Here is a 57,671-nt window from a genome sequence, read left to right on the forward strand (position 1 = left end):
TTAGCCAGGTCCAAACTGTTCCCTTTTTCAAAAAAGATAACTTCATCAGAATCAAATACCTGTTGGTTTTCAGGAATATCGCTGCATATTATTGGGACCTTCATCGAACCGGCCTCCAACAACATATTAGACATGCCTTCATGAAAACTGGGAAAAACAAAAACTTTGGCATTTTTTAAATAGGCCATTAAAAGATTTTTGTCGGTAATAAGGTCCATAAACTTAACGTTAAGTCCTTCGGCCAGTTTTTCAATTTCGCCGGTATAGGCTAAATTATGAGTTCTGTTACCGATAATGATAACCCGTCCCCGGTATTTCATTTTTTTCAATGCTTCCAACAAAACGTGACATCCTTTGAGTTTAATAATCCGACCGGAAGCAAAAAGCACATAAGAACTTTCATCAATATGAGGCAATGCATCCATATCGGGCATAATGATGCCATTAGGGACATAACAAATTTTGCGTTTGGTATGCGGCTGAAATTCTTCAACCACAGGACGACTAACCGAAGTTAAAACATCTGCCGGCCAATGGAAAAACAGCCATTCCATAAAAGTAAAATATTTCTTTACCAACGGATTCCATTTATCCGCCAATTGGGGGCGCGCGCGATGGCCTGCTATCACTCTGTTTCTTATCCGTAAAATGGGAATGATAAAAGCCGCATCGACATGGAAGACGTGAACCACATCATATTTTTTTACCAGGCAATAGAACAGGGAACACAGATAATACCAGAAAGTGTTCATCGATTTAATAAAGAATTGCTTAAAAACAACCTGCTTTATACCATCATAAACGCCGGTTTTCCGTTTCGTATGGGTAGATGTGTTGAATACAGTAAAATCGTAATGGTCCTTCAGAAAACGCATCATATTTTCTCCGGCTCTGGCCGAACCGCCAAAAGCAGGTAAGCCTTTTAATCCTATAATAGCCACTTTAGGCTTTTGGTTTTGTTGGTTCATCATTGTAGATTTTTGGCGAGTTTAAGTATTAAGTATACGGCGATAAAACTTAAAGCAACACGCCATCATGAGATAAATTATATTTACCGGTGTTTTTCAATCAATTCAAGGTATTTTTTTACAAATGCTTTATTCGAAAAATTTTCATTCACCATATCCTTGCTTCGTTTACCCATCACAGCCATAGTTTCGGGTGCCTTTATTAATGCTTCAATCTCATTGGCAACAGACTCAAAATCACCGACTGTGACCAAACGGCCGTTGTATCCTGATTTCACAAGATATCGGTTGTCGCCCACATCGGTAGCCACAACAGGTAGCGAAGCATTCATCGCCTCCAGGATGGAATTAGATAATCCCTCTTTCAAAGAACAGCTTAAATAAATATCTGCCTGCCGGTACAATTCCATTAAATTGGGCGGGGCAATTAATATTTCAACGCTATCTTCAAGGTTTAAATCTTTAACCCATTGTAACAAGAGGGTCTCTTGTACACCATAACCGGCCAGCTTATATTTGAAACGAACTCCCCTGGCTTTTAATATTACCATGGCTTTTAATGCGGTGTAATGGTCTTTTTGCGGCAAAAAACGAGCAGCGGTAAAAATGACAAAATCTTCACCCTTTCTTTTCGGGGCGGTAGAAGCATTGTAGTGATCGTCTTCAATCCCGTTATGAATGACCACTATTTTTTTCTCTGAAAAACCTTTATTTTTAAAATTGTTGGCACCGGAACGATTATTAAAAATTGTTTTATGCGAAACAAAATTATGCAACACTCTCTGCAAAAAGAGTTTAGAAGAGGAAATTTCACAATTCCGAATACCTCCGTAAATATTGGGAACTCCGCATAATCGGGCAACCATGCCCCCGATGAAATTGTTTAACAATAAAAAGTTAAATAAATGAGAAACCTTATTTTTCCTGAAAAAGCGATACATGAAACGAATTTTACTAAAGGCATTTCCTTCCAGGAAAATTACAGGCAATTGGTTTCTTTCAATATAATCGGCGAACCGGGGGGCAATGGTTTTGTTGCTCCAAACCATTAAGTTAACAGGATAATGCTGCTTCAGGCCTTGTGTTAAAAGCAAGCTTTGTTTCTCGGCACCTCCCAGACTCAATTCGCGAATAAAAACTATTATATGCATACAATTACTTTTAACCGTTGTTCGGCATTCGTTTTTTTATAACCTCGCCGAATAATTTTTCGTGAAGCGACACCATCTTTTCAATAGAGCATTCGTTGATAACAAATTGATAACCGTTCTCTCCCATCTTTTGAGATAAAACCGAATTGTTTAACAGTTCGTTTATTTTATCTTTCATTGCCATATGGTCATCCTGAGGCACCAAATAACCATTAGTGCCATGTTTAACAACCTCATTAATGCCATAAACATCGGTTGCAACCACCGGCTTTTTTAACATCATGTACTCCAGGATGCTATTGGATGTTCCTTCGCCATACGATGCCAATACCGCTACATTAAAAATGTTAATGACCTCCTCTACATTGTTAATTCTTCCGGTAAAAACAAAATTGGATTTCTTAAAATTTTCCGGCACCATATCTTCAATTTCTTTCCGGTCTTCCCCGTCACCAACAATAAAAAACACCACGTCCCGGCGGACTTCAAGTAAAGCCAGTGCCGCACGAATAAACATCCGGAAATTTTTTCTCCAGTCGATAGTGGCCACCATGCCCACCACTTTGAAATCATAAGGTAAATCGTAATGTTCCCTCACTTCCTTCTCATCTCTTAAATCATGAATTCTGTCGGTATTCATCCCATTACGTATCAAAACCGCTTTTTTTGAAGGAACTTTATAAACCTTAAGCCCAATTCTTGAATTTCCTATAATCACGGTTGAAAACATAAAAGATAATTTAGCTCTGATCCATGACTTGGATAAGAAGGGAAGTCTGGAGTTTTGTACCATTTCATTAACCAAAGGAGTTCCCGTCAAAATAACATAAGGCAATGATACTAAAGAAGGTAAGCCACCCCAACTATGGATTAAATCGGGCTTAAATTTACGCGCTTGCAAATAAAAACTTCTAAAAACCGAAGGATCTTGTTTAAAACTTCGTTTTAAATGGATAATCTCCACATTGGGCAAATGCAGCATTCGGTCAAAGTGAATTTCATCCTTTAATATTACGACAGCTATTACATACCCCTCTTTTAAAGCAAGTACTCGCACCAACTCCTCCACCTGGCGTTGTTTCCCTCCGTCGCGTAAACTCTCGATGACCATCATTATTCGTATCATAACTTTATCTCTTTTATTTCTTAACATTTAAGAGTTTTCAATTGCTTCGGCTATTTATTAGACCGATTTTCAATCCACGATAATATTCTTTTGGCCCGAATGTCCCAGGTATAATGTTCCAGAAACTTTTTCAAAGCATTGCGCCCTATAGATTCACGAAAAGCCTCATCATCGACAAGTTTATCAAGGCCGGCAATCCAGGCCTTCTCATCTTCAGGGGGTACCAAAACGGCATTCTGGTCATCGAAAATTTCGCGAAGTACCGGCATATCGCTTACCATAATGGCTTTGCCTGAAGACATATATTCAAAAATTTTCAGGGGCGACATGTAGAGGCTTGTAGAATAGGTTTGCTTGGTGGAAACAAACACTTCTTTTTGGTACGGTGCCAAAAGTATATCACATGAATTCCTATATTTATAAACTTGTGAAGGAGTAATGAATCCATAAAAATGGAAATTATGAGGAATCTTATCAAAATGTCCCATATCAGATTCATGAGCACCAAAAAGATGAAACCCCACCTTTGGGCGGGCTAAAGCCATGGCAATAATTTTTTCTATTCCTCGACCATTGTAAATGCTGCCAAAATATCCAACATTTACTGGATAATCGCCCTGCAATTGTGCCGTTTCTTTGAGCGAGCACTCATCGGCCCCGTCATGGGCAACAAAGAACACATCGGGTTGTATGCCGGAATCAACATATAGCTGTTTCAAAGCATCGGATATAACGACGACCCCATTCAATGATTTTTTTGCAAGAATCGACCGAAAAAAAGTTTTTTGCCATTTGTAAACCAACCGAAGAAGGAAGGAATGCGACTCAAATACCAAATTTCCACGTTTGGCCGGCGCCAGATAGGCGGCTATTAGCGATCTGGAATAAACCAAATCGGGCCGTGTACGAAGCACTTCGAACCACGACATTAACCCCAGCCAAAAAGAAGAAAGACGGCCCGTTCCGGGCGATTTTATCAGCTTAATATCAAAAATCGGGTCAACACCATAATATTTATAAACATCAGCTTTATTTCGGAAGGTCGAATGCTTAAAGGCCAGCAATCTCACCTGATGGCCCAGTAACGCCATGGAACGACACATCCGCATCACATGAATACTATTGGCCCTTTGATTAGGCAATCGGGCTTCGGCTATATATAATATTCTCATTTTTTATTTCTATTTTTTATTCGCATAATATTAACTTAACTCATTGGTATAGCAGAACTTAAAATCTGTTTTAATAATTAATCATTACTCCTTAGAGGTAATAAAACCAGACACTTTTGACTAACCTACAGACACTTCTTCTGCCTCCTGTCTGTGCGCCATATGTCTATGTTTTTTATATATTCTTGTTGTGCCAAACCCTCCCGGTCATGTTTGTCTCAATCTTTTAAAGGACGAACAACATTGTTGATTGATTTTTTGTGGAAACCCACGATAAAAAGCGTTTAATGCTTCTTCTTTCAACAAACGTCGCTCTCGCTTATTTTTTTGATAAACAAGTCTCAGCTGACTAACCAATCGCATTATCTTTTTAGTTCTATTACTGCGTGTTAAAAAATTACCATAATGGTCTTGTAAGAATTTAAATTCTTCCAAAGCTCTTTTATTTAAATTTTGGCTGCTCCCCATCCCAAAAACCGATTTCGAGTCATCATGTTTTCGGTACTTTCCCATGAAAACCGGAATATGGAAGAAGAAGGTATGTTTTAAAAAGCGATACCATAAATCGGTATCCATAACATAATGTAGTGAAACATCCAAGCCATTGACTTTTTTCCAAAGCTCAGCAGTAAAAAAGGCGGACTCCTGAGGAAGTTTGGTAAGCATAGGAGGAAATTTCATCGAAAAGGACGGGGCTTCATATATATCAATAATATTTGAATTTTGATCAATGATAAGTCGGTCTCCAAACACCATTTGGCAGCTATCCTTTAATTTTTCCAGAAAATGGACAGCCATCTCCACCGCACCGGGACATAATAGATCATCGGAATTAATCCAATTATAAATATCACCTGTTGCGTGCATAAACCCCTTGTTAATGGCATCGCTTTGTCCATTGTCGGGCTCACTAACCCACCATGCCAAACGGTCTTCATATTTTTTAATAATCTCCACACTCCCATCCGTCGAACCGCCATCTACTATGATGTATTCAATATTTGGATAAGTTTGATTCAGGACAGATAGAATGGTTTCTTCCAGAAATTCTGCCTGATTATAAGAAGGGGTAACGATCGATACTTTTGGAAGATAGTTATTACTCATAATGACTTTGACTAATAGATTGAAAAATTTGGTTGAGTTTTGCCCCAACAATCTGAGGAGAAAATTCTGTGTTTATTTTTTCAATGGCAGCATTCTGCATTTTCTGATATTGTTCTTCAGGCATTTTTACCATCCGTTCCAGCGCATTGGCCAAAAGGTTAACATTGGTCTCCTCAACCAGCAACCCGTTTTTTTCATGTTCTATCATATCAGATATTCCACCAATGTTAAAAGCCACCACAGGCGTTCCGCAGGCCAAGGACTCTAACACAGTATTGGGCAGATTATCTTCTAATGAAGGCAAAACAAAAGCAGTACTGGCAGCATAATATTGAGCCAACTCTTTTTTCTCCCGAATAAAACCAAGATTTATTACACGAAAAGGAATTTTTTCGAGCAAGGGAGATTCTTTGGCGCCAAAAACGAGAAAAACCAAATCATCGGCAGGAATTCTTCCTTGAAGTTGAGCCAGTGCATCTACCAATAAATGAGCTCCTTTCCTTGTATCCCGCAAAGATTTGACCGCTCCAAAAAGTAATACCTTTTGATGAGGATTTATTCCTAGTGATGCCCGAAGTTTTTCTGAGGGCATCGGTTTAAATATCTCCGGTTCAACACCATATGGCAACACCTCAATTCTTTTATTTCCAAACATCCGGCTTTTTTTAACCATTTGTGCCATCCAGTTGCTCGGACATAAAATGGTTATATCCAGATTTTTCCAGTTTTCATATTTTCTCCGCCACAAATAACGACTCCAATCATGATTTTGGGGAAACTTTAATTTGGGACAATTGCCACACCCTGTTTGAAAGCCGGTACAATTACCCGGATAATGACACCCACCGGTGACGGCCCATAAATCATGAAAGATCCATACCACGGGAACATTAAATTTACCAATATCCTTTACCGACAAAAAATCGTCGTTAACCCAATTGAGGCACACCAGGTCAGGCTTTAAACGTTTAATTTTTTGATATTGAAAACGAGGGGAAAGCGATACAGACCAATATCCTTCGCCGGGTATCACTCTTTGGGCTATTTTCTTCCTTTCCTTTTTAAAAAGATACTTCACCAACTTACGAACAGGATAGGGATGTTTTAAACTCACCACCCCTTCACCTGGTTGTTCAACATTTAGCGAAGCAAAAGTTGAATTTCCCCCGGCCATTCGGAAAGCATTAAAATATCGGCGAGCTGCAATGGCAGCACCGCCTTTGGTTTGATTGGTGTTTAAAAATACTACATGCATTACATGGTTGTTTTAGTTTTTAATTTAATTCTTCAATACCCATTTCGCTTTTTTATCAAAGCTTACAGGATATCCCGGCATGCATTTTATTTATTCCAGATACCACGGGCCGTACCGTTAATAATCTTCTTATATTGAATTGGGTGCAATACCGCACCAAAGGCGAGGCAAGCAATGGTACCTAAAATAACTCCGCCGGAACCCATTCCAAGATTTTTAGCAAAAAACACTGAAAGAGGAATGTTTATTAATGCAATTACAATAGACATGTAAAGTTGCAATCGGATTTTTCCAACTCCGTTTATCAGATATACAAAAACATTATTCCAGGTTTTTATGGTAAAAAAGAGCATCATTAAAACCGAAAGACGAACAGGCACCACCACTAATTCTCCTATCCAAATTCGGTATACCCACCCCGACAAAGCCAGCATTATCAAACTCACACCCACAGAAATTCCCCATAATACCACCAATTTGTTGATGGATTTTCGAATCCATCGAAATTCTTTTTTTACAAAAGCCTGGGTAAATGCCGACCAAAAAGGTTCTAAAACAATCATAAACAGCATTTCCGTTATCCCGAAATACTTTCGTGCAACGTTATAGGGTACCACATCCGACGGGCCAGATATCTGTGATATTATGATGTTGTCGGTTGAAAACATAATAATCACCGAAATCTGAACAACAAAAAACTGAATACCGACAGATGCAAGACTTTTAAACTCATGTAAATCAATATATTTTATTGATGGCCGGATATTTTTATAACGTCCGGAAAACAATATAACCGACGCCACTACCAACACCAAAAGGACAGAACCACTGGATAAGACCCCCACTACAACCAAATTGCCATACATTATCCTGTACTTAAGCGCAAGCCATATCCCTATAAAAAAGATGACACTCGATATGGTTTGTAACATCTGACTTAGAGCCGGGCGCTGGTCTGCCACCAGTACTATTCCGATTAATTTCAACACAAACCGAAAGGCAAAAAAGGTAAATACTATCAACAATGTAGCCACCAACATGCCTTCGTAACTTTCGGAAACAGCAACAATTTTGGGCCAATCAAGCGTAAAGGCACTTATTATCAGCATTACAAGCATAATAAAACTGATAATACTAATTATGGCATAAGTGGAACTCACATAAATTCGTGCCAGCTTTGTATCTTTACGGGCAAGAGCTTCGGCCAGTTTGTTGCGTAACCCGGTTCCCAGCCCAACATTGAAAAAGCCAAACCAATTAATTATGCCACCAACGGTAAGCCAAACACCGTGTAGCTCGGCACCGAGGAATCTCAGCGTTACCGGAAATCGCAAATAACTGATACCTACGGCAACACCCCTGAGAGCCAACAAGCCCATTATATTTTTTCTCAGGCCTTCACCTCTCTTGGTGTTCGACTTAAAAAATCGTTTTTGAAGTGTATTAAGCAGATTCTTCTTTTGAGTCATAATAGGATGCAAACAAGTAACACAATATGAGGCCAAACGTAAATATCCAGTAGTAAACCATGGTAACGTTAGCCCACAAAAACACCATGAAACCAAAAAAACTTCCGTAAAATCCTGTTTTTTTTGCCACCCTCCACAACCTTGCCGTTACCAGACCCCAGAACAGAAAGGCCAGAAAAGTGCCAACGATGCCATAGGAAAACAAATGAGACAAGTAACCCACATGAATTTGAGACGACCGGTTGGCAATGGCTATAATCACATCTTCAGTTAAATGCTGACCGGTACCAAAAAACGGATTCTCCGGGAAAAATTGTTTAAAAACTTCAAAAGCCAGAATCCGTGTATTACCACCCGCTTCATCCAGTAATCTTTCTTCAATATACCTCGAAACATCATATCCGACCAGTTGAAGGACTACTCCCATCAAAACAATTAGTACGGCAAAGCCCAGGATTGCCACAATGGCATTGCGGATAATCTTTTTCTGATAAAACAGTGCGGGAGCTGCCGCGATAAAAAATCCCAATTGAATATACCGCGAATTATTTACAACTACTATAAAAAAACTTAATACCAGATATAAAACCGGTATCCGATTCTTTTCTTTTACCTCATAACCCGTTACCAAAGCAACTATGGGCAAAAATGACAAACCCACATCATTAACATCGGTAAATCCAAAAACAGATAATCGCCTTACTTGAAGCACGTTTGAACCCCAATCGTAATGTAACATGGATTCCCGAAAATGATCAGGGGTAAAAAAAAACGGGTCATAAACCACTTGAATAAACGACACCACTACTCCTAACACAATTAACCCTTTCATCAGCCGCACTAAAGTATCTATCAGCCGATGAGAAAAAATAAGGTTATCTACCACAAAGAGTACTGCTACCGTTTGCAGTGTCCGATTCAGGAAGAATTCATAAAATATTCCTTTTCTTGCAATAACATCCTGCCACAGAACCAAATCCCATATCATAAAATAAATGGCCAGAATAATGCCTGCCGGTAAATAATACCGAAAAACCACATTCTGAGTTCCTCTGGCCAACAACAGTAACACAGCAAACAACACTATAGTGCTTCCATAAATCCTTTCAAAACCCTGATTTATGGTCATATAATCCAGATAACAAATCAGAGGCGAAAGCACAAGTGCTATAAAATACCAGTGAGCCCAGAAGCCAAATGAATAAACCCGTTTATTTTCTGTAACCATATTTATAATTGTAATACCTACGATTCAATCCCATGGATACATCATTCAAAACAAGACCAACTTTTCTGGCTTTAAACTCCTTCATATTTTGAAGCGTTTTTTTCATAACATTAAGTGGGGTATAGCCTGCACGGGTTACCATCAATACCACATCAGCCAAGGGGATGGTCGATCTTGTATCTGCCACAATTAAGGGGGCCGAATCGAGTATTACAAAATCAAAATGAGATTTAACCTCTTCCAACATTTCCCTGAATTTTTCCGATTCAAGTATTTCACTGGGATTGGGTGGAATTTTGTCAGATGGAATAAGATAAAAATTTTCTTCCGCGGAAGGATAGATTATGCTCTTCAAATCTGCTTCTCCATGGACATAATCTACCAAACCGGGTTTATGATTCAATTCAGGGGCATAAGCAGAAATTAATCGTGGCCGTCTAAGATCCAATTCAATTAATAAAGTAGGGCGATTTAACCTGGCTAAAAAACGCGCCAGGAAATAAGAGGTAAAGGTTTTTCCTTCGCCCTGTACCGATGATGTTATCAAAATAAGTTCCGATGATTTAGTCTGAGGGATTCCATCTTTACAAAAAGCCAAAAGGTTACTTCTAAGCGTTCGAATGGATTCGGCTTGCGATGAAAACTGATTTTCACCCATTAATTTCTTTATCGATCTTGTATGAAGTATTTCGCCCAGGAAACGGACATCATCATCCAAGTCTAAAAAATCTTTCTCATCTTTAACTTTTCCAAAAATATTGTCATATGCCAATGCAAGAACAGTAGCAGACAACAAGGCCAGGAATACGGCAAAGCCGGTAATTTTATTGGACTTAGGACTCACCAGTTGCGCGTATGACGGGGGATCAAATACTTCATAGTCGGGTAAGTTGGAAGCCCTCGCAATCTGAGCCTCTGCTTTTTTCTGCATCAAATAGGTATAGGTTTCATCATTTAATCGGAAGTCACGGCTAAAAGTTTGAAGGTTTCGCTGTGTCTCGGGCAATTGGCGTATTTGTTCATCAATTTGTGCCAGGCGTGTTTCGGTTTTACGCAAATCTTGCTCAGCAATATTCAAAGAATATCTGACATTTTCACGAATGGTTTTTCTTAAATTACTAATTCTGGCTTCTACCTGACTCAAGAGGGGGCTCTTCGTTTGATTATTCTCAATTAAACGGGTTCGCTGCCCAACCAAACTGATATATTCTTCCATGAGAATACTTAAAGAATTATTATTCAAAGCCATTACGGCCGACATGGAATATTCAGTATAATTATCATCCTTTGAAATTTGCTCCGAAAGGTATCGAAGATAATCAACCCTGGATTCAAATTCTTGTTTTTGATCACGAACACGAGAAAGTTCATTATACAATCTTTCTGCACTTTGACTTACATCCATCACATCACGGGCCGACTGATATCGTTGAAGAGTTTGTTCTGCACGTTTCAATGAATCGGATACCGATTCCAATAATTGATCGATATATTCTATTGTTGAGTTAGCAATATGATTTTTTCGTTCTAAGTTGTTTTCGATAACCGTTTCCAGGAAAGCTTCCAGAAAATCCATTCCTTTTTTGGAATTACCGGTTCTGTATCTGACGTTTATCACCGTTCCATTGAGATTGGCGGGTTCAAGAGTCAACCGGCTTTTATAGGCTGCAACTAATTGATCATCTGTAAGAATACGGAACTTAAAAAGATTGTCCTCTTCCGGAACTGATTCATCTTCCCAAAATATTGTAAACTTAAAAAAATCACTTTCCAACGGCTTTCCAAACTCTCCTAACACAGAAAAGTCCAATCCTTCAACTCTGCGCGTAAAAACCTGATTGATAAAATCGTAAACACCTCCGCTCCCTTTTTGAATGGTAAGGCGAAAACGTTCAGGCGACAGAACCTCCAGATTGTACGATACTCCAACTAACTGAGGGAAAGAGCCATCCATGACTACATTAAACGGGCTGGCATTATATAATTCAACATCATTAAAAAAAGTAGATTTGTAATATTCTATCCGGCTATTAAACTTGGTAACAGCTTCACGAATAATGGGCGAGGCCTGAATGGTAAGCAAACTATTCTCAAAGTTATTACGTCCGGCAAATAATTCGGAACCGGGAATAAAAGCGGTAGGGTCCTGTACACCTCTCTCCCGAACATGCACAACAAGTTTTGCACTCATTTCATGGATTCGGGGTTGGGTTTTTATATAAACAAATGATAACCCAACAAAGAGCACCAAAAAGACAGGATAAAGTTTCCAATATTTTAACAGGCGACGAGTTACATTTCGAACGTCATCCGAAACATGATTTTTTTGAATCATAATCAGTCCCCCTGTACATAATCAATGATTAACAACGAAGTGGTAGCAGCAGAAAGAATTAAAGAAAACGGCACACTATTGATTCCCCAAATTCGACGATTGAGCGGTTCTACATAAACGACATCACCTGACTTAAGATAAAAGAAATCAGAGATAAACAAGCTTTTATCCGTCAGGTCAACTCTGTTTTTTCTTATACGTCCGTTACTTTCCCTGATGATAACAACGCGCTTTCGGTCACCGTATTCTCCGATATCTCCGGCTAAGCCAAGAGCTTGAAAAATATTAATATTTTCACCTGAGTAAAAATAGCGTCCGGGGCGTTCAACCATTCCAATTACGGTAACATTTTTATTCACAAACGATACTTTTACCGAAGGTGCATAAAAATAGCTCTTTAACTCCTCTTGTATTTCCTTGGCGACCTGGTCCACCGTTTTACCGGCCACATGGACTTTCCCCAAAAGAGGTAAATCTATGTACCCGTCCTCATCTACCTGGTATGATATTAAAGAATAATCCGTACTACTTCTTCCTCCAGTCCTGATATCGCCGGGCGCCAATAATTCGGGATTATCTTCACTAAAGCTGCTAACGTTAATATACAACTCATCAAATGTTTGGATAAGTGCTCGCTTTTGTTCATTGAGAAACTCTACCCCCAAATCTTTTTTCTTTCCTTTATCTTGTACGTAAGCCATCTGTCGGCGTGTCATACATCCTGAAGAAAGGGCAATAATTAAACTGAGTATTAATATTTTTCGCATACCTTCTATCTTTGTTTTTAACAAAAATAGGATAGGTTTTAGCACAATGTCAATTTGTTTTTTATTGCATTCACAGGTACACTACGCCTAAACATAAACCCCAATCGGGTCAACCTATTTTATTAGGCTCTAACAAGCAATGAGTTATATCTACCCTTTAAAATCCGATTCTTTTGTATCATAAGAATTTTGTCATTTGACAAAACAATATTCTTAACGGGTGAAGGTTTACCATTTATGGACAAAAAAACCGGCATTTAATTTATCGGGCATTTATACCGTATCATATGAAGATTAAATTGAAACGGGGATGGCAAGAAGATTTAACCACAAGAACAGCATTAAAGAGTTAATCAATACGCATATTACTCCTACAACGAATCAAATTAAAGACAACAGTCGCAAGAAGGCTAAAAAATAAATAACACATGGAATATGCATGAAACCATAGTACAAAAAATGGCAGGAAAAATTTACCGCTAATTCATAAGACGATGTTATATAGCCAACAGTAGGTTAGGTTGGTGCCACGCAATAAATAATCTGAAATAAAGTTACACTCTTTTATTCTATTATAATCAATGGTCTCGGAATAAAACAATAAGACAGCCCGAAGTAATAATTGCTATTATCAAAGAAAACAATAGCATTATTTGGGTAATTTTATCCTGTAATTCACATTAATTTTTCCTTTACTGATAGCGGTGAGTTTTCTTTTAAGCAACCGCTTCTTTAAAGGGGGCAGGTGATCTACGAACAAAATTCCCTGAATATGATCATATTCATGCTGGATAACTCTGGCAGCCCACCCTTCATAAACTTCTTCATATTCGTTGAAATCAACATCAACATACCTTATTTTTATTTTTGTAGGCCTTTCAACATCTTCACTTATTCCCGGAATACTTAAACAACCTTCTTGATCGGAAACGGGTTCACCATCCCGTTCAATGATTCGGGCATTAATAAATACCTTTTTAAAATTGGTAAGTTCAGGAAAGTCTTCGGCCAATGGTGTAGCATCAATAACAAAAATTCGTTTGGACAAACCAATTTGGGGGCCAGCTAAACCAATCCCATCGGCATTATACATGGTTTCAAACATATCATCGATCAATTGTTTAAGCTCATCTTTCTCTTCGGGTAAAAAATCAACTGCTTCCTTTTTTAATACCCGATGTCCGTAAACTACTATAGGATATATCATTTTAAGATTGTTAGATATTAGAAAATTAGATATAAGAATTAGAAATTATATTAATTTAATTTATGGAATATCTTAAACAAATTCCTTTCTACTCGCACAAACTATTGGTTTTCCTCTAAAAACGTTTGTAAAATTATTGTGGCACTAATTTTATCAATTAACCACTTATCTCTTCTTTTCTTTTTAGATAACCCGGCATCAATCATTGTTTGAAAAGCCATTTTACTGGTATACCGTTCATCCACCATATAAACAGGGATGTGAGGATATTTGTTCTTTAACGACCTTACAAACGGTCTTATATATTTCATTGATTCGGAATCTTCTCCCGAATCACGAGTAGCATACCCTACCACAAAAGCTTCAACATCTTCCCTGGCAAGGTAATCCTTTAAAAATTCATATATTTTAGCCGAGGGGATGGTATCCAGCCCGTTTGCAATAATTTTTAAAGGGTCGGTCACTGCTATTCCCGTTTTCTTTTTCCCATAATCAAAAGCAAGAATTCTTCCCACAGCAATAAAATTTAAGCTGCAAAATTAACAAAAAAACGGGACCTTTCAGTCCCGCTTTATTTAATTAACTTGCAAACTAAACTGACCATTTATCAAATAATCAGATTAGGACGCAAAGATTATAATTCACGGACCGCTGCCTGCGCTGCAGATAACCGAGCAATAGGTACTCTGTAGGGCGAGCAACTCACATAATCCAAGCCGGTACGATGGCAGAACTCAACGGAAGAAGGTTCACCACCATGTTCGCCACAAATACCCACCTTAAGTTCCTTTTTAACACTTCTGCCTCGTTTAGTTCCCAGTTCAATCAATTGCCCGACACCTTCCTGGTCCAGAACCTGGAACGGATCAACTTTCAGAACGCCTTTATCCAGATAAACAGGCAGGAATTTACCGGCATCGTCACGAGAGTAACCAAAGGTCATCTGCGTAAGGTCATTGGTTCCAAAAGAGAAGAAATCAGCTTCTTTGGCAATTTGGTCAGCGACCAAGGCGGCACGTGGAATCTCAATCATGGTTCCTACCAGATAGTCAATTTTATCGCCACGTTCTTCAAAGACTTTCTTTGCAGTATCATGGATAACCTCGGCTTGCATTTTAAATTCTTTAAAGGTACCTACTAAAGGAACCATGATTTCCGGGCGGGCATCGACACCTTTCTTTTTAAGGTTAAGGGCAGCTTCAATAATAGCACGGGTTTGCATTTCGGTAATTTCGGGATAGGTAATTCCCAACCGGCAACCACGATGCCCTAACATGGGATTAAATTCTTCTAAGTCGGCAACCGTATTGCGGATTTGTTCGATGGTAACCCCCATTTCTTCGGCCAGTGCTTTTTGGGTAGCTTGTTGATGAGGAACAAACTCGTGCAAAGGGGGATCCAATAAACGGATGGTAACACCATAACCGGCCATTGCTTCCAGAATTCCCTCAAAATCTTCTCTCTGATAAGGCAGCAATTTGGCCAAAGCTTTTTTTCGTCCTTCCGTGGTGGAAGCCAGAATCATTTCACGCATTGCCTTAATGCGCTCTCCTTCAAAGAACATATGCTCGGTCCGGCATAATCCAATACCTTTTGCACCAAAGTCACGTGCAATTCTTGCATCTTTGGGGGTATCTGCGTTGGTACGAACACTCATTCGAGCAAACTTATCGGAAAGTTCCATCACCAGACCAAAATCGCCACTCAAGTCGGGTTTACGGGTTTCTACCTTGCCTTCATAAACTTCACCGGTAGAGCCGTTCAAGGAAATCCAATCGCCTTCTTTATAAACGCGGTTGCCAATGGTCATGGTACGAGCATGATAATCCAGCTTAATATTTCCCGCACCGGAGACACAACATTTACCCATTCCCCGGGCAACCACTGCAGCATGAGAAGTCATTCCCCCGCGAGCGGTGAGAATACCCCGCGCCACATGCATACCTTCGAGGTCTTCAGGCGATGTTTCGGTCCGTACCAAAATAGTTTGCTCATATTTATCGGCTTCATCGGCAAAGAAAACAATTTGTCCGGTAGCCGCTCCGGGTGAGGCAGGCAGACCGGTTGCTAACACTTTAGCCGAACGAACAGCCAGTGAATCAAAGACCGGGTGGAGTAATTCATCCAGTTTAGAGGGTTCAAGTCTTAATAAAGCCGTCTTTTCATCAATCAACTTATCGCGATACATATCCATGGCTATTTTAACCATGGCAGCCCCGGTACGCTTACCGTTACGCGTTTGCAGCAACCAGAGTTTACCTTCCTGAATGGTAAACTCAAGGTCCTGCATATCTTTATAGTGTTTTTCAAGCTTTTCCTGAACTTCAAAGAGTTCCTTATAAATCTCCGGCATTGTTTCTTCCAGAGAAGGATATTTGGCAGCGCGCTCCTCTTCGGAAATACCCTGAAGCCTGGCCCAGCGTCGACTTCCTTCAAGCGTAATTTGCTGAGGCGTGCGAATTCCGGCTACAACATCCTCACCCTGTGCATTAATCAGATATTCACCGTTAAAGATATTTTCTCCGGTAGCAGCATCCCTGGTAAAGGCTACTCCTGTTGCAGAGTTATTGCCCATGTTACCAAACACCATGGCCTGAACATTTACAGCTGTACCCCACTCATCCGGAATACCATTAAGTCGGCGATAATAAACGGCACGGGCATTACTCCAGCTGTCAAAAACGGCGGCAATAGCTCCCCACAATTGGTCATAGGAAGAAGTTGGGAAATCTTTACCGGTACGTTTTTTTACGGCATCTTTAAATTTAACAACCAAACCCTTCAAGTCATCCACCGAAAATTCGGTATCCAACTCAATTCCTTTTTCCTCTTTAACCTTATCCATTATTTCCTCAAAGGGGTCGGCATCTTCCTTAGATTCAGGCTTCATGCCTAAAACAACATCGCCGTACATTTGGATAAAGCGACGATAAGAATCCCATGCAAAACGTTCATTACCCGTTTTTTGGGCCAATCCGTCCACTACCTCATCATTCAAACCCAAATTCAGGATAGTATCCATCATCCCGGGCATTGAGGCACGAGCCCCCGAACGAACCGAAACCAACAGAGGGTTGTTTTTATCCCCAAATTTGGTTCCTGTTAGTTTTTCAATATGCGCAATAGCACTTTCTACCTCATCCTTCAATAATTCAACGGTCTTTTCGTATCCTAACTCATTATATTCTGTGCACACTTCGGTCGAAATGGTAAAACCCGGCGGCACCGGTACTCCTATTAAATTCATTTCAGCAAGGTTGGCCCCTTTCCCACCAAGGAGTTCCCTCATATCTGCCCGGCCCTCGGCCGACCCATTTCCAAATGTATAAACGCGCTTTTTTCCCATAATTAATTAATTTGTAATATTTAATTAAAGTTTAAATGAATGTATGGTGTTAGTTCATTAGTATAAATTTTACTTACTTCGTTGACATATTGCTTCTTATAAGTAGTCGTTAGTGGTTAGTAGTTAGTAATTAGTGGTTAGTTAATCAACGCTAATCACTAATGACTGTTGACTAATCACTAAAAACTTCTTCTGCCTTCTGCCTGTACACTTCTGCCTCTGTTCTTTATATTCCTATTGTGAAAAGAAATCATGGCAAATTGATTTCCTCTATAAAACACTTTTGAATAAAAATTAAATCAAGTCACTCAAAAAACCGGATTGTACAATGTACAATCCGGTAATTTCTGAATTTTTGCCGTTTATGGCAAGGGATATTTTTTTGCATACTCGTTCGATTTCATTAAAAAGTCCACATATTGCCCTCGTTTATATGCGTAGGGTTCATTGATACGCGAGTGAGACATTTTGCCTTTAAAATCATCAATGGATTTATAGCCTTTTTCTTTCATCCACTCAGTCAATTCATCCAACATTTTTGAGATTTGGTCTACTCCGTTTCGATAAATGGTACTAACAACCTGAGCAGCATCAGCGCCGGCAAGCAGCACGGCAATCAAATCATCACCATCGAGAATTCCCGTATTAGCAGCAATATTTGCCTGCAAATGTCCGTGCAACAATCCGGCATACCTGATAGATAATCTATTATCACCCTTATGACTCAGATTATAAGGCATTTCAAACGATTCTTTCCAAATATTGATATCAGGTTGAAAAAGTCGGTTAAACAATACAAAAGCATCCGCACCGTCTTCACTAAGCCGATTGATAAATTCCAGTACGTTGGTGTAGAAAGGACTTAATTTTATGGCAACAGGGATATCGACAACTCTCTTAATTTTTTTAAGGATATTAATCCGCGTAGATTCTATTTCCAGAGGTGTTTTATTTGCGTCAGTTATGGTGTTGTAAAAGTTAAGTTCCAGACCATCTACGCCTGTTTTTGCCAATGCTTCAGCATATTCTACCCAGGTTGAATCAAAAATACAGTTTAAACTGGCAATTACGGGGATCGACACCGTTTCTTTAAGCTCTTTTAAGGCAAGAAGGTGGGCCCTCGGTCCGGCATGTTGAACATTTGGAAAAAGATTAACCATCTCGGCATGCCGCTCATCGTATTCGTGCAATTCATCTTCCAGTTCGGCAGCTTCCAGGTTGATCTGTTCCTCAAAGAGTGTTTTAAAAACTATGGCCGAAGCACCTGCTGATTCAATTTTTTTAACAGTTTCCAGGTTGGTAACCAGGTTACTGGCACCTACCATTAACGGATTCTTAAGAGGAATTCCCATGTAATGTGTCGATAAATCCATTTTGGGTCAATTTTTTGGTTTATATTTTTTAGTTGAAAATGGTGCTCTTCAAATGCTTTAAAAAGCACAACAACACTAGGCACTTATTGGTTTAATCATATCAATCCTAAAACAGGCCTTTAATCGTTTTTCCCAACAGGAGGTTTAATGCAAAAACAAACATATGATTATCTCTTTGCCAAAAACCAGGCCATTAATCATATCACTAAATTACACAACGCTATAAATCCTGAATCATCAATTATTTTTGACCTTCTAAAAATCATCCAAATTTAATAAATTAACATTTATGAAGGCTTTTTGTTGTATAAAAACATTTTATTTGTCGAAAAATTTAAACCAAAGAATCCCCATCTCAGTTGGACTTCCTATCACACATGAGCAAAAATAAGTTGCATGGATCGAGTCAGAATCATTTCAGTCACAGAAACGAGCATGACAACATAGGTTTGTCTCAAAAGAATATGTATAAATCCTTTGTCATGCGAGTTCCATCCGACCAATGATTTAAGTAAATTTTATACGGATGAAACGAGCATGGCGGCTTTTTCCACAAAAGAACATGTATAAAAGACAAAGGCAGAAGTGCACAGGCAGAAGGCAGAAGAAGTGATTAGTCATTAGTTAACAAGTGGTTAGTATTAAATAACTAATGACTAACGACTAACCACTAACGACTACTTATAAGAAGCAATATATCAATAAATTAAGTAAATTTTATACGAATGAAACGAGCTATTTTCCTGTTTTCCGTACTTTTTCAGGAGACCATGTAACTACCTGCAATTCAAGATTTTTTTTTTTGATTTAGGCATTCCAACATTGAAAACAGGCGGAACATCCCCGTTAGAGAGCCGAAAGGTATGCGTGATGATAAACATATGAACCGGTAGATTATAGTCACACAAAGCATATCCTAAGAAGGATTTACTTCTTCTTTTTACAATCACTTAAAATATATCCTCAGAAGGATATACTCCTTCTCATTACAATCACATAAACCATATCCTTAGAAGGATTTACTCCTTCTCATTATAATCACATAAACCATATCCTTAGAAGGATATACTCCTTCTTATTATAATCACACAAAGCATATCCTTAGAAGGATATACTCCTGATTATTATAATCACATAAAATCGGACATTAAAGGAATAGTGAACTACTACTTATTATTGACCGATGTTGCAAATTATACCTTTATAAAGTTCTAACAAAAGAAAGTATCTTCATTGAAGGTATAATCGAAAAGGAGAAACGGGATTATTTCCCGTTTCGTCCTCTCACACTACCGTACGTATTGTTCTCGTATAGGGCGTTTCCTTAATATTCAACTCTCACCCCGTATTGAAACCACCAAGTAAATCACCATGCATAGCACACAAAAAAAAGGCTGCCTTAGGAGACAGCCTTCCTTTTAAAAAGGGATATACATTATTCAGTCACGTACGACATAGCGGCCAATCGCTTGTAGGTATTGTATCTCCACTGAGCATTCTCCTTAGCCTTTTGGAAAAGTTCCTTAGCTTCTTCGGGGAATGTTTTCATCAATGCGGTGTAACGCACTTCACCCTTTAAGAAATCCTCAAATTTAGACCAATCGGGCTCTTTGGAATCCAATTGGAAAGGATTCTTTCCTTCAGCTTCCATCATAGGATTATAACGATACAAATGCCAGTAGCCGCATTCTACTGCTTTCTTACCTTCGCTTTGAGAAGCTCCCATACCTGCTCTTAACCCATGGTTAATACAGGGAGCATAAGCAATGATAAGCGAAGGACCGGGATAGGCTTCAGCTTCTTTAATGGCCTTGAAATACTGGTTCATATTAGCACCCATCGATACTTGTGCCACATAAACGTAACCATAGGTAGTAGCCATTAATCCCAGATCTTTTTTGCGGATACGCTTACCGGCTGCAGCAAACTTAGCTACCGCACCTATAGGCGTTGATTTAGACGCCTGACCACCGGTGTTGGAATAAACTTCAGTATCAAGTACAAGCACATTGACATCTTGACCTGAAGCAATCACATGGTCAAGGCCTCCGTAACCAATGTCGTAAGCCCATCCATCACCACCAAATATCCAGACAGATTTTTTCACCAAGTAATCTTTCAATGCCAAAATTTCCTTGGCAACTGGATGTTTTTCATTTTCCAGGGCTTTCAGCACAGCATTGGAAACCTCACGAGATTTTTCACCATCATTTTTGGCATCGAGCCATGCCTGGAAAGCTGCTTTTGTCTCGTCTGAAACTTCTGACATACTATCCTTCATGAGGCGTTCAATTCGGTCACGCAATTTTTCAACACCAACGGCCATCCCCAATCCATATTCGGCATTGTCTTCAAATAATGAATTAGCCCAGGCAGGTCCCTGGCCATCCTTATTGGTACAATAAGGTGTTGCCGGAGCAGAACCACCATAAATGGAAGAACATCCGGTGGCATTGGCAATCATCATCCGGTCACCGAACAATTGGGTAATAAGCTTTATGTAAGGGGTTTCTCCACAACCGGCACAAGCACCGGAAAATTCAAACAACGGTTGCGCAAACTGAGAAGCTTTCAGATTGGTTGTCTTAGGCATTATGTTATCCTTAATGGATACTTTTTCCGTCATATATTCCCAACGCTCGACTTGATCCATCTGGGAATCTAGAGGTTTCATGACCAATGATTTCTCTTTGGACGGACAAATATCCACACAGTTACCACAGCCGGTACAATCAAGCACACTCACCTGAATACGGAATTGCAGACCATTAAAGGCTTTTCCGTTGGCTTTTTTGGCAACCGTACCTTCCGGTGCATTGGCCAGCTCTTCTTCATTGAGAAGGAAGGGCCGAATAGCAGCATGCGGACAAACATATGCACACTGATTACATTGAATACAGTTATCAACCTGCCATTCGGGAACTTCAACAGCGATTCCACGTTTTTCATAAGCGGTAGTCCCGGCGGGGAAGGTTCCGTCTTCACGGCCTCTAAATGCACTTACAGGGAGATCATCACCTTTTTGAGCATTAATCGGGAATACAATCTTACTAATAAATTCGGGTACCGGTTTTTCTTCCGGAGCAGCTTCGGGTTCTGCATTAGCCCATTCGGCGGGTACTTCAACCTTGACAACATTTTTACCACCCATCTCCACTGCCTTGAAGTTCATGTTAACAATGTCTTCACCTTTCTTACCGAAAGATTTGACAATGAACTTCTTCATCTCTTCCACAGCCTGCTCGTAAGGAATAACCTCGGCAATCTTAAAGAAAGCCGACTGCATTATGGTATTGGTTCGGTTACCCAGTCCTATTTCCTTAGCTATTTTAGTGGCATTGATGATGTAAAAATTAATATTGTTTTGGGCCATATACCGCTTCATATCGGCCGGGATCCGGTTTTTGGTCTCTTCTTCATCCCATATGCTGTTCAAGAGGAAGGTACCACCTTTTTTAAGTCCCTTAAGCATATCGTATTTGCCAAGATAAGAAGGCACATGGCAAGCCACAAAATCAGGTGTATTAACCAGGTAGGGTGACCGAATGGGAGAATCTCCAAACCTCAGGTGAGAGATAGTAATTCCGCCCGATTTTTTGGAGTCATATGCAAAATATGCCTGAGCATATTTGTCTGTATTTTCACCAATAATTTTAATAGAGTTTTTATTAGCCCCAACAGTTCCATCGGACCCTAAACCATAAAATTTACCGGCAAAAGTTCCTTTGGGTGCCAAATCGATCTCTTCTTTTACCGGGAGAGATTTAAAGGTTACATCATCGACAATACCTACAGTAAAGTCATTTTTAGGTTCATTGAGCTTAAGATTTTCATATACGGCAATGATCTGTGCCGGAGTAGTGTCTTTGGATGACAAACCATAACGACCTCCAACCACTATCGGGGCATTTTCTTTGCCATAGAAAAGATCACGAACATCCAGGTAAAGAGGATTACCATTAGCTCCCGGCTCTTTGGTACGATCGAGTACTGCAACCCGCTTAACGCTTTTGGGAAATGCTTCGAAGAAATGTTTTGCAGAGAAAGGACGATAAAGATGAACGGCAATTAAACCTACTTTTTCACCTTTGGCGTTAAGGTAATCAACAGTTTCTCTGATGGTATCGGTAACCGATCCCATTGCCACAATAATATTTTCGGCATCCTCGGCACCATAATAGACAAACGGACGATATTGACGACCGGTTATCTCAGATATTTTATCCATGTAGTCGGCAACAATATCGGGAACTGCATCATAAAAAGGATTGGCAGCTTCCCGTGCCTGGAAGTAAATATCAGGATTTTGTGCGGTACCACGCGTTACGGGATGCTCAGGGTTCAGGGCATTATCCCTAAAGCGTCGCAAAGCATCCTGATCAATCAAGGCGGCTAACGCATCCTGGTCAATAGCTTCAATTTTTTGAATTTCGTGAGAGGTACGGAATCCGTCAAAGAAGTGAAGGAAAGGTACCCGGCTTTTAATAGCAGCAAGATGGGCTACACCTGCCAAATCCATTACTTCCTGTACACTTCCGGTAGCCAACATGGCAAAACCGGTTTGACGTGTAGCCATCACATCGCTGTGGTCACCAAAAATAGAAAGCGCCTGGGCTGCTAAACTACGTGCACTAACATGAAAAACAGCCGGCAACAACTCCCCGGCAATTTTATACATATTGGGGATCATCAAAAGCAATCCCTGAGAGGCGGTAAAAGTAGTTGTCAGGGCTCCCGCCTGCAGAGCTCCATGAACGGCACCGGCAGCCCCACCTTCTGATTGCATCTCCTCTACTTTTACAGTTTCGCCAAAAATATTTTTGCGCCCGTTGGCCGCCCATTCGTCAATATTTTCGGCCATGGTAGAGGACGGGGTGATGGGATAAATAGCCGCTACCTCACTAAACATGTAGGCCACGTGAGAAGCAGCATAATTCCCGTCACAGGTAATAAACTTCTTGTTTTTAACCATTTGTCTGTTCTCCTTAATTGATTGTTTAATTCTGTTATCTTAATATACCTCGATATCAACAACCTATAGAAACATGATAACTTTAGTATCAAAAAATTAAAATGACAATCATGTTAGTTTTCCGGACCAATATGAAAAAAGTTAAAATATTTTTAACTGACTTTTTTCAGCTATATTCTTCCAATTACAATAATACCACCTGGACAAACCTACTCAAGTTAAATCAATTAAAACAAAAAACCAAACAACCACAACGGAATCTGATTTCCTTTTCCAATCTCTACCATATCGCGGGCAAAAAACCCATTGGAATCTTTTGTTCGCTTCTCAATATTTCGTCCACCAATATAAAACGGCATCTCATCATTCACCAAAAAGTCGGCTTCGGCACTATAAGTTACGCGTTCCATGTAACCTACCTGGTTATAAAAGAAAGTTTTATGCAAGACATCAGTTTCTACTTCACCGGTAGCGACAGAGAACAGCAAATTGGGATTTTGCATAAAAACGCATGATGGCTTTTTTAAAGGATCAGCCTTATCTTCATATAAAAGGTTGATCAATCGCCCTTGACGTAAATAGTTTAAATAATTCATTACTGTAGCGCGACTGGTTTCAACATCATTACTTAACCTACTGATATTGGGTTGGAAAGGTGCTGATTTGCCTACAATATAAAGTAACTTACGTAATTTGGGAAGGTACTTAAGTTCAATTTGCTGAAGATAACTGATATCTATTTCGAGTACCAGATTAATAGTCTTCAAAAGATTCTCAAGAAAATTTCGCTTTTCCAGGAAAAAAGGGTAATAACCATGATGCAGATAATCGGTAAAATAGGCTAGAGGTTTTACTTTATCAACCACTTCGGCAGCAATCTCTTCATGATGCCGCAGCAACTCAGACAAACTTACCGGTTTAAAATTTTGACCCGTTTTTAAATTCAAATATTCTCTAAAAGTAAAGCCTTCCAGATGATAGACTTGCGCACACCCATCCAGGTAAGGATTTCCTTCATCCAAACGCATTAAGGGCGAACCGCTGAAAACTATTTTCAAATCATCAAAATGGTCATAACAATATCTCAACTCTTCAGCCCAACTGGGATATTTATATATTTGATCCAGAATCAATATTTTACCACCGGTTTTTCTAAACTCATCGGCAAAATCCACTACACGGGTCTCTGCAAAATAGAGATTATTTAAATTGACATACAGACAAGATTTATCATTACCATAAAACGTTTTGGCATAGTCGAGTAATAAGGTGGTCTTGCCTACGCCCCGGGCACCCTGAATGCCAATGAGACGATGCTCCCAATCAATATATTCCATTAGCTGCCTATGAACCGTCACATCAAGATGCTCAAGCAGATGACGGTGTGTTTTTATGAATGATTGCATCAATGTCTTTAAATTTTGTAGGCAAATTTATACAAACCTTACGTAATTTTGCAATATGAAGATTACATTTTTAACAAATGATTGTTATTTATAATTTGTAAAGATAAAAAAAGGCCACCATCGACCGGTGACCTTCCTTTTATCTTTATCAGATTAGAAATTTAAACATTCTAACCATCTCACATCTATTAATCTTACATCTATGTTTGTAAGCTCTCTTTATCCGTCATTCATTGAAATGAGGAATTCCTCATTGGATTTGGTTTTGAGCATACGGTCTTTCAAAAACTCCATCGCCTCAATGGGATTCATATCCGAGAGGTAGTTCCGTAATATCCAAATGCGGTTCAAGGTATCTTTATCCATGAGCAACTCTTCGCGGCGTGTACTGGAAGCATTAATATCCACTGAAGGATAGATGCGTTTATTAGACAAACGACGGTCGAGTTGCAGCTCCATGTTACCGGTACCTTTAAACTCTTCAAAGATAACATCATCCATTTTAGATCCGGTATCGGTAAGAGCAGTAGCCAGGATTGTCAGCGAACCACCTCCTTCGATGTTACGAGCCGCACCGAAGAAACGCTTTGGTTTATGTAATGCGTTAGCATCGACTCCACCGGATAACACTTTTCCTGAAGCAGGCGACACAGTGTTATAGGCCCTGGCCAAACGGGTAATTGAATCGAGTAATATCACCACATCATGACCGCATTCCACCATACGTTTGGCTTTTTCCAGAACAATGTTGGCAACCTTCACGTGGCGTTCGGCCGGCTCATCAAAAGTGGAAGAAATAACTTCGGCATTAACGCTGCGGGCCATATCGGTAACTTCCTCGGGGCGTTCATCGATAAGCAGGATGATCATGTAAACTTCAGGGTGATTAGAAGCTATGGCATTGGCCACATCCTTAAGCAAAACGGTTTTACCTGTTTTGGGCTGTGCCACTATCAGTCCCCGCTGTCCTTTACCAATTGGCGCAAACATGTCCACAATACGGGTGGATATATTGCTGTATGGACCATCGGTTAAATTAAACTTTTCATCGGGAAATACAGGGATCAAATGATCAAAAGGAACCCGGTCCCGAACATATTCAGGTGACCGTCCATTGATGGATTCCACCTTAATTAAAGGGAAATATTTTTCGCCTTCTTTAGGCGGGCGGATACTTCCTTCGACAGTATCACCGGTTTTCAGCCCAAAAAGCTTTATTTGCGACTGAGAAACATAGATATCATCCGGCGAATTAAAATAATTGTAATCGGAAGATCTGAGGAAACCGTATCCATCGGGCATAATTTCTAACACTCCCGATGCAGTAACTATACCCTCAAATTCGAAAGCTTTGTCATTAAGTTTATTGTCTTGTTGATTTTGCTTATCGTGTCGTTGTTTGCGTTGCTGATGAGCCGACTGCTGATCTTTATTGTTTTGTCCCTTATCGTTACGCTGATGTCTCTTATCTTGTTGCTTCCGGGAAGCCTGAGCCGGTTCCGCACTTTTATCGGACTGAACAGAACCTGAAGATTTGTCTTCGTCAGATGAAGCCGCATCAGCATCTTTATCAGCTTTTGGTTCTTTGGCATCAGACACGGGAGCTTCAACAGTTTCAGCCTTTTGGTCCTTACTTTTCTCTTCGGCCTGTTGTTTTTCTGTTCCCGCCTTATCGGAAGGAGCAACTTTCTTTTGCTCAACCTCTGCAGAGGTTTTCTCATCAGCCTGTTTTTTATCCTCTACCTTATCGGCAGAACTTTTGTTTTTTCCGGCATCTTTTCGGGAAGAACGTACCCTTCGACTCCTTTTTTCGGTTTGAGAACCATCTTCTTCGCTCTTCTTTTTTTCTTCGTTTTTAGATTTTTCTATTCTTTCGGGCTCCCGAATAGCTTGTTCGTCCAAAATTCGATAAATGAGATCTTGTTTTTTATAAGATTCGACACGCCGGATGCCAAGCTCTTTGGCAATTTGACGCAATTCAACAAGCTTTTTGCTGTTTAATTCAATAATATCAAGCATATGTATTTTCTGCTAATAATTTAAAAAAGGATTTTATGTTGTTATTTAAACATTAGAATCTGATTGGGATAACGGAACTAATATCTGAACCGAAGATTTTTAATGTCAGGGAAATAATCAGGATTAGCAAACGAACGGCTATCCGAAATGAAATTTCCTGACAAAGATAGAGCATTATCTATTAACCTGCAAAATTTATTTCAATAATTTATTCCATCCTTAGGCAATCATATTTTATGGATTTGCCGTACTTTTCTGCTGCAATGCCAGATTTTATTTCCGGTAAAACTGTTTTTTTATTATGCCGCTTTAACCAAACATTAATCAACAAATCCAAACCGTAAAACATAAAAGCCGATACTTTTATCTTCTTCTCACCTTAAAATCACCAAAAAAACGGATTGTATTAAACAGAATAGTAAAATTTTTGTTAATATTACAAACCCTAAATTTCTGAATTTTACTTTTATGAGACAATTAAAAATTACCAAACAGGTAACCAACCGAGAGTCGCCCTCTTTGGACAAATACCTCCATGAAATCGGCAAGGTTCAGTTGATTACTGCCGAAGAAGAGGTTGCCCTGGCCCGAAGAATTAAACAAGGCGATGAAAAAGCCCTTACGCTCTTAATTAATGCCAATCTCAGATTTGTAGTATCAGTAGCTAAACAATACCAAAATCAAGGTCTAAGCTTACCCGACCTCATCAATGAAGGCAACCTTGGCCTCATCAAAGCAGCACAACGTTTTGATGAAACCAGAGGATTTAAGTTTATTTCTTATGCCGTATGGTGGATTCGCCAATCGATTTTACAAGCTTTAGCCGAACAGGCTCGTATTGTAAGGTTACCGTTAAACAAAATTGGGAGTGTTAACAAAGTAAACAATGCCTTTGCCCAATTGGAGCAAGAATATCAACGGGAACCAACTTCCGAAGAGATTGCCGAGTTGCTGGATATGGCGCCTAAAGATGTTAAAGAGGCCTTAAAAGCTTCGCACAAGCACATATCAATGGATGCGCCACTTAAACCCGATGATGATAATACCCTTTACGACGTCTTGCTGTCGGATAGCAGCGGACAACCAGATTCTCACCTCGTTGATGATTCTCTTCGCAAAGAAATTGATCGCTCGTTATCTACTCTCTCTTCTCGTGAAGCTGATATTATCAGACTTTATTACGGATTACATGGTGAACCGCCCTACTCACTGGAAGAAATTGGTAAATTGTTTAACCTTACGCGCGAAAGAGTGCGCCAAATCAAAGAAAAGGCCATTAAACGTCTTAAAAACACCTACCGAAGTCGTATTTTACGAAACCTCATTAATGAGGATTAATTAAAAAACTTAACCATTCCGATAACAGAATAAAAAATAATAACTCTGCCCCATGATCTATTGTCTCTCCTCAACCGGTTTGCTATTTATTTGAAAAATTTTTTCTTAAAATTGCCGGAAATTAAATTACCCCAAATAAAACAAGAGATTTATGAGCAAAATGGTGGCACCGTCATTGTTGTCAGCAGACTTTACAAATTTGGCAAAAGACATTGAAATGGTGAACCGAAGCGAAGCCGACTGGTTTCACCTCGACATAATGGATGGAGTATTTGTTCCCAACATTTCGTTTGGTATTCCGGTTGTGGAAGCAGTCAATAAATTGGCGAAAAAACCCCTTGACGTTCATTTAATGATTGTTCAACCCGAACGTTACATTGAAGCTTTTAAAAAGGCAGGTGCAGATTTGCTAAATGTCCACCTCGAAGCCTCTACACATCTCCATCGTACCGTCGAAGAAATTCATAAAAACGGCATGAAAGCCGGAGTTACGCTTAACCCTCATACTCCGGTACACCTGCTGGATGATATCATTGAGATGGTAGATTTGGTGCTTATTATGTCAGTAAATCCAGGCTTTGGCGGACAGCAATTCATTGAAAACACCTATCGGAAGATTGAGCGCCTTAGAAATATGGTAGACAAAAGCAATAGCAAGGCGCTTATCGAAGTAGATGGGGGCGTAACTTTAGACAATGCGGCCAATCTCTATCGTGCGGGTGCTGACGTTTTAGTCTCCGGAAGCTTCATTTTCAACTCATCCGACCCCCTTCAAACCATTGCTCAACTAAAAAATCACAGGGCCAAAACGGTTGACAAATCATGAAATTGTATTAACTTTGCAGTTCCACAAAACCGGGGCTGACATGGACTTGACAGCAGGGTAAAGTGGTAAGTAAGCATGCCGAGCGTTGGGTGGCTGGCTCGTTAATCCCAGGACTCAGACTTTTAACTGGCGAAAACAATTACGCTCTCGCTGCTTAATCGAAGCATAGTAGATTAAGCTTAATCCCGACCCAAGGGGACGGGACGAGACATCTCCCGGAGGCCGTTGTTTCGGGGCGCTCCGATCAGGAGGTGCAGGTAAACCGGAACTAGTCTGAAGAGGGCTCCGATCTTCAGGCGAAATTTAAGGAGCTAAGGGTTGGTTCGGGTGTCGTTTCCCAGACCAATCACGAAAACCAAAAAACGACTAAGCATGTAGAAAGCTTATGGCTTCCTTGTCTGGACCCGGGTTCGATTCCCGGCAGCTCCACTCATTAGAAAACTCCATCAAATCTGATGGAATCTTTATTTTTTATTTCCTAATAAATCCCTGAGTATTTGCGAAAATAAAAAGGAAACAGGTACCCTCCATAAATAAAAATGGCAGATTTTCAATTTTTATAATGTAAATTTTAGCCACAAAAAATTAATTTAAACTAACGCAAATTATTAAGAGTATCTCTAAAAACTTGCGGGGAAGGTAATGATTCTATTTCCAGAAAAGTTCAGGATAAAAATAAGTTAAAAATTAAACTATTTTTTCACTTCTTTATTTATCTGTTTTTTTAACGAATCAAATATTTTGCATTAATTAGGAACATGCAGCTTTATATGCGCTCTCTGACGACACAAAAATATCATTTTCAAACTACAGGAAATTGTGGATTCCATTTAACTTGTTGAAGACGGTTAAATACTGTTTTCAAAGATTCAATTAACTCTACCTCCCTTGGCAATTTCCCAATAACCAACTCTCTGAATTTTGTCCGATAAACAAATTTAATATTTTCCCAAGTCTTTTCCGGGTTACAGAAAATAATTGCTTCTGAGGGATGTGTTTTTAACCACTCGTTATTGTTTTTATAGCTAATAAAATCATCATTACCTACTTTCATCATCATTTCATCAAACTGCTCACTCTTAAAAAAGGAATTGATTTCCTTGTTTTTCAGCATCATGTGAATATCATAAATGTGACGAATTTTATTGGCTAAATTTTCATAAGGATTCTCCATAAATGAGAACCGGGCAAGACTCATAATTTTTTCACAAATAGTTCTCTCTTTGCTTAAAACCTGAAGCTCAAAAGCGTCCAAACCATATTCAAATATTAAATCATTTAGTTGGTTTCGTTTCATCATATCACCAATATAACTACTTATGAACCCTCTCGTGAATGGTTCAAAACTTCCAAGCCATGTAGCCTCAAAAACGATATGTTCGCGAACCTGACCAAAATTACCATCGAAAAGTTTTTCATATTGATGAACTGTTTTTCTGATATTTCCCATTTTATTGGTTAAGCCGGGAATGGCAATTTCAGGCATGACAGCCTCAACAATTTTTCCTGCTGCTCTAATTTTTTTCTTCATTTGATTGTCGTTTTCTCCTTCCTTCCTCAGAACAACGACATCAATATCCTCCGAAAACCTTTCTATTAATTTGTAACATTTTGAAAGTGCTGTACCTCCCTTAAAAACTATTTCCTTTGCCATTTCAGAATGAAAAATCCTATACAATGCAAGTGTGACCCAATAGTCTTTTTCAACATAAATCTCGGGTATTTCCATCATTTGGGAAGTAGCTAATACAGCTTCCCGAAAAAGTTCTTGGTTTTCATGTAACTTCATTTTATGTTCCAGTTAGGAGCAGTTTTTAAAGTGTCTTCGTTTAAATTGAAACGGTATGTGGTCAACGGATTCAGGCTTTGTTTTAAATTTCTGTTTTCCTGTCCGGTTATTTCGTTTAATAATGCTCCCAGAAATGCCCTGACACGGGGTGGGTATTTTAAGGCATATTTAACCAACATATTTGTTTCCTTTTCAGATAAGCCATTTAGTTTATCCTTCAAAAACCGAATTCCGCTTTCTTTGTCCAAGTCAGGTATTTTGGTAAAGTCCTTTAATACATCCAATATTTCGAGCAGTGAATAATTTCCTTCAGTAACATCAATGTAACTTTTTACAGGTTTTGCTTTTATACTACCTGAATCAATATATATACGTTTGCTCCGACTGGCAATTTTAACTATTTTCGGAACCTGCGTTGTCACCCCCATATTGTTATAAAGAACTGTTCCTGTAATATAAGCAATTCTCTTACCCTGTTCATATAAATAAGGTTTTATAATTTCTGTTTCCGTCGGCCTTAGCTCCCCAAAAACTGATTTCTTAGGTTTATAAAATACTCCTTTGGTTATTCGTTTTATAACGCCCTCATTAATTAGCCGTTCAATTGCTTTGGCAGCTCCACTATATTCAGTTTTTGATAGATCCAATTGTTGATATTTAAACGTAGTCCCTTCCGGCATACGTTTTATTTTTTTCTTAATCTTCTCTGCAATCTTCATAAATAAAACCGTTTCTGTTAAACTTTCACAAAGTTACGTTTTAAAAAATTAATGTCAAGTTTTTTGCACATTTTACTTGACATACTTTGTAAAAACAACCGGAAGTTAAACATCTCTATCTATGTTTTTTACAACATAGTAAACTGTTATCAAAACAAAAAAGAGGGTAACCAATAAACTAGATGACTTATTAGATACGTTAACTTTTGCAAACCAAAATGCTTTTCGCCCTAATCAAAGGATTAAAATAAATTTAGCCCCTATTAAACTCAAATCTCTAAACTCTTTTGCATATCTATTGTTTTGCTTAAGGGCCTGTATTAATGTCTGTTATTTTAATCTTTTCTTTACCTGCGGAAGTGCACAATAAAATATTTTTCCCGCAAGGAGAAGTTAGGCCAATAGGTCAATAGGCCGTTAGGCCGTTAGGCTGTTAGGCAATTAGGTTGTTAGGCCAATAAGCTGGTGGGCTATAAGAAAGCTTAATCGTTAAAAGGAACTTAAAAAGACAAAGGCAGAAGTGCACAGGCAGAAGGCAGAAGAAGTGATTAGTCATTAGTCAACTGTCATTAGTGACAAGTGTTGATTAACTAATTACTAACTACTAACCACTAATGACTAACCACTAACAATTACTTTTAAGAACCAATATATCAATAAAGTAAGTAAAATTTATACTGATGAAACGAGCATGACAATGAGAGATTTTCACAAAAGAGAATGTATAAAATTCTTTGTCATGCGAGTTCCATTAGACCAATGAATTAGATAAATTATATACTAATGAAACGAGCATGGCGGCTGTTGCCACAAAAGAACATGTATAAAATAGTCCAAGGCAGAAGTGCACAGGCAGAAGGCAGAAGAAGTGATTAGTTATTAGTTAACAAGTGGTTAGTGTAAAATAACTAGTAACTAACGACTAACCACTAACGACTGCTTATAAGAGGCAGTATATCAACGAAATAAGTAAATTTTATACGAATAAAACGAGCATGACAATGAGAGATTTTCACAAAAGAGAATGTATAAAATTCTTTGTCATGCGAGTTCCATTCGGCCAATGAGTTAAATAAATTATATACGAATGAAAGCAATAGGATACAAACAGAATCTTCCCATAGAAGATGTAAAATCTCTGCAAGACATAGAAATAAAGACGCCCAAAGCCGCAGGAAGAGATATTTTGGTAGAAGTCAAAGCCATTTCAGTAAATCCGGTGGATTATAAAGTCCGAATTGGGCGTCCCGTGGAGGGGGATGACTGGAATGTCATTGGCTGGGATGCTGCCGGCATTGTTAAAGAAGTGGGCGAAAAGGTCACCCTTTTTAAGGTTGGTGATGAGGTATGGTACGCAGGCGACTTGACACGTCAGGGAAGTTATGCCCAATACCAGCCGGTAGACGAACGTATTGTGGGTGTAAAACCCAAAAGCTTGTCGTTTGCCGAAGCAGCTGCGCTTCCTTTAACCACCCTGACAGCCTGGGAGATGCTCTTCGACCGCTTACAGGTTGGCAACAACGATGCCGGCAAATCGATTTTAGTTATTGGTGCTGCCGGAGGTGTGGGTTCCATCCTCGTGCAATTGGCCAAAAAACTTACTAAACTGAAAATTATCGGTACCGCTTCCCGTCCGGAAACTACCGCCTGGTTAAAAGAATTGGGCGCCGATGCCGTCATCAATCACCGAAACAAGCTGAGTGATGAGTTTAAAAAGCACAATTTACCGGAGCCCGAATACGTAGTAAGCTTAAATGCTACGGAACAACACATCAGTGAAATAATTAAATTGATTAAACCACAAGGCAGATTCGGCTTTATAGATGACCCCACATCATTAAATGTCATGCCGTTTAAAGTGAAAGCCGTTTCAACACACATCGAGCTAATGTTCACTCGCTCCATGTTCCAGACAGAGGATATGATTGAGCAGCACAACATTTTAAACAAGGTTGCCGAATTAATCGACCATGGAATCATTCGTACCACTTTGGGCGAAAATTTCGGAACCATCAACGCCGAAAACTTACGTAAAGCGCATGCTTTCATGGAGACCGGGAAAGCCAAAGGAAAAATTGTACTGGAAGGATTTTAACAGAATGATGAAAGTAATTATAACGGGCTCAACAGGAATGGTAGGACAAGGTGTCCTTCTCGAATGCTTAGAGTCGCCCAAGGTCGAAAAAATTTTGGTTATCAACAGGCGCCATTTATCAATTAAACATCCCAAATTAACAGAAGTCATTCACAACGATTTTTTTGATTTCAGTGCCATCAAAGACCATTTAAAAGGATATGATGCCTGCTTTCATTGCATGGGAGTTTCATCCTTAGGCATGAAAGAGAATGAATATCATCGTTATACCTATGATATTACGGAAGCCCTGGCCAAAACGCTGTTCCTGATTAATCCGCAGATGGTATTCAATTATGTTTCGGGGAAAGGGACCGACCGCACCGAAAAAGGAAAAGTGATGTGGGCGCGCGTGAAAGGTAAAACGGAAAACTTAATCCTCAACATGGGTTTTAAAGATGCCTATATGTTTCGTTTACAAATGGTAATTCCTAAAAAAGGCGTCAAATCCAAAACCACCTGGGTAAATACCATTTATGCTCTTATGCGTCCTTTTTACCCGCTTTTGGAAAAAAATAAAAACAACACCACCAGTGTCAAGGTGGGGCAAGCCATGATTAACAGTGTTCTGACAGGTAGTTTTACTAAAATTTTAGATAATCATCTGGTCAATGAACTGGCCATTGATTGATTGGAATTCATCCTGAAAGGTGGATGATAACCAAATTGACATCCGGACAATGGTTAAGTTTTTTTTAAGTCATTAAAGCGAGCATAACGCCTTCCATCAAAAGAAGAATAGTTGTTAGGTTATAGAATATAGTAGATAGAAATAGGTAGTTTGAGTACATGTGTTGACTTCCGGCCTCTGACCTCTTGCTTCTATTTAACAGAAAAGTGAAAAGCTTTTTAATCCGAATTATGCATTAGAACTTCGTCATGAGAATTAAAAGTGCAATCAATCAGGAACTTGTTGAAATGAGACATAGCATCGCTATGGTGAATTGAGATAAATTAGCTTGCGACTTGATTGGCAGCAATTTTAATTCGTAATAGATTTTCTAATACATTTTTCGGGTTTAATCCGGAAAACAAAAAACCAATCTCAATCAGTCATTAATTAAAAATTATCAGACATGCAAAAAACCATATTTATTACCGGGGCTTCATCAGGATTAGGAAAAGCGTCAGCCAAACTTTTTGCACAAAAGGGGTGGAATGTCATCGCAACCATGCGTAAACCGGAAAAAGAAACAGAACTAACGGAAATAGAAAACATTACCCTGCTTCCGTTAGATGTCACAAACGTCGAACAAATAAAAACCACCACCCGGAAGGCACTTGCACTTTCCGGGATAGATGTGGTCTTCAACAATGCGGGATACGGATTAGCCGGACCCTTTGAAGGTGCAACGGATGCACAAATTGTCAACCAAATAAACACCAATCTGTTGGGAGTAATGCGCGTGATGCAATCTTTTTTACCGCATTTCCGGGAAAACAAATCCGGCATTTTTATTACCACCACCTCTATTGGCGGATTGGTGACCTTGCCTTTTAATTCGGTTTATCACGCCACCAAATGGGCGCTGGAAGGTTTTAGTGAAAGTCTGGCCTTTGAGCTTAAAGATTTTGGCATTACTGTTAAAACGGTGTCACCGGGCGGAATTACCACCGACTTTTCGGGGCGTTCATTGGTGTTAACACAACATGATGCCTACGACCAACAAATAAATAAAGTATTGTCGGTATTTATGGACCCGCAAAGATCCAAGAACTACTCAACCGCAGAACAGATTGCTGAGGTGGTTTTCGAAGCAGCCACCGACGGAAAATCAACTTTAAGATATGTGGCCGGTGCCGATGCCAAAGAGATGTATGTCCAAAGACTCGAAGTTGGGGATGAAGCTTTCAGACATAATGTTGCAGAGCTTTTTATGGGAAAATAAACAAACTATTAGTATACTCTACAACTTGAAAATGCAAAAACTCAGTGGAACTCTATGAAAATACTTGTAAGAAATTATTTCACAAAGTTCCACCGGGCATTTTCTATCGCTACACAGAATACTAAAAAGTAAAACTCAGACTTTTTAAATCTATTCTTAATGCTTCCAATTTACCAATCCGGTTTTTTCGTAGGAAATATAGAATTTATCGGGGGAAGAATATCTAAAATATTCTTTTTCGTTAACTCCTTCCTGACCGCAGAATGTCTCTGTCTTTAATCCTATAAACTTATTTTTATGCATATTGGTTATACCCGACACAAAAAAACGATGTATTAGACTCTGTTCGGGACCGTCACCCATACGGTAAACCAATCTATTCTCAAAAACAACCGGACTGTTGTCAATAGTGAATTTTATCGTACTCACCTCTTTACGTTTGGGAAAAAGTAATAAATCACAATCGCGAATGCGAGAATCATAAATTGAAAATTCGGATATCTTTTTGGATGTTTGTGCCGGAATACAAATAATCTGCTTTTCAATAATAGAAACCGAATTACTTTTCGAAGCTGCCATGGCAGTAGCAACTTGCGAAGATAGAGTTCCACTTAAAAGCCAACCGGTATAATCCATCCCCGTCAAACTTTTTGATGCTAAGGCACCTTTAGTGCTGCTCACGGAAGTCCCGGACGTAAAAGAAAACACTCGCTGCTGATAATAATCGTATGCCCTGCCGTTTAAAACAAAAAAACTCTTTCCCAAATCCAAATAAAGCATTTGCTCGGTTTTATTTACAACCCTAAAGCTCATATCACCATACTCATCCCAAAAATCATAAGAAATTCTACAGTTTTCATCCTCATACACCAAAGCATTGGTTTGCTTAATGATGTCCTCAGTCGTTGGCTCGGCTTCAAAAACCTGATAATAAACCGGTGAACAAGAGGTAAAAAGAAAAAACACAAAAAGAGAAAAAACAACCATTTCTTTCATAACAACCATTTTATTTATTCTTTTCTTTAAAAAAGTAATTATTCAAATTATTTTCTCAAATGTAACAAAGTCGAGTGCAACCAACTTGCATTCAAAAATCTTATCTTTGGGAATTGTGGTAATAAAACCTCACAGGTAACGAGATATTCCCCTCTAATTGACATGATATGTTGATATGAATAACAACATCCAATAAATTCCGAAATAACTTCATCTTACAAACCGATAATTTATGATAGAACCCGGACAAATCGTAAAAAATCTGATATCATCCGAGCCGGTAACCATAACGAAAATACAGTTAGACAAGATGTTTTTGCTCACCCATCCCGCATAAATAGTCAAACGTTAATTAAGTTTTCCCGTTTTTATTACTGCACCATCAATACCCAACAAAACATAATTTGCCTGATTCTTTATCCCTTTAACAAAAAGAAAATCATTTACCGGATTAGGATAAACAATACAGTTTTCAGTTGATTCCATAATATTCTTTTTACGATATTAAGGTTGCATCGGAATCACACCGCTGTTTTGCATCAGGTACGATAGCTCCAATAATATTCCCACGGATAGGGTTGCCAAAAAAGTCTTTTGTCATCTTTAATCCACCGAATTTAATACCATAGCTTGTGGTATCGGATTCCAGCTTTGGGATTTCCATACCCTGGTAAATCAGCTCAGTATTTAAAACCAAATTTGGATATTCCTGCCAAAGAATAGCTCATCCTATCCGCACGTTGAGCGCTCCTGCTGACTATCGTACTCTCCTGCCGCTCTTTCACACCTTCCTGCCGCATATTTACACCTTCCTGCCAGGGTATGGGTCGTCCTGCCGAGGTTTTACCACTTCCTGCCAGAATACGGCCCTCTCCTGGCAATGGTTAACACTACGCTGGCGGGCAGGAAGCCATAAAAACTTGCCGGCGCCCTGTCCAAAACCGGCAGAATCCCCAAACATCTGCTTGCGACAGCAACAGAAACGACAGGAGGAATGCTATCACCACAGCGATAATGCCAGACCGGCCATTTACAATATCATTTGAGTAAATTCCGAAAATAAACTATCTTAGTGTACAGCAAACACATCAAATCCATTTATTTATGACACGGTCGACATTAACAATACTCTTATTTTGGGGTTTAGCAACCCTAAGCTTATCTCAGAGTTCTTCAGCCTTTGAGATCAACCAACGTCTGGGACGGGGAATCAACATGGGAAATGCGTTTGAAGCTCCAAGTGAAGAAGCATGGGGCAATCCCTGGAAACCTGAATATTTTGAAATCATGGCAGAATTGGGTTTCCAGCACGTCCGCTTGCCTGTTCGTTGGGAACCCGAAGAACGTAGCATGTCAGAAGCCCCTTATACCATATCAGCCGATTTTCTGGAAAGAATAAAGGCTGTGGTTGACAAAGCACTGGCAGAGGGATTAATGATTATCATTAACATGCACCACCACGAAGCGCTATATGCCGACCCTGAGGGGGAAAAAGCACGGTTTCTGGCGCAATGGGCACAAATTGCCGAATATTTCAAAAATTATCCGGATGACCTTCTCTTTGAGGTTCTGAACGAGCCGCATGGCAGTTTAACACCCCAATTATGGAATACTTATTTTGCCGAGGCACTTGAGGTGATTCGCCAAACCAATCCTGATCGAACGGTTTTAATGGGATTGGCCAATTACGGTGGCCTGGCCGGATTACCCGACCTTCAACTTCCGGATGACGACAACCTCATATTGACGGTTCATTATTACAACCCGTTTCAGTTTACACACCAGGGTGCTGAATGGGCCGGCGAGGAAGCTCAAAACTGGCTGGGCACACAATGGTTCGACACAGAAGCAGAACGGGAAACCGTAAGGAATGAGTTTCAGCCATTGCTCAACTTTTCCCAAACCCATAATATTCCTGTACACATTGGTGAGTTTGGTGCCTACAGCAAGGCCGACATGGCATCACGCGCACGCTGGACCACCTTCCTGGCCCGATGGTTTGAGCAGCAAGTATTTAGCTGGGCTTACTGGGAATTCAGCGCCGGCTTTGGGATCTATAACCCAGATACGGAAGAGTTTTATCAGCCGTTGGTCGATGCATTACTGAATAATACTATGCCTGAGCCAACTCCGGTTGATTATCTCAGTGTGTATGAGTCCAACTTCACCGAAGATGCAGACGGGTGGAGTTTTTATACGCAAGGGGGGGCCAACGGTAATATGTTTCATGAAGATCAGTCATTAATCATCGAAACGGAAGTTACCGGTACCGAAGCATGGCATGCCCAGGCAGTTAAAACAGGAATAAATCTGGAGCAAGGGGCGATGTACCGTCTATCCATCCTTGCCCAAGCCGATAATTCCATTAATATTCCGGTCTATGTGGGGAAAGCCTCCTCGCCCTGGACTTCATACAGCGGCACCTTTCAACTGGCCCTGAACGACACCCCTACTCTGACCTCCTTTTCCTTCAGCATGCAAGAGCCGTCCGATGCCAACAGCAGAATAGTGCTGGATGTTGGCCTTGTAAATGCACGGATAGAACTAAAACAGATAAAGCTGGAAAAAATATCCATAGATGTGGCCGTTCATTCGCCACCTGAAGTCAATATTAAATTATATCCAAATCCTGTTCAGAATGTCCTCTATTTTGTATCTGAAAACCCTGTAGATAACGTGAAGATATTAGATATCACGGGACGGACTCTTTTACAAAAATCGTTTTATTCCCCGCAAGGGCAGTTGAGTATTGCCCAATTATCACATGGATACTACCTGACGGTTATAACTTTAGAAAACGGACGAACGCTTCATCAAAAAATCTTTGTTTTATAACCCAGCATTTTTAATTCCTCTCTCCCACATTTCGAACATCATTACCAGGCATACATTGTCATACATAAATCAACCATCAATCGATTCAAAGAACATTGATAGATAAAATGCAGTATTATTAACACTTAAAAAAAGCTACAACCTTTAGAAATAAAAAATCACGCACTAAAAAAATAAATGCCAAAGTCCACCACTTTAGCTAAAATTACCAACAGACGCTAATATTTAGGTCAAGCAACTCCAATGCTTTTTTCATTATCATTTCACCCGATAGAAGCTTCCCGGTAAAATGAACCAACACCCCCGATGAAGGGTAAGATAAATAGAAATACCATCGTCCCTGATAAGGCGATGTTTTGGTTGAGAGATAAAATATGTCCATGTGATCATAAAAACGTACCTTTTGCACCTCACTAATAACTGAATACAGGACAGAATAGTTATCCAGAAAAGAGACATTCCTCTCCTTCAGAGTTAACAAAAAACGAAATTTTACCCGGTTGTTATTCGGATCGATCTTCTTACCCATAAAAACCCCACCCGAATAGCTTTTCAGAAGAGGTTGCTTACATTTTTCACAGCGCCAGGCAACATAGTAAGGCAACCCTTTAAAATAACTTTGCTGACAAAGCTCTTCCTGTGTTAAGGTAATTACAGAATCAAAGGCATTGCAGTAAGGACAAACATCCGGTCGAGTTTCCGATGCATAATAACCATTTTTTCCCATGTTCAATACTCTTTTTCAATAAAGGAAACGTTTTTCGCTGCAACAGATTTGCATCGGTTAAAATAAATGTTTCCCAACTAATAGTTTAGTATTTACATAATGTTTCACTACATTACGTGACCCGGATAACTCATCGGTAGTTAAATTAATTATTTATTTACTGAAAAACAAATAAATAAAACTATTCCTTATTAGCTGGCAACTTTTAATTATCATAACTTATCTTTTCCACCAATATCTTTATAAAGGCTCAATCTTAAAGGCTGCCCATCCCCATGATTTCTTTTTTTTATCGAAAGCCCTTACTGCAAGTCCTTTTATGTTCATTTTGGGCTTCAACTGATAACGACGAATTAAATTCTCGGATATAAAGACTTTGTCAACAAATCCAATGGCGAGATTTGGATGCCTTTCCAGTTCGCCTTCAAAAAACTGCCCCTAAAATGGTTTTAACCAATTTTCGGATAAGGCCGAAACTGCACAAAACCAAAGCGGGTGACTTTATCTCCGTTGGCATCGTAGGTAACCTGACGATGGGTGGTGGCAACCACGCAGGTGATTTGTCGCTGCTGCAGAAGGGTTGCCAAAACAAAACAAAAAGTATGTTCCCCCATCAGGTGAATGGCATGAGGCCCCTCTTCCCTTTTGATTAAATCATCAATGCGGCCGAGATATTCCGTGGCCAGTTGTCGGACACCCTCATCATCCATCCCGGGATCAATTGTCGGAAAAGGAAGATCAATGATTTTCCCCCATTGTTTGGCTGCCGATAGTTGTTGGTCTCCCCATCCCGAAGAGGGATGATTACTCAAATTAATCAACATATAATGCTATTATTGAATATTTAATAATTCCCGAACAGTTTTCCCCGATAAAATATCCTTTCGTCCAAAAACATTAATATTCATCTGCTGAGCCCGCTCCAAACCAGGTTTTAAATTTTGTATGGGGGTCACTCCATCCTCCTGATATATTTCGGAAAGGATAAACACCGAGGCATTGACAAATAGGCCCAATTTGTTTTGCAGAGAATCGGATTTATAAACTATTTCGGACAACAGATTTCGTATTTTTTCTTTTCCATCGGGGGTATATTCCCTGGCGGTAATGCCGGTTTTACATTCTATGGTGTAGAGCTTATTGTTATGAACAAAAAGCACATCCAGTTCGTTATCCACGGTACCCTTAAAAAGCTTATACCCGAGCCCTATTTGGGCGGCATCGAGCTGAAGGTCGTTTTTCACGCGGTAGTAGGTGAGCCACTCGAACCACTCGCCAGTAAGAAAATTGATTTCTGATTTGGTCAGAGACCCCTTAATCTTAGGAATAAAGTCGAAATCATCTAAAAATTCCCCGATCTGAGGGTCGTAAATTTCAACAGTTTTTTTACGGGCTTTGTTGCGAAGGTTTCTCAGGTTACCGATGGCCTCAAAATGGTAGTCCTCTGCCTCCATAAATTTCTGCAGGAAGTGCTCAATATAATCATGTGAATAAGCACAAGTCTGAACCGATTTTTTTATCTCAAAGCCATAAGCCTTAAGATACTCATCGAGCGTTATGCGGTGCTGCATGGTTAAATGACCATTACCCTCTTCTATGGGATAAAGTTTCAGATAAACTTTATTTTGCCCGGTAACATAATAAATTTGTGTATGCGCCAAATTCTGAAAAAAACTGTGTACCATCAACGACATTAGCTTGGTGCCACCGGTAATGTTAACAATATATTCATCATCCTGACTAAAGGGATAAGCATTTAATTTTGCCAAAATATCGGAAGGCTCAAAAGCGTTAACCACAATTTTATGTAACGGGATGTTCCGGGCATCGGCAGCATCAATAATCCATTGGTCTTGACCATTGGCCTCCATCCTGGCGGTGGTAATAAAAAGTAATTGATCAATATCGTTTTTAAATTCCTTTATGAGTTCAACGTTGGGAATGGTTTGTTCAGATACCAGACTTACCAAAATTTTTGACATAAACTTAAATTAATTTCAATTTAACAAATCCGGGCAGCTCAAAATATTGCGAGTCGGCCACTCGCCTGGTCTTGGGAAATGGATATTGACTATATCGGGAATTTTGGGGCCGAGTTAACGACACCAATTCCTGATACAATTCTTCTGATACAAGTGATTCCTCTTTCACCCATAAGCCGTTAATAAAGCTCCATCCCACTCCGGCACCCATGCGTAAAACACATGATCCTTCGGAACAATTTTCTGTTGTCTCTTTTAGCTCGTGCAATTGTTCTAAATAATCTTCAACCCTATCATGTTCCTCATACTCCTCCCAAAAATCAATTTCTTTGTTAATCAACAGCAACGTGTTTTCGTTGACCCATTGAAAAAGGGTTTTTAAATCTTTCAGCCATTCGGGATATTTATTGATCTTTCCTTTAAGGTTATTTTCTTCCAGTAATTGATGGTTCAGTTTAATATTAAAGACCGATGTCCGTTCGGCATCAATGGCTTCCACCAATTGCTGTGTTTTGGTATCGAGTTTTACCGACCTTCCATCTCCTACGATATTTAGACTTTTCATAGGCAGGGCTATGGTGGCATCCCCAACAAACGGGGCATCGCCAATCAACAAAAAACGGAAAAGGTCCTTTTGGGGACCATCGCCAAACAGCTCTTTTTCAAGCTCAGCCGCTGTGGCATAGTTTCTATTTTTTCTATCTTTAAAAACAACCTTTTCTTTATTTATCGGTTTTCCGTTTTTCCTAATTTCCCGGTTAAAAATGGCCGACCGGATAGCCCCTTTTATGGTTGACCCGGGAATATAAGGTCGTCCCAAACCGTCACGGAGCTGTTCTTTCAAAGATTGAAAATTATACCCATCGGCATCCATTAGGATGGCTCGGCGACAAATATCATCTAACACGAAGTCGGGCTTGCGGGGTTTAATTAAGTTCACCAGGCTCTCACCCGCATCGATCATAGCCACCCACTTATCAATATTTTCTTCGCCAATAATGGCCAACACTTTACGGTCGTCGATGACGCCTGCCAACCGTTCACCATCTTCGTTTTTTATTATTAACTCAATATTTTTTTGCAGGAAAACACCGTTTCCTACATGAACCGGGTTTAAAGTGGTTATTTCTACCTGAGGCATAATGCATTAAATTTTAACCGGTAAACAAAAGGCACGGCCGTCCCGATAGACGGGATGCAGCAACTCATCGTTCCATTGCGGTCTGACATTCTCTATTTTTCCTATGGGCTTGTGGCTTCGGAATATCGACCCTTCGGTGAACATATAAACCGATTTTTTTCGAAGGTGCCGAAACTTATCGAGGGTTGTGCCGGCAATAAAGCCTCCGCGTTTTACCAGCTGATAGTCGTTTTTCTCCATTTCGACATTGATCAGTTCCTCTTTTTGCGGACAATAGAGAGAGATGAGCTGGTATCTGTCGGCTTCCTCAGTTGTCCACTCCATTTCAATGGTGTCTCGTGTCACTTCATACTGTCCGTTACCCACGCTCTTGTCGGTACCTATTCCAATGCCTTGTCCAAACATCAAAATCTCTTCTATGCGGTCGGTCACTTCGGGCGATGCTTCGCAAAAAAAATAGAGGCCACCGTCCTTAACAAAATACCGTTTTTCGAAATAGAAAGGAACGGCATCGCTTTCGCCGTCGCGGGATACGCTTACCCGTTGCTCCAGATTATCTTTAAAGACCGATACCGCCTCCACATCCTCGGGGAATAAAATCTTACCGCAAGGTGAGAGTTTCTCTTTCTTGACATCGAGGGCTTGTCCCGTTGCCAATTTTTTCCACCCGTTCAGAGGGACATATTCAATTTTTTTGATCATCTTACCGGCTTTAGGTTTCTCGGTATCCAACACATTCAATATTTCCGTGGCAGAAACCGGCAGCGGAAGAAAATAGTTTGACCGATAGAAAGGGAATGCCGAGCTCACCCGATAGCTTTGCATAAAATCGAGTACATCATTACCATCATTGTTTTTCAAACAAAACAGAGAGGCAATGAAACCCGAAATGGTGTCGGAATGCAGCAGCGAATCGGTGGTATCGTAGGCTTCGCCGAGACCCTTCCCTATGTGCAACGGACCGGTAAAATGAAGTTTAAAAACGGTTTGTTTCAACATCCCGAAAATTAATTTTTAGGTTCGTACTCCGCCATCTCTTTAGGGGTAAACTGCAAATCGGTTATTTCGACCTGACCATAACCGCGCGAGCCCTGACCTCCCAGATAGTCATCCTCCAACAAATTCAAAGATTTCTTCAATGAGTTAATTAATTCCTCCTCGTTGTCTTCACTAAAGACATTTAACACCATGTCGAGCTTAAAACGTGCACCGGCAGGTACGCGTTCGAATGTGCGCGGATTGGCATGAGCAGTAATACGACAAATATTGACCTCGGTTTTAGCTTCGGTGTAGGGAAGATCCGTATTAACAAACTCCTCTATATCCGACAGTATTGGCGCATCACGCACTATGAGACGCGAGGGTTGCTGACCATCCCCTTTGGGATCGGCCGTACCAAACAGATGACCTGCTTTGGTTGTCTTATCCTGCGTGGGGCCCCATGTTTTACCGTTTTGTTGTATGGTTCCTTCAGCGAGCTCAAGTAAAGCACGCAATTTTCCTTTAAGCGAACTTCCGGGAATATAAGGTTCGTTGGAAAGGGGATTACGAACCACAAACTTATCCGGTCCGCCAATATTCAGGGAAGAGTTGGTACCCCCGATATGCAATCCGGTCTTCAGCTTTATTTCACCGGAAACCAAAATCTTTTTTACCAGTTTGTTCATTTATCTATAGTTTTCCAGGTTATGAATTAATGGAACTTATTAGATTTGTATTCCGACATATTGGAGTATTTCCTCTTATTCCAAATATTAAAAGAAATACATTAGTCTCGTCCACCATAAGATTTATGATAAGCCAGGATCGCTTCAAAAAAGTCCACAAAGTTTTTATAGGTTTTGTCGTCAATGACATTTTTGTGAGCCAAATCAAAAACTTCCTTAAAAGCTTTGATACCCTTACTTTTAAAACCATCTACTCTTGAAGCAGCATAGGCCATCTTAGGTTTTAAAAGATAGAAGCTTGGCTTTTCTTGTTCATACCCTTTGATTTGGATTCTCTTAATCTCTCCAAAAACATTTCGGATTTGGGAAGTGGTTAAATTATTTTCCTTTAAGTACTTTCCCAATTCGTCGGCAAAAGATACGGTTTCCTGGTTCACGCCTTTGGTGATCCATTCATCCTTAAACCGTTTTGAAAAAGGGACTTCAGGACTATTCTTTCCCCCTGCTCCGCTTTTACTCCCCTTTGTATTGGGTTCATTTCTGAATATCAAATCTTTCTGTACCATAAGTAAAAGTTTTATGAATTGGAAATATCCATGGTTCTCAGTTGCAATTCTGCGAGTCGGGCTGCCAGGTTCCACAAATCCAGGGCATGGTAGCTTGTTTTAATTTTTTGATTTTGGATGGTATTGGAAAAGATGTCGCGCTGGCATTGTTTCACCAAATCTATAACATCGGCATGGCTGTATCGCCCCACCATACGGCCGAAGTCGTAAGCCATCATCCATAGCACCTTTGGTGGCACCTCATTATTGTTTTTCGGCATTTTATCTTTTTTCGGCTTATCATCTTTCGATTTATCATCTAAGGATTTATCGGTTATATTCCGACTCATGGAATAGTGCATACTCAACTTTGAGATAAATGCTTTGGGCAACTTTTTCTGAGCCAAAAGCTGCACCATCTTATTCTGTAAATCCATCACCAAAGGAAATTCATGGTCCCAGTTAAGGGGTAACCCCATTAGGGTAACAGCTGATTTTTCGAATCGCTGTGTGTTACCATTTTGTTCGAATTCAAAAAAATAACTCTTGGCCTTTTTCTCCATCGACTCGCTGTCGGCCGATGCCTTTTTCACGGGGAATTTACCGGACACAATAGCCATGCCCCCCGAAAGTGAGAGAAACGGATTGTTACAAACATAATTCTTAAAGGCCTCCCGTATCTCACGGCCAAAGTCCAGCACTTTATCCCACCGGCCAATGAGGAAGAGGTCATCACCACCGCTATATATGATATAAGAACTATCGCTGTAACGCTCCTTCCAAATGGTATTGATATACCCCTTAAAAAACCAGTCGAGGTTACGACTTAGTGATGAATACCTCGACAAAGTGATCATCTCTTTCGGAAACCCGCTTCTGAATAGCATACCCAAATTATCCACATCCATTCGCAGAAATCCCAAACGCTTCAGATCACTCTCTCCTGCCAGTTTATCGAATGTAAGCGGATAGCCATCATCATCTTTGGGAAAATCGTTGCCACCCAAAAAGTCGAAACCAAAAATATTGTTATAGCCCTGCACGGCGCTGTTGAGGAAATCACAATCGCCCCGTTCGTTAGCATTGAGGGTAATGATTCTTACCCGGTTGGCGAAACCTTTCAAGGCCTCTCGTTTGTCTTCTATCTCTTTTTGCGAAAGAAAATAGAAATAAAAACCCAAACCTGCCGGATCAATGGCATCATGATTTTTCCAGTAGGTTAAAGGACCATCGGATATCACAATGTACTGAGCCTCCCGCAATTTCCTGCCCAAAAGAATTTGTTTCCAGGTTAATTCCCCAATATATTCGTTTGTATCACCATCGCCAATGGCTTTAGCCTTCTGTTTTGAGAGCTCTTCGCCAGTAACGGCATCGCGAATGGTATCCCCACCCTGATCGGAAGGTGTAAAAAAATAGTCATAACGTGCAGTAAGCATATCGGCATAGCGATGTTTTTTGGCGGCATTACGGCGGTCAAAAAGCTGTTGCCAGGCATCGCTTAGCGTTTTGCCTTTCTGAAACAAGAGGGTCTCTTCACCAAAGGTCACTGTGTCGAGGGCTATATAAAGGGATGTGCCATGAGCTTGCAAAATTTTTTCTTCGATATTCCGTTTGCACTCCTCAAATTTGGCTCTCATCCACGCGGTATTGGGTGCCAGCAGATAAAAACTGCCGCCGGCATTATAAATCACATTACCGTGAAAGAGATTGAGCTCTTTTAAAAGATAATAGACTACAGCATCGGACAACAGCTTGATGTAGAACGAGCGCCCTTTGAGGTTTTTGGCAGCCTGCTTGCTCTGTATGTTATAGATATAGTTTTGTATGCCGCTGAAGTCGCCTCCAATCATCAGAAAGGTGTCACTACCGGCATCTCCGGTCTCCAGAGATTTGTCGTAAAGACACACCGCCAGGGCAGCCGTTGTCTTCAGATGATCGAAGAGTGAAACATCGGGTAAATGAATGGTACTGGATGGTACCGAGGTGGTATATTTCTGAAGCAGGTTGAGCAATGTTTCGCTAAAAGCCCGAAAATCGTCGGCCTGGATGAATTTAAATTCCGCCTCGAAGCGTTGCCAAAGAGAAGCATAATCGGGGTTGCTGTCGAAGCTCTTACGCGGAAACCAGTCGGCGCGAAGATTTAAGGAATCTACCGGTAAGTGGTACTTAAAGGTATGAGGCCCCTGATGGCCCAGACCTTCGAATACCGATACCATACGTTTTTTCTTAAAGGCATCCCAGTTTTCGGCCTCCTGCTCGTCCTTAAAGGCTGCATCAGTACTTCGGTCCATTCCCGACGACAGATGATCGGCCTGACGTATAAAACGAGCCGGCGACTCGCGAAGCTGGTCGGCACTTAAATGATGGCTGGCCGCATACTCCAACAGGTTAGAACGTAGGCCTTGCCCATCCTTTAACAGATTGTTAAATACCCTTGAATATTTTGAAATAAAACCGGCCGTCCAGATAACGTGTTTATGCGTATATCTTCCGTCGTTCTTCAGCGGACAGTACTGACTCACCAGGCGTTTGACATCATCGGTCAGCAGCTTCGATTTTTCTACCGAACCGCTATCGGCACGCTGAAAAAACTTACCTATATCGTGTAAGAGTCCGGCCAGATAAATTTGTTCCCGCAAATAATCCATAGGTCAATTTTTCTTTTTTAAAAGCATTACTGTGCCAAAGCCATGACTTGCCCCCTTGCCCAAACCAATATGGTCAGGAAGAAATACATTGGTTTGAAATTCTACCGAGAAAGCCATCAAAGGCGTTCTTTTAAAAAGAACTTTCCGAGGCTCCTGATAATGTGTTATGGTACACTCAAGGGGTTTATCAATGGTCCAGTCAATACCTTTGGCAAACGATAATATGTTGCCTTTTAATATTTTCTCCAAAAATTCGATTTGCTCGGCGACACCTTCCAGTTTCATAAAGGTGTTGTAGTTCCGACTGTTCAGAGCAAGCCAGTTACGAATGAAATAGTGAAATTGAGTTTGCCATACCTGCAGATTGAACCGCTTCAGCCGTAAATCCCGAATCTTCATATCGAGCAATCGCTCACCAATCTTAAACGACCAGTCAGTTTGCTCAAAAAAATGATGTATCTCATCCACAGCTTCATCCAGACAAATAATCACCGGCCGCCGTCGCAAGGTTTTATATTGTATCAGGGGGTAGGAATATAGATATTTATTTCCATTCAAATGGTTGTGAAACAACACATTTTCCTGCCCCGCCTTTTGAATAATACCACCGCGAAACGCAGGGATCTCACGACCCTCAATCTCTTCATCGAATTCGATATGTAGATATCTTATTTGTTTCATTTTATGTGTCAAATACATCCAAGAGAACTAATACATTATCTTAGCTTTTTGTCTTTTATTCCCGGTAATCCTGAGTAATTTAAAAAATCTTCCAACCGGAAATCCTAATGATATATCTTCCCTTTTTTATTCGTGAGAGGCTTTCTTGGTCAAGTCCTTTTCACAAATATTGGATCCCTGCACCACATCGGCAGTAAGCTGAAACAAAAAAATCAGAAAAAACTTGAACAATCAGTAACTCCGATAGCGGGGCGATTTCCAAATTTATAAAAAAGTCAAATAAAAATTATTATTCCTCAAAAATATTTAATCAAAAACTTCTTACAAATCGTTCTGTTATGCATCCTCAAAACTTTATCTAAATTATTAATTATTCACCCTTTAAAATATTCTTTTTGGTAATTGGTCAATAGTCCATGGTGAAACCGACACTAATGACTATTGACCAACCACTAGAAACTCTTTTTGCTTTCGGTCTCTACGCTTCTGCCTCTATACTTTTTATACAAGTTCTTTTTTTGACAAACTTTTTTGCTAACGACCTTCATAAAAAAATTTGAAAACAAGACAAGAGCCATTACCATGTCAAAAAATTGCGACTAAGAGACAACAATTACTTGAATATCCACTATTTCTCTCAAAGGCAAATAATGTGGCAAAACCTTCAAATTATTAACTAAAAAAGACTTCCATTGATACACCGAGTCTAGCCGACTAGGACAACCTAAAATCGTTTTCAGATACTTTCTTAATTTTCTTTTACTAAAATTTCCTTCGAAAGTACCCATGTCATTACCCAATTTTGTGGTTAATTGAATTGTTATTCTAAATCTTCGTTGGTCATAAAGAATGGTAAATTTACGAACCCAATGATTGAGCTCGGCCTGTTTAAAAAAAGTCTTTTGTTCCGGTGCTACGTACATTTTATATGAGATTTTTTGAACGCATTTCTTAATTGCAAAGAACTTTAATCAAAGTGCAACCAGTTTGCAATAACCACAAAAATTTTTCATCAAACGCAGAAACGATATGACGCAAAAAAAGAAAGTTAGATGGTAGATTTTTAGATGTAAGATGATAGATTTCAATATTTACTATAGGAAAATCCACTATTCACAATTCTCTTTGCGCTTACCTCTTTGCACCAACTAAACGCAGAGACGCAATGACGCAGAGAAAAAACAGACAGTTAGATATTAGATTTTTAGATTATTAGATGTAAGATAATAGATTTCAAATTTCACTAAAGGAAATATACACATTGCGATATTCTCTTTCCGCTAACAATTATCCATTCTTCATTTTTCATTCTCAATTCCCCGGTATTCCCCTTATGCCTGGTTAACTTGTCCGGTCTTAATCCTTGTTTTAATGGAAGATACTTTCTGAGAGCATTTTTTTGCATTACCCTAACAAACAATACATTACATTACTTTTGCGCATACAAATTCCAGTTTTTTTCGCCACAAAAATCATGATTTATGTCATAATAACCCATTGTTTCAAAGAACGTAAAACAGATTAGTTGAAACCGAAATGCAATTTAGGATAGGGAATTACTCTCTAAAATAAAACTCAGGTCCGAAGAATTAAAAATAAAGTTATGGGACTCAACAAGAAAGCAGCGTTTCGATATCGGGTCATCGACCAACTGCTACAAAATGGCTATGCATTGACCATCGATGAGATACAGAAAAAGGTAAACGAAGCTCTTCGTTACGAATTTGGTGACGAAGACGGAATTAGTCGTCGCACACTCTATTACGACTTTAAGGCAATGCGCCAACCACCGCCGGTAGGTTTTAATGCCCCGATAGAATGTCGTCACGGCCTTTATCAATATTCACGTCCGGGATTCTCTATCTTTTCACATACCATAAAAGAAAAAGACAAAAAACTTATCACGCAGGCACTGGCTATATTGGAACAGATGCAATATATTCCGGCCGTACGACAACTTATTGCTCTGTTAAAGGACCTTTCGGGTACAAATCTACCCCAAAAAGGATCAGTAAAAAAGCGCTTGCAATTTGAACACCAAAACATTGCCACGGGCATAGAGAAAATGGACATTATTCAATATGCAGTAGACCATCAACAGCCATTGTCGATCATTTACCTGCCGTTTAATGAAGCATCGCCATTAGATATGGAGCTTCATCCATATCTAATCAAAGAATATCGTAACAGATGGTATGTTATTGGATGGGAGAAGTTTGCCGGAAAGATTTATCATCTGGCATTTGATCGCATGGTAAGTGCCGAGCTTACCGATGCCATTTTTATTTCTCCTCCCTCTCATTTCGATCCCGAAACGTGGTTTAACCATGTTATTGGTATTACCATTCCCGAAGAGATTCCTATCCAAAAAATTATTTTTAATGTATCGCCCGATTCGGCACCTTATATTCGCACTAAACCACTTCACCCTTCCCAGAGACTGGTAGACAAGTTACCTGATAACAGCATGATTTTTTCTTTAAATGTAATTCCGAATTTCGAGCTGGAAATGACTTTGCTGGGATACGCAGAAAAACTTAAAATTATAGAACCGATATGGCTCAAAGAAAAGATTAAGAACCGACTAACCAATGCCCTAAAACAGTACGATTAAATCACTTAACTATACCCAAAAACTTTCTTTTAATGAATAATATCTCATTTTAATATTGGGATATTTAATAAAATTTTAACAATTTTGGACACCCAATTCCTTGAAGAGGATGTATAAAAACTACATGAAGTTCTTACAAATACATACTTAGTGAGACTTTATAAAGTTTATTTTTTTACAGGAAATATCTTATGAGTCCCAAAAAGTAAAAATTTTTTAGACACCCTTATGATACCAGGACTGATCAAAGTCATTTATCAGTATCGAAACAAGCCTTACATCCAACCAGAGAACATCTGATTTAAAATATTCATCAATAATTATTTTGGTTAAACACTAATATCGCCATGCTTACATTTAAGCCCAAACCATTAATAAAACCCAACCTTATTCAACGACTTTTAAAAATTGAGCCATCCGAAAATGCCCTTATAGAGATTAACAACCGGCTCGCACAAGTAGAAAAGATTGAAGAGATTGCTTCAGAGGAATTCATTAACATTGCCGATCATTACAAAGTAAATCTGAAAAAGAAGTTTCGAAAGGAAAGAATAGAACTTTTCCGCCAGCTGGTTCGTGAAGTTATAAACGACAATCAAGTGAGTGATCTGGAAGCAATGCAACTGAAACATTTGCGTGATTTATTGTTGCTGGACCAACAAGAGGCTGAAAAAGTACTGAAAGAAGAGACCCACCGCCGCTTTGGAGAACAAATTGATGAGGCACTGACCGACAACCGTCTGTCGAAAAAAGAGAAAGAAAAGCTGGAACAACTGCGCAAGGACCTTCTAATTGAAGAAGAAGTCGCCCAAAAGATGATTTCCGAAAAGGGGGGAGCCCTCCTACAAAAATTTCTGGAGAATGCGGTCTCAGATCAACGACTGTCGCCCGACGAAGAGCAAGAGATGCATGCCATTGCCCAAAGCCTGGGTATTGACCTGGAATTTGACGCACCTACGCAAGAAGCACTGGCACGATTCCGACTCTACTGGCAAATTGAAAACGGCATATTGCCTGAATTGGTACCCGACATTCATCTTTACAAGAACGAAAAGCTTCATTTCCAAACCCCTGTTCACTGGATTGAACACAAAAAAGTTACGCGAAGGGTCAACTACGGTGGTCCTACGGCACGCATCAAACTGGCCAAAGGCTTTTATTACCGAGTAGGAAGTCTGGGTGTCAATCGTATTACCGAAGATGTATGGCAACGCATCGATTCGGGAATGCTCTATCTGACCGATAGGCGAATCATCTTTATGGGTGAATTGGGTAACAAAAACATCCGCCTCAATTCGGTACTCACCTTTAAACCTTACAGCAACGGTGTGGATATCCGAAAAGCCACAGGCAAGAGTCCCTTTTTGGAGTTTTCCGACAATGTTGATCTCTTCTCTATGATACTGGCACGCCTGCTAATGGAAAATTAATTTTAATCTTTTACAAATAAACTTATGAGCACACCATCCCGCCCTGCACGCCTTATTGTTGTTGACGCGCTTCGAGGATTTGCCATTCTTTCCATCATGCTGCTTCACAACATAGAACATTTTGATTTGTATCATTTCCCGGATTTTCTTCCCGAATGGCTAAAAACCATCGATTCCATCATTTGGGATACCCTCTTTTTTCTGTTCGGAGGTAAGTCATACGCCATTTTTGCCCTCTTGTTTGGACTCACTTTTTATATTCAGTACAACAATCAGCAGCGAAGAGGAAATGATTTCAGTGGACGTTTTCTGTGGCGATTACTGCTACTGTTTGGGTTCGGGTTTATTAATTCTATCTTTTTTGAAGGAGATATTCTGGCCATCTACGCCACCATAGGGGTCGTGCTGATTCCGTTTCGGAAGCTCAGCAACAAGATGGTGTGGACTGCTGCTATTGTATTGATGCTGCAGCCACTGGAATGGATTCGTCTTATCGGCTATATGATTACCCCTGACAATGCTGAGGCCGTTTCTCGTGCAGGCCGGTATTTTAGCATGATAGGCGAGCCTTTGTCGAACGGGACATTTTGGGAGGCCATGCGCAGCAACCTCACCAACGGTCGGCTGGGTGTCTTTTTCTGGTCGTATGAAAACGGCCGTTTTTTTCAGACGGCCGGACTATTCCTTACCGGCTTTTTGCTGGGACGCAATAAGCGTTTCACAACAGACCCACAAAACAAACTCTTCTGGCAAAAAGCACTGGTAATTGCCATTATCGCCTTCATTCCGTTGTTCCTTCTGCACAAAGCATTGTCGCACATGGAATGGCACAAATTTGTTGTTACCTGCCTCCAAACAGCTGTTACCTCATGGTCTAATCTGGCCTTTATGACCATACTGGTATCCACCTTTGTTCTATTATTCGAACACACTGCAGCCCGAGGATGGCTCGACAAACTATCTTCAATGGGAAGGATGAGCCTTTCCAATTATGTGTTGCAATCCATTTTGGGGTCTATTGTTTATTATGGTTTTGGACTGGGCCTATACCAATACACAGGTGCCTCGTTTAGCCTGGTCATTGGTGCTGTACTTGGAGCCTTCCAAATTTTATTCAGCACATGGTGGTTGAAAACCCATAAGCGGGGACCATTAGAGCAGATATGGCATCGATTAACATGGATTTAAAAAATCAATACGATAGGTATTAAACGTTTCTTTCCTTCATGTTAATTTTGGGAAAACCTTTTCATTTTTACAGAAAAAGCGTAATTTTAGGGATACCATCACTTATGGAAAATCTAATAAAGATTTTATTTAAACTTCAAGCCAACAATTACCTCAATAAAACAGGATTATGGATAATTTATTTTTAAAATATATGCGTGAGCGCACTGGTCGTCGGAAGAGCCCCAAAGGTCCAACCTTTGATTCGCCGGGGCCAGTCATAACTATTTCGCGAGAATATGGATGTCCGGGCCGAAGAATCGCCAAGAAATTGGCACAAACACTCACAGAAAAAAATAAAGCCCAAGGGAACAAACGGGAATGGCGATGGATTAGTAAAGAAATTATCGAGGAGTCGGCCAGGGAATTGAAATTATCTCCGGCCTTAATGAAAGAACTTTCGGAATATAAAGAGAGAACCTTTTTCGAAAATCTGGCCCTTTTCTTTTCCGATGAATATTACCCCAGCGATGTAAAAATAAAAAATACCATTGCAAAGTTTATTTATAATGCCTCCGTTGAGGGTAATGTCATTATTGTTGGCCGAGCAGCAGAGGCTATCACCAAAAACTTTGTAAATTCTTTACATATCAAACTAAAAGCCCCACTTGAATGGAGAGCCCAGAAGGTTGCTGATGCTTTGGGAATGACCTTACAGGAAGCCCGGCGTGAAGCCATAGAAATGGACCACCGGCGGGACGCTTTTAGAAATTATTTCGAAAAAGAACGACCAGACATAGACTATTTCGATCTCTTTTTCAACTGCGCAACCCTATCTGACGAAGAAATCATTGAAAGCATTGTTATTTTGGCTGAATCAAGAGGTTTTGTGGTATAAAGTTGTTTACCCTATGTCTTAGCAACCAGGCAAACTAAAAAAACAAATCAGGCCACAAGCTTTTGCAACAAGCGCACGGCCTGACTATAGTATCCTGATCCAAAAAGATTTAAATGATTCATAACATGGTATAAAAGATAAATAGGCTCTCTTCTGTCGGCACCGTCAATAAGAGGCCAGGTATCTTCATATGCGCGGTAAAATGCGGGCGGGAAGCCGCCAAACAGTTTAGTCATGGCAAGGTCGGCCTCACGATGACCATAATAGACGGCAGGATCAATTAATACCGGGTTTCCTTCCCTATCACTCATATAATTACCACTCCATAAATCGCCATGCATCAATGCCGGGGGTTCTTCACTGCCTTCCAGTATTTTCTCATAATTTTTTTCAAGAGCGGCATATAATTTTTTGAGGGTACTATCGGCATAGCCATTTTTTTCAGCTAATCTGTATTGATAAAAAAGCCGCTTATTCCAATAGAATAATGGCCAGTTGTGCGCTTCCTCCGCCGTTGGAATATTAATTTGAGGGGTAGAACCGATAAAATTATCTTCAAAAAAGCCAAAAGCATCATTGGCATATCGATGCAGCAATGCCAATTTATGTCCAAACTCCTCAAAAAAATCTTTCCTTTTGGTTCCCTGTTCTATAAACTCAATAATCAAAAAGTCGTCGCCACAATCAATAACTTCCGGAACCTTAAGGACACCCGGTTTAGCCAGTTCGCGCAAGCCATTGGCTTCTTTTCGAAACATTCCGTTCGTGAACCCTTGCTTTAAAAAAAACTTTTTACCCGACTCAGTAGTAATGACCTTGGTGTCGGCGATGCAGCCACCACCAACACCTGACATTCGGGAAATGCTTTCACCCAATATCTGCTGCAAATCTTTTTTATCCATATCACCCAGGCTTTAAAATATCTACTGTTTCTAAAACAAAATTATTCAAGGGTTACTACGAAAGTAATAAGATAAAAAAGCAAATCAAACATGTTCTTTCAAAAAATCTATTAATCCCCGGCACGACTTTTCCAACAAATCGAGCACCAGCTCAAACCCTTCTGCACCACCATAATAAGGATCAGGCACCTCTTCCAAGCTACAATCATGACAAAAGTCCGTCATTTTAAATATCTTACTCACCGCTTGCGAACCTTGGGCTAAACGCTCTAGCTCGCGAATATTCTGGTCGTCCATACCTATTATCATATCATAGTAATCGAAATCCTTAATGGGATCAACAGGTCTGCTCAAACTAGTCAGCTGATATCCCCGTTTTTTAGCATGCACCTGCATCCTTTTATCCGCCGGTTCACCTTCATGATAATCCGTTAAGCCTGCCGAATCAATTTCCAGCTTATCTGCTAAGCCTTCCCGTTGTGCCATTCCCTTCAATACAGCCTCCGCTGCCGGCGATCGACATATATTCCCAAGACAAACAAACAAAATCTTCTTTTTCTCCATAAAATAATTCGTTACAAACTTTATTAATTTTAACGCTTAGTTTAATCTATTAAATTATCTCCGACATTATTGAGCCATTTTAATCAGCATAAAATTCAGCCAGGTCATTGGTTGAATAATATTTAAGACAAGCATTTTGACCTCAGTCAATAATCCCTGGTATAATCAACCCTAATGACTGTTCACTAATCACTAAAAACTTCTTCTGCCTTCTGCCTGCATACTTTTTAATTATGTTCTCGAGGTGGCAAGCTCTCCTGACCATGCTCGTTTCACCATTTAATGAGCTTACAAACAACAAGTCTAGGCCATTTTAAAGACCATGCTTTATCATTTTTTCGGTGCAAATATAAGAGATATTGCCAGTTGTCCGAAAATCTATTTGATATTGTGGTCTAAGTGGAGAAGCATGTTCACACATTGTGGATTTTTTTCCACACTTTATGCCGGAATAATTCCCCACAACAGAAGCCCTAAATTTCTATATCACTACTAATCAAACATAAAGCGCACATCCTAATAAACCGATTAAATAATGGCACACTCTTTTCTTAAATGATTAGCGAACGATTGATAATAAAAAATGTAGAACTTAAAAAATTAAGTTATGAAAAAGAAATTTTGGTTTACGTTATCTGTTTTATTGCTTTTTGTAGCAGCAACACCGATTATTATTGCAACTAACAATGACAACTCAGAATTGATGGTTGTTCAACAAGATGAATTAACATTCAATGAAATAGAACTAAGTGAAGTACCCGAAGCCGTTCTCGAAGCAGCCAAAAAAGATTATCCGGATGCTCAAATAACTAAAGCCAAAGTGGCAGAAGTTGACGGTAATAAAATTTACAAACTGGTAATAGCAAAAGAAGGAGAAGAAAAATCAATTGCTTTATACAACAACGACGGAACTACCTATACGCCCAACTCATAACTACCCCTAACTCCTAAACTATATATTATTCCCTTACAACTTGATGAAGGGGGTTGTCCGAAAACCTACGGACAACCCTTTTTTTGTATCTATTTAATTATTAAAATTATAATTTTTTAAAATGAAGCATATCCCGATCATAATTATCTAGTTAAGACCTTAAAAGCAAACAAGCTCAATAAAAAGCCAAATATTTCAGCCCAGCCATAAAAATTAGTTATATTAGCCAATCAAAATGACCAGGGGGCATGAATAAAAAAATACTAATAATCGATGATGATACATCTTTTAGTCTAATGGTGAGTGGATATTTGGCCAAAAATGAGATGGAAACCACAACG

General features: G+C 39.7%; 48 protein-coding genes and 1 other RNA gene (2 of these 49 running past the window's edge). 13 read left to right on the forward strand and 36 right to left on the reverse strand.

Translation table 11 applies throughout. The features are described from left to right. The 17 genes from BM130_RS01515 to rho form a co-directional block, all read right to left on the reverse strand. On the reverse strand, positions 1-968 hold the 5' portion of the coding sequence (locus tag BM130_RS01515; protein ID WP_010527931.1) for a glycosyltransferase family 4 protein. The gene continues 190 nt to the left of window position 1, outside the view; 968 of the gene's 1,158 nt are visible here — the first part of the coding sequence; the start codon lies at positions 966-968; its stop codon lies off the left edge, out of view. Positions 969-1,051: 83 nt separating this feature from the next. Further along, positions 1,052-2,119 (reverse strand): glycosyltransferase, encoded by a 1,068-nt coding sequence (locus BM130_RS01520; protein WP_010527930.1) that lies wholly within the window; start codon positions 2,117-2,119, stop codon positions 1,052-1,054. 10 nt (positions 2,120-2,129) lie between these two features. Then, positions 2,130-3,245 carry a glycosyltransferase family 4 protein gene (locus tag BM130_RS01525; protein WP_237706145.1) on the reverse strand — a complete coding sequence of 372 codons (1,116 nt, stop codon included), beginning with the start codon at positions 3,243-3,245 and terminating at the stop codon, positions 2,130-2,132. Between the two features lie 50 nt (positions 3,246-3,295). Next, positions 3,296-4,417 (reverse strand): glycosyltransferase family 4 protein, encoded by a 1,122-nt coding sequence (locus BM130_RS01530; RefSeq protein ID WP_010527928.1) that lies wholly within the window; start codon positions 4,415-4,417, stop codon positions 3,296-3,298. A 207-nt stretch (positions 4,418-4,624) separates the two neighbouring features. After that, complete coding sequence (locus BM130_RS01535) at positions 4,625-5,524, reverse strand: glycosyltransferase family 2 protein (RefSeq protein WP_010527927.1); 900 nt, start codon at positions 5,522-5,524, stop codon at positions 4,625-4,627. Continuing rightward, complete coding sequence (locus BM130_RS01540; RefSeq protein ID WP_010527926.1) at positions 5,517-6,779, reverse strand: glycosyltransferase; 1,263 nt, start codon at positions 6,777-6,779, stop codon at positions 5,517-5,519. Before BM130_RS01540 ends, BM130_RS01535 begins: the two co-directional genes overlap by 8 nt. A gap of 86 nt (positions 6,780-6,865) precedes the next feature. After that, the gene (locus BM130_RS01545; RefSeq protein ID WP_029626632.1) at positions 6,866-8,248 is read right to left on the reverse strand and encodes an MATE family efflux transporter; all 1,383 of its coding nucleotides are present in this window, start codon (positions 8,246-8,248) and stop codon (positions 6,866-6,868) included. Continuing rightward, a complete protein-coding gene (locus BM130_RS01550) occupies positions 8,223-9,476 on the reverse strand; it encodes an O-antigen ligase family protein (RefSeq protein ID WP_010527924.1) in 1,254 nt (417 codons plus the stop codon). Before BM130_RS01550 ends, BM130_RS01545 begins: the two co-directional genes overlap by 26 nt. Continuing rightward, positions 9,460-11,811, reverse strand: a complete 2,352-nt coding sequence (locus BM130_RS01555; protein WP_010527923.1) for an exopolysaccharide transport family protein — start codon at positions 11,809-11,811, stop codon at positions 9,460-9,462. The genes BM130_RS01550 and BM130_RS01555 overlap by 17 nt, the downstream gene beginning before the upstream one ends. Positions 11,812-11,813: 2 nt before the next feature. After that, positions 11,814-12,578, reverse strand: a complete 765-nt coding sequence (locus BM130_RS01560; RefSeq protein ID WP_010527922.1) for a polysaccharide biosynthesis/export family protein — start codon at positions 12,576-12,578, stop codon at positions 11,814-11,816. A gap of 649 nt (positions 12,579-13,227) precedes the next feature. Further along, a complete protein-coding gene (def, locus tag BM130_RS01565) occupies positions 13,228-13,785 on the reverse strand; it encodes a peptide deformylase (RefSeq protein ID WP_010527921.1) in 558 nt (185 codons plus the stop codon). Between the two features lie 101 nt (positions 13,786-13,886). Continuing rightward, a complete protein-coding gene (gene ruvX, locus BM130_RS01570; protein ID WP_010527920.1) occupies positions 13,887-14,300 on the reverse strand; it encodes a Holliday junction resolvase RuvX in 414 nt (137 codons plus the stop codon). 119 nt (positions 14,301-14,419) lie between these two features. Continuing rightward, complete coding sequence (gene ppdK, locus BM130_RS01575) at positions 14,420-17,131, reverse strand: pyruvate, phosphate dikinase (RefSeq protein WP_010527919.1); 2,712 nt, start codon at positions 17,129-17,131, stop codon at positions 14,420-14,422. A gap of 362 nt (positions 17,132-17,493) precedes the next feature. Next, positions 17,494-18,504: a dihydroorotate dehydrogenase-like protein gene (locus BM130_RS01580; protein ID WP_010527918.1), complete on the reverse strand. Its 1,011-nt coding sequence runs from the start codon at positions 18,502-18,504 to the stop codon at positions 17,494-17,496. Between the two features lie 1,435 nt (positions 18,505-19,939). Continuing rightward, on the reverse strand, positions 19,940-23,476 hold the full coding sequence (gene nifJ / locus BM130_RS01585; protein WP_010527917.1) for a pyruvate:ferredoxin (flavodoxin) oxidoreductase: 3,537 nt from the start codon (positions 23,474-23,476) through the stop codon (positions 19,940-19,942). Between the two features lie 227 nt (positions 23,477-23,703). Continuing rightward, positions 23,704-24,882, reverse strand: a complete 1,179-nt coding sequence (locus BM130_RS01590; RefSeq protein WP_010527916.1) for an AAA family ATPase — start codon at positions 24,880-24,882, stop codon at positions 23,704-23,706. A gap of 219 nt (positions 24,883-25,101) precedes the next feature. After that, the gene (gene rho, locus BM130_RS01595) at positions 25,102-26,901 is read right to left on the reverse strand and encodes a transcription termination factor Rho (RefSeq protein WP_010527915.1); all 1,800 of its coding nucleotides are present in this window, start codon (positions 26,899-26,901) and stop codon (positions 25,102-25,104) included. Positions 26,902-27,369: 468 nt separating this feature from the next. Here rho and BM130_RS01600 point away from each other — a divergent pair, with 468 nt between their 5' ends. From BM130_RS01600 to ssrA, 3 genes are all read left to right on the forward strand, one after another. Further along, positions 27,370-28,239 carry a sigma-70 family RNA polymerase sigma factor gene (locus BM130_RS01600; protein WP_010527914.1) on the forward strand — a complete coding sequence of 290 codons (870 nt, stop codon included), beginning with the start codon at positions 27,370-27,372 and terminating at the stop codon, positions 28,237-28,239. Positions 28,240-28,390: 151 nt separating this feature from the next. Further along, complete coding sequence (rpe, locus tag BM130_RS01605; RefSeq protein WP_010527913.1) at positions 28,391-29,065, forward strand: ribulose-phosphate 3-epimerase; 675 nt, start codon at positions 28,391-28,393, stop codon at positions 29,063-29,065. 31 nt (positions 29,066-29,096) lie between these two features. After that, positions 29,097-29,497: a transfer-messenger RNA gene (gene ssrA, locus BM130_RS01610) on the forward strand. Positions 29,498-29,867: 370 nt separating this feature from the next. On the opposite strand, the gene BM130_RS01615 is transcribed toward ssrA, so the two are convergent. Both BM130_RS01615 and BM130_RS01620 read right to left on the reverse strand, forming a co-directional pair. Further along, positions 29,868-30,854, reverse strand: coding sequence for a nucleotidyl transferase AbiEii/AbiGii toxin family protein (locus BM130_RS01615; RefSeq protein ID WP_010527912.1), 987 nt, complete (start codon positions 30,852-30,854; stop codon positions 29,868-29,870). Then, positions 30,851-31,573 (reverse strand): DUF6088 family protein, encoded by a 723-nt coding sequence (locus tag BM130_RS01620; protein ID WP_029626631.1) that lies wholly within the window; start codon positions 31,571-31,573, stop codon positions 30,851-30,853. The genes BM130_RS01615 and BM130_RS01620 overlap by 4 nt, the downstream gene beginning before the upstream one ends. Before the next feature lie 1,087 nt (positions 31,574-32,660). Between BM130_RS01620 and BM130_RS01625 the strand changes: the two genes are divergently transcribed. The 3 genes from BM130_RS01625 (at position 32,661) to BM130_RS01635 (ending at position 35,596) form a co-directional block, all read left to right on the forward strand. Then, a complete protein-coding gene (locus BM130_RS01625) occupies positions 32,661-33,668 on the forward strand; it encodes a zinc-binding alcohol dehydrogenase family protein (RefSeq protein WP_029626724.1) in 1,008 nt (335 codons plus the stop codon). Positions 33,669-33,672: 4 nt separating this feature from the next. Next, on the forward strand, positions 33,673-34,338 hold the full coding sequence (locus tag BM130_RS01630; RefSeq protein WP_202796546.1) for an NAD-dependent epimerase/dehydratase family protein: 666 nt from the start codon (positions 33,673-33,675) through the stop codon (positions 34,336-34,338). A 445-nt stretch (positions 34,339-34,783) separates the two neighbouring features. After that, positions 34,784-35,596, forward strand: coding sequence for an SDR family oxidoreductase (locus tag BM130_RS01635; RefSeq protein ID WP_010528680.1), 813 nt, complete (start codon positions 34,784-34,786; stop codon positions 35,594-35,596). A gap of 156 nt (positions 35,597-35,752) precedes the next feature. Here the strand turns inward: BM130_RS01635 and BM130_RS01640 are convergent, their stop codons facing one another. From BM130_RS01640 to BM130_RS15220, 4 genes are all read right to left on the reverse strand, one after another. Next, on the reverse strand, positions 35,753-36,592 hold the full coding sequence (locus BM130_RS01640; protein ID WP_044138846.1) for a hypothetical protein: 840 nt from the start codon (positions 36,590-36,592) through the stop codon (positions 35,753-35,755). A gap of 348 nt (positions 36,593-36,940) precedes the next feature. After that, the gene (locus tag BM130_RS15340) at positions 36,941-37,078 is read right to left on the reverse strand and encodes a hypothetical protein (RefSeq protein ID WP_157998116.1); all 138 of its coding nucleotides are present in this window, start codon (positions 37,076-37,078) and stop codon (positions 36,941-36,943) included. 10 nt (positions 37,079-37,088) lie between these two features. Then, entirely contained in the window at positions 37,089-37,256 is a 168-nt protein-coding gene (locus BM130_RS15345; protein WP_010528682.1) for a hypothetical protein, read from the reverse strand. Between the two features lie 16 nt (positions 37,257-37,272). Beyond that, the gene (locus tag BM130_RS15220; protein WP_138956949.1) at positions 37,273-37,473 is read right to left on the reverse strand and encodes a hypothetical protein; all 201 of its coding nucleotides are present in this window, start codon (positions 37,471-37,473) and stop codon (positions 37,273-37,275) included. 223 nt (positions 37,474-37,696) lie between these two features. Between BM130_RS15220 and BM130_RS01645 the strand changes: the two genes are divergently transcribed. Next, a complete protein-coding gene (locus BM130_RS01645; RefSeq protein WP_010528683.1) occupies positions 37,697-39,427 on the forward strand; it encodes a cellulase family glycosylhydrolase in 1,731 nt (576 codons plus the stop codon). Positions 39,428-39,632: 205 nt separating this feature from the next. Here BM130_RS01645 and BM130_RS01650 read toward each other — a convergent pair whose 3' ends face one another. The 11 genes from BM130_RS01650 to BM130_RS01695 form a co-directional block, all read right to left on the reverse strand. Then, entirely contained in the window at positions 39,633-40,154 is a 522-nt protein-coding gene (locus BM130_RS01650) for a hypothetical protein (RefSeq protein WP_010528684.1), read from the reverse strand. A gap of 240 nt (positions 40,155-40,394) precedes the next feature. Continuing rightward, the gene (locus tag BM130_RS15870; RefSeq protein WP_373419093.1) at positions 40,395-40,571 is read right to left on the reverse strand and encodes a hypothetical protein; all 177 of its coding nucleotides are present in this window, start codon (positions 40,569-40,571) and stop codon (positions 40,395-40,397) included. Positions 40,572-40,603: 32 nt separating this feature from the next. Continuing rightward, positions 40,604-40,978, reverse strand: coding sequence for a hypothetical protein (locus tag BM130_RS01655; protein WP_010528685.1), 375 nt, complete (start codon positions 40,976-40,978; stop codon positions 40,604-40,606). Positions 40,979-40,987: 9 nt separating this feature from the next. Continuing rightward, a complete protein-coding gene (locus BM130_RS01660) occupies positions 40,988-42,136 on the reverse strand; it encodes a Card1-like endonuclease domain-containing protein (RefSeq protein ID WP_010528686.1) in 1,149 nt (382 codons plus the stop codon). A gap of 4 nt (positions 42,137-42,140) precedes the next feature. After that, positions 42,141-43,277: a type III-A CRISPR-associated RAMP protein Csm5 gene (csm5, locus tag BM130_RS01665; protein WP_010528687.1), complete on the reverse strand. Its 1,137-nt coding sequence runs from the start codon at positions 43,275-43,277 to the stop codon at positions 42,141-42,143. Between the two features lie 6 nt (positions 43,278-43,283). Continuing rightward, the gene (gene csm4 / locus BM130_RS01670) at positions 43,284-44,276 is read right to left on the reverse strand and encodes a type III-A CRISPR-associated RAMP protein Csm4 (RefSeq protein WP_010528688.1); all 993 of its coding nucleotides are present in this window, start codon (positions 44,274-44,276) and stop codon (positions 43,284-43,286) included. Between the two features lie 8 nt (positions 44,277-44,284). After that, a complete protein-coding gene (gene csm3 / locus BM130_RS01675; RefSeq protein ID WP_010528689.1) occupies positions 44,285-44,944 on the reverse strand; it encodes a type III-A CRISPR-associated RAMP protein Csm3 in 660 nt (219 codons plus the stop codon). A 101-nt stretch (positions 44,945-45,045) separates the two neighbouring features. Continuing rightward, on the reverse strand, positions 45,046-45,510 hold the full coding sequence (csm2, locus tag BM130_RS01680; protein WP_010528690.1) for a type III-A CRISPR-associated protein Csm2: 465 nt from the start codon (positions 45,508-45,510) through the stop codon (positions 45,046-45,048). Between the two features lie 11 nt (positions 45,511-45,521). Next, on the reverse strand, positions 45,522-48,140 hold the full coding sequence (gene cas10 / locus BM130_RS01685; protein WP_010528691.1) for a type III-A CRISPR-associated protein Cas10/Csm1: 2,619 nt from the start codon (positions 48,138-48,140) through the stop codon (positions 45,522-45,524). A gap of 3 nt (positions 48,141-48,143) precedes the next feature. Continuing rightward, entirely contained in the window at positions 48,144-48,821 is a 678-nt protein-coding gene (locus BM130_RS01690; protein ID WP_029626726.1) for a CRISPR-associated endonuclease Cas6, read from the reverse strand. A 599-nt stretch (positions 48,822-49,420) separates the two neighbouring features. Then, complete coding sequence (locus BM130_RS01695) at positions 49,421-49,744, reverse strand: hypothetical protein (RefSeq protein WP_010528693.1); 324 nt, start codon at positions 49,742-49,744, stop codon at positions 49,421-49,423. Positions 49,745-50,424: 680 nt separating this feature from the next. Here BM130_RS01695 and BM130_RS01700 point away from each other — a divergent pair. The 4 genes from BM130_RS01700 (at position 50,425) to BM130_RS01715 (ending at position 54,930) form a co-directional block, all read left to right on the forward strand. Then, positions 50,425-51,435 carry a helix-turn-helix transcriptional regulator gene (locus BM130_RS01700; protein ID WP_010528694.1) on the forward strand — a complete coding sequence of 337 codons (1,011 nt, stop codon included), beginning with the start codon at positions 50,425-50,427 and terminating at the stop codon, positions 51,433-51,435. A gap of 347 nt (positions 51,436-51,782) precedes the next feature. Beyond that, positions 51,783-52,865 (forward strand): hypothetical protein, encoded by a 1,083-nt coding sequence (locus tag BM130_RS01705; protein ID WP_010528695.1) that lies wholly within the window; start codon positions 51,783-51,785, stop codon positions 52,863-52,865. Between the two features lie 24 nt (positions 52,866-52,889). Next, a complete protein-coding gene (locus BM130_RS01710) occupies positions 52,890-54,053 on the forward strand; it encodes a DUF418 domain-containing protein (protein WP_010528696.1) in 1,164 nt (387 codons plus the stop codon). A gap of 169 nt (positions 54,054-54,222) precedes the next feature. Beyond that, positions 54,223-54,930, forward strand: coding sequence for a cytidylate kinase-like family protein (locus BM130_RS01715; RefSeq protein WP_010528697.1), 708 nt, complete (start codon positions 54,223-54,225; stop codon positions 54,928-54,930). Positions 54,931-54,977: 47 nt separating this feature from the next. Here the strand turns inward: BM130_RS01715 and BM130_RS01720 are convergent, their stop codons facing one another. Continuing rightward, positions 54,978-55,832, reverse strand: a complete 855-nt coding sequence (locus BM130_RS01720; RefSeq protein WP_010528698.1) for a fructosamine kinase family protein — start codon at positions 55,830-55,832, stop codon at positions 54,978-54,980. An 84-nt stretch (positions 55,833-55,916) separates the two neighbouring features. Further along, positions 55,917-56,396 carry a low molecular weight protein-tyrosine-phosphatase gene (locus BM130_RS01725; protein WP_010528699.1) on the reverse strand — a complete coding sequence of 160 codons (480 nt, stop codon included), beginning with the start codon at positions 56,394-56,396 and terminating at the stop codon, positions 55,917-55,919. A gap of 607 nt (positions 56,397-57,003) precedes the next feature. On the opposite strand from BM130_RS01725, the gene BM130_RS01730 reads away from it, so the two are divergent. Continuing rightward, the gene (locus tag BM130_RS01730) at positions 57,004-57,330 is read left to right on the forward strand and encodes a hypothetical protein (RefSeq protein ID WP_010528700.1); all 327 of its coding nucleotides are present in this window, start codon (positions 57,004-57,006) and stop codon (positions 57,328-57,330) included. 248 nt (positions 57,331-57,578) lie between these two features. Next, positions 57,579-57,671, forward strand: the beginning of a protein-coding gene (locus BM130_RS01735; protein ID WP_010528701.1) for a sigma-54-dependent transcriptional regulator. Its footprint extends 1,227 nt past the window's final position; the window shows 93 of its 1,320 coding nt (coding positions 1-93); the start codon lies at positions 57,579-57,581; the stop codon falls past the right edge of the window.

This window comes from Thermophagus xiamenensis, from assembly GCF_900112795.1.
Lineage (GTDB): Bacteria > Bacteroidota > Bacteroidia > Bacteroidales > Marinilabiliaceae > Thermophagus > Thermophagus xiamenensis.

Coding starts and splice junctions, on each gene's coding strand:
- def (WP_010527921.1), bottom strand. CDS start 13,785: ATGATATATCCTATAGTAGTTTACGGACATCGGGTATTAAAAAAGGAA.
- BM130_RS01560 (WP_010527922.1), bottom strand. CDS start 12,578: ATGCGAAAAATATTAATACTCAGTTTAATTATTGCCCTTTCTTCAGGA.
- BM130_RS01710 (WP_010528696.1), top strand. CDS start 52,890: ATGAGCACACCATCCCGCCCTGCACGCCTTATTGTTGTTGACGCGCTT.
- BM130_RS01730 (WP_010528700.1), top strand. CDS start 57,004: ATGAAAAAGAAATTTTGGTTTACGTTATCTGTTTTATTGCTTTTTGTA.
- BM130_RS01520 (WP_010527930.1), bottom strand. CDS start 2,119: ATGCATATAATAGTTTTTATTCGCGAATTGAGTCTGGGAGGTGCCGAG.
- BM130_RS01535 (WP_010527927.1), bottom strand. CDS start 5,524: ATGAGTAATAACTATCTTCCAAAAGTATCGATCGTTACCCCTTCTTAT.
- BM130_RS01725 (WP_010528699.1), bottom strand. CDS start 56,396: ATGGAGAAAAAGAAGATTTTGTTTGTTTGTCTTGGGAATATATGTCGA.
- BM130_RS15345 (WP_010528682.1), bottom strand. CDS start 37,256: ATGGAAATCCCAAAGCTGGAATCCGATACCACAAGCTATGGTATTAAA.
- csm4 (WP_010528688.1), bottom strand. CDS start 44,276: ATGTTGAAACAAACCGTTTTTAAACTTCATTTTACCGGTCCGTTGCAC.
- BM130_RS01705 (WP_010528695.1), top strand. CDS start 51,783: ATGCTTACATTTAAGCCCAAACCATTAATAAAACCCAACCTTATTCAA.
- BM130_RS01615 (WP_010527912.1), bottom strand. CDS start 30,854: ATGAAGTTACATGAAAACCAAGAACTTTTTCGGGAAGCTGTATTAGCT.
- rpe (WP_010527913.1), top strand. CDS start 28,391: ATGAGCAAAATGGTGGCACCGTCATTGTTGTCAGCAGACTTTACAAAT.
- csm2 (WP_010528690.1), bottom strand. CDS start 45,510: ATGGTACAGAAAGATTTGATATTCAGAAATGAACCCAATACAAAGGGG.
- BM130_RS01590 (WP_010527916.1), bottom strand. CDS start 24,882: ATGCAATCATTCATAAAAACACACCGTCATCTGCTTGAGCATCTTGAT.
- BM130_RS01645 (WP_010528683.1), top strand. CDS start 37,697: ATGACACGGTCGACATTAACAATACTCTTATTTTGGGGTTTAGCAACC.
- BM130_RS01525 (WP_237706145.1), bottom strand. CDS start 3,245: ATGATACGAATAATGATGGTCATCGAGAGTTTACGCGACGGAGGGAAA.
- BM130_RS01530 (WP_010527928.1), bottom strand. CDS start 4,417: ATGAGAATATTATATATAGCCGAAGCCCGATTGCCTAATCAAAGGGCC.
- BM130_RS01640 (WP_044138846.1), bottom strand. CDS start 36,592: ATGAAAGAAATGGTTGTTTTTTCTCTTTTTGTGTTTTTTCTTTTTACC.
- csm5 (WP_010528687.1), bottom strand. CDS start 43,277: ATGCCTCAGGTAGAAATAACCACTTTAAACCCGGTTCATGTAGGAAAC.
- BM130_RS01660 (WP_010528686.1), bottom strand. CDS start 42,136: ATGTCAAAAATTTTGGTAAGTCTGGTATCTGAACAAACCATTCCCAAC.
- BM130_RS01720 (WP_010528698.1), bottom strand. CDS start 55,832: ATGGATAAAAAAGATTTGCAGCAGATATTGGGTGAAAGCATTTCCCGA.
- BM130_RS01690 (WP_029626726.1), bottom strand. CDS start 48,821: ATGAAACAAATAAGATATCTACATATCGAATTCGATGAAGAGATTGAG.
- BM130_RS01635 (WP_010528680.1), top strand. CDS start 34,784: ATGCAAAAAACCATATTTATTACCGGGGCTTCATCAGGATTAGGAAAA.
- BM130_RS01695 (WP_010528693.1), bottom strand. CDS start 49,744: ATGTACGTAGCACCGGAACAAAAGACTTTTTTTAAACAGGCCGAGCTC.
- BM130_RS01540 (WP_010527926.1), bottom strand. CDS start 6,779: ATGCATGTAGTATTTTTAAACACCAATCAAACCAAAGGCGGTGCTGCC.
- BM130_RS01630 (WP_202796546.1), top strand. CDS start 33,673: ATGATGAAAGTAATTATAACGGGCTCAACAGGAATGGTAGGACAAGGT.
- cas10 (WP_010528691.1), bottom strand. CDS start 48,140: ATGGATTATTTGCGGGAACAAATTTATCTGGCCGGACTCTTACACGAT.
- BM130_RS01580 (WP_010527918.1), bottom strand. CDS start 18,504: ATGGATTTATCGACACATTACATGGGAATTCCTCTTAAGAATCCGTTA.
- BM130_RS01625 (WP_029626724.1), top strand. CDS start 32,661: ATGAAAGCAATAGGATACAAACAGAATCTTCCCATAGAAGATGTAAAA.
- BM130_RS01620 (WP_029626631.1), bottom strand. CDS start 31,573: ATGAAGATTGCAGAGAAGATTAAGAAAAAAATAAAACGTATGCCGGAA.
- BM130_RS01650 (WP_010528684.1), bottom strand. CDS start 40,154: ATGGGAAAAAATGGTTATTATGCATCGGAAACTCGACCGGATGTTTGT.
- nifJ (WP_010527917.1), bottom strand. CDS start 23,476: ATGGTTAAAAACAAGAAGTTTATTACCTGTGACGGGAATTATGCTGCT.
- BM130_RS01550 (WP_010527924.1), bottom strand. CDS start 9,476: ATGGTTACAGAAAATAAACGGGTTTATTCATTTGGCTTCTGGGCTCAC.
- BM130_RS01655 (WP_010528685.1), bottom strand. CDS start 40,978: ATGTTGATTAATTTGAGTAATCATCCCTCTTCGGGATGGGGAGACCAA.
- csm3 (WP_010528689.1), bottom strand. CDS start 44,944: ATGAACAAACTGGTAAAAAAGATTTTGGTTTCCGGTGAAATAAAGCTG.
- BM130_RS01600 (WP_010527914.1), top strand. CDS start 27,370: ATGAGACAATTAAAAATTACCAAACAGGTAACCAACCGAGAGTCGCCC.
- BM130_RS01700 (WP_010528694.1), top strand. CDS start 50,425: ATGGGACTCAACAAGAAAGCAGCGTTTCGATATCGGGTCATCGACCAA.
- BM130_RS01545 (WP_029626632.1), bottom strand. CDS start 8,248: ATGACTCAAAAGAAGAATCTGCTTAATACACTTCAAAAACGATTTTTT.
- rho (WP_010527915.1), bottom strand. CDS start 26,901: ATGCTTGATATTATTGAATTAAACAGCAAAAAGCTTGTTGAATTGCGT.
- ppdK (WP_010527919.1), bottom strand. CDS start 17,131: ATGGGAAAAAAGCGCGTTTATACATTTGGAAATGGGTCGGCCGAGGGC.
- BM130_RS15340 (WP_157998116.1), bottom strand. CDS start 37,078: ATGGAATCAACTGAAAACTGTATTGTTTATCCTAATCCGGTAAATGAT.
- BM130_RS01555 (WP_010527923.1), bottom strand. CDS start 11,811: ATGATTCAAAAAAATCATGTTTCGGATGACGTTCGAAATGTAACTCGT.
- BM130_RS01715 (WP_010528697.1), top strand. CDS start 54,223: ATGGATAATTTATTTTTAAAATATATGCGTGAGCGCACTGGTCGTCGG.